Source organism: Paenarthrobacter sp. 10N417 (genome assembly GCF_056394745.1).
In genome coordinates, this window is record NZ_JBFTIL010000011.1 from 57,672 (window position 1) to 115,342 (window position 57,671).

At 62.4% G+C, this 57,671-nt stretch carries 52 protein-coding genes, 2 tRNA genes and 1 riboswitch (2 of these 55 cut by a window edge); of the genes, 41 read left to right on the plus strand and 13 right to left on the minus strand.

The window, feature by feature from the left end; all coding sequences use genetic code 11:
• The 3 genes in view from AC1DCM_RS14725 to arr are tightly spaced (at most 29 nt apart) and all read left to right on the plus strand, a layout consistent with a single transcriptional unit that may run on beyond the window.
• A protein-coding gene (locus AC1DCM_RS14725; protein ID WP_442006321.1) for an ImmA/IrrE family metallo-endopeptidase crosses the window boundary here: on the plus strand, window positions 1–454 show its 3' portion. The gene continues 377 nt to the left of window position 1, outside the view; the window shows 454 of its 831 coding nt (coding positions 378–831); the start codon falls outside the window, past its left edge; it ends in the stop codon at window positions 452–454.
• Between the two features lie 3 nt (window positions 455–457).
• A complete protein-coding gene (locus AC1DCM_RS14730; RefSeq protein ID WP_442006320.1) occupies window positions 458–1,147 on the plus strand; it encodes a PIN domain-containing protein in 690 nt (229 codons plus the stop codon).
• Window positions 1,148–1,176: 29 nt separating this feature from the next.
• Window positions 1,177–1,593, plus strand: a complete 417-nt coding sequence (gene arr, locus AC1DCM_RS14735; RefSeq protein ID WP_477518835.1) for an NAD(+)--rifampin ADP-ribosyltransferase — start codon at window positions 1,177–1,179, stop codon at window positions 1,591–1,593.
• Between the two features lie 27 nt (window positions 1,594–1,620).
• Here arr and AC1DCM_RS14740 read toward each other — a convergent pair whose 3' ends face one another.
• Window positions 1,621–2,634, minus strand: coding sequence for a formylglycine-generating enzyme family protein (locus AC1DCM_RS14740; RefSeq protein ID WP_442006318.1), 1,014 nt, complete (start codon window positions 2,632–2,634; stop codon window positions 1,621–1,623).
• Window positions 2,635–2,846: 212 nt separating this feature from the next.
• Here AC1DCM_RS14740 and AC1DCM_RS14745 point away from each other — a divergent pair, with 212 nt between their 5' ends.
• The 5 genes from AC1DCM_RS14745 (at window position 2,847) to AC1DCM_RS14765 (ending at window position 8,880) form a co-directional block, all read left to right on the plus strand.
• Window positions 2,847–3,872, plus strand: coding sequence for an ABC transporter permease (locus AC1DCM_RS14745; protein WP_477518801.1), 1,026 nt, complete (start codon window positions 2,847–2,849; stop codon window positions 3,870–3,872).
• A gap of 43 nt (window positions 3,873–3,915) precedes the next feature.
• A complete protein-coding gene (locus tag AC1DCM_RS14750) occupies window positions 3,916–4,839 on the plus strand; it encodes a carbohydrate ABC transporter permease (RefSeq protein ID WP_477518802.1) in 924 nt (307 codons plus the stop codon).
• Between the two features lie 71 nt (window positions 4,840–4,910).
• Entirely contained in the window at window positions 4,911–6,572 is a 1,662-nt protein-coding gene (locus tag AC1DCM_RS14755; RefSeq protein ID WP_477518803.1) for a type 2 periplasmic-binding domain-containing protein, read from the plus strand.
• Between the two features lie 42 nt (window positions 6,573–6,614).
• Entirely contained in the window at window positions 6,615–7,667 is a 1,053-nt protein-coding gene (locus tag AC1DCM_RS14760; RefSeq protein WP_477518804.1) for a LacI family DNA-binding transcriptional regulator, read from the plus strand.
• A gap of 28 nt (window positions 7,668–7,695) precedes the next feature.
• Window positions 7,696–8,880: a Gfo/Idh/MocA family protein gene (locus AC1DCM_RS14765; protein WP_477518805.1), complete on the plus strand. Its 1,185-nt coding sequence runs from the start codon at window positions 7,696–7,698 to the stop codon at window positions 8,878–8,880.
• Here the strand turns inward: AC1DCM_RS14765 and AC1DCM_RS14770 are convergent, their stop codons facing one another.
• Window positions 8,881–9,807, minus strand: coding sequence for a LysR family transcriptional regulator (locus tag AC1DCM_RS14770; RefSeq protein WP_477518806.1), 927 nt, complete (start codon window positions 9,805–9,807; stop codon window positions 8,881–8,883).
• Window positions 9,808–9,914: 107 nt separating this feature from the next.
• On the opposite strand from AC1DCM_RS14770, the gene tdh reads away from it, so the two are divergent.
• The 15 genes from tdh to AC1DCM_RS14845 all read left to right on the plus strand — a co-directional run bounded on the left by tdh (window position 9,915) and on the right by AC1DCM_RS14845 (window position 27,754).
• A complete protein-coding gene (tdh, locus tag AC1DCM_RS14775) occupies window positions 9,915–10,961 on the plus strand; it encodes an L-threonine 3-dehydrogenase (RefSeq protein ID WP_477518807.1) in 1,047 nt (348 codons plus the stop codon).
• Window positions 10,962–11,008: 47 nt separating this feature from the next.
• Window positions 11,009–12,202, plus strand: a complete 1,194-nt coding sequence (locus tag AC1DCM_RS14780; RefSeq protein ID WP_477518808.1) for a glycine C-acetyltransferase — start codon at window positions 11,009–11,011, stop codon at window positions 12,200–12,202.
• Between the two features lie 209 nt (window positions 12,203–12,411).
• Window positions 12,412–13,509, plus strand: coding sequence for an NAD(P)/FAD-dependent oxidoreductase (locus AC1DCM_RS14785; protein WP_477518809.1), 1,098 nt, complete (start codon window positions 12,412–12,414; stop codon window positions 13,507–13,509).
• Between the two features lie 11 nt (window positions 13,510–13,520).
• Window positions 13,521–14,759 (plus strand): imidazolonepropionase, encoded by a 1,239-nt coding sequence (gene hutI / locus AC1DCM_RS14790; RefSeq protein ID WP_477513696.1) that lies wholly within the window; start codon window positions 13,521–13,523, stop codon window positions 14,757–14,759.
• A gap of 33 nt (window positions 14,760–14,792) precedes the next feature.
• Window positions 14,793–16,337, plus strand: coding sequence for a DUF4118 domain-containing protein (locus tag AC1DCM_RS14795; protein WP_477518810.1), 1,545 nt, complete (start codon window positions 14,793–14,795; stop codon window positions 16,335–16,337).
• Complete coding sequence (locus AC1DCM_RS14800) at window positions 16,334–17,017, plus strand: response regulator (RefSeq protein ID WP_442016976.1); 684 nt, start codon at window positions 16,334–16,336, stop codon at window positions 17,015–17,017. The genes AC1DCM_RS14795 and AC1DCM_RS14800 overlap by 4 nt, the downstream gene beginning before the upstream one ends.
• 122 nt (window positions 17,018–17,139) lie before the next feature.
• A complete protein-coding gene (locus tag AC1DCM_RS14805) occupies window positions 17,140–19,116 on the plus strand; it encodes an APC family permease (RefSeq protein WP_477518811.1) in 1,977 nt (658 codons plus the stop codon).
• A gap of 18 nt (window positions 19,117–19,134) precedes the next feature.
• On the plus strand, window positions 19,135–19,512 hold the full coding sequence (locus AC1DCM_RS14810; protein WP_477518812.1) for a hypothetical protein: 378 nt from the start codon (window positions 19,135–19,137) through the stop codon (window positions 19,510–19,512).
• Between the two features lie 82 nt (window positions 19,513–19,594).
• Window positions 19,595–21,562, plus strand: a complete 1,968-nt coding sequence (locus AC1DCM_RS14815) for an APC family permease (protein ID WP_477518813.1) — start codon at window positions 19,595–19,597, stop codon at window positions 21,560–21,562.
• A complete protein-coding gene (locus tag AC1DCM_RS14820) occupies window positions 21,552–23,018 on the plus strand; it encodes a TrkH family potassium uptake protein (RefSeq protein WP_477518814.1) in 1,467 nt (488 codons plus the stop codon). The genes AC1DCM_RS14815 and AC1DCM_RS14820 overlap by 11 nt, the downstream gene beginning before the upstream one ends.
• Window positions 23,019–23,218: 200 nt before the next feature.
• Entirely contained in the window at window positions 23,219–24,136 is a 918-nt protein-coding gene (locus AC1DCM_RS14825; RefSeq protein WP_477518815.1) for an SIS domain-containing protein, read from the plus strand.
• Between the two features lie 9 nt (window positions 24,137–24,145).
• Window positions 24,146–25,111, plus strand: a complete 966-nt coding sequence (locus AC1DCM_RS14830; RefSeq protein WP_477518816.1) for an ROK family protein — start codon at window positions 24,146–24,148, stop codon at window positions 25,109–25,111.
• Window positions 25,108–26,103 carry a 1-phosphofructokinase family hexose kinase gene (locus AC1DCM_RS14835; RefSeq protein ID WP_477518817.1) on the plus strand — a complete coding sequence of 332 codons (996 nt, stop codon included), beginning with the start codon at window positions 25,108–25,110 and terminating at the stop codon, window positions 26,101–26,103. The genes AC1DCM_RS14830 and AC1DCM_RS14835 overlap by 4 nt, the downstream gene beginning before the upstream one ends.
• Complete coding sequence (locus tag AC1DCM_RS14840; RefSeq protein WP_477518818.1) at window positions 26,085–26,939, plus strand: class II fructose-bisphosphate aldolase; 855 nt, start codon at window positions 26,085–26,087, stop codon at window positions 26,937–26,939. The genes AC1DCM_RS14835 and AC1DCM_RS14840 overlap by 19 nt, the downstream gene beginning before the upstream one ends.
• 23 nt (window positions 26,940–26,962) lie before the next feature.
• A complete protein-coding gene (locus AC1DCM_RS14845; protein ID WP_442016985.1) occupies window positions 26,963–27,754 on the plus strand; it encodes a DeoR/GlpR family DNA-binding transcription regulator in 792 nt (263 codons plus the stop codon).
• 10 nt (window positions 27,755–27,764) lie between these two features.
• Here the strand turns inward: AC1DCM_RS14845 and AC1DCM_RS14850 are convergent, their stop codons facing one another.
• A complete protein-coding gene (locus tag AC1DCM_RS14850; protein ID WP_477518819.1) occupies window positions 27,765–28,421 on the minus strand; it encodes a histidine phosphatase family protein in 657 nt (218 codons plus the stop codon).
• Between the two features lie 112 nt (window positions 28,422–28,533).
• Between AC1DCM_RS14850 and AC1DCM_RS14855 the strand changes: the two genes are divergently transcribed.
• The gene (locus AC1DCM_RS14855) at window positions 28,534–29,307 is read left to right on the plus strand and encodes a CPBP family intramembrane glutamic endopeptidase (RefSeq protein ID WP_442016987.1); all 774 of its coding nucleotides are present in this window, start codon (window positions 28,534–28,536) and stop codon (window positions 29,305–29,307) included.
• Window positions 29,308–29,432: 125 nt separating this feature from the next.
• Here the strand turns inward: AC1DCM_RS14855 and AC1DCM_RS14860 are convergent, their stop codons facing one another.
• Window positions 29,433–30,071, minus strand: a complete 639-nt coding sequence (locus AC1DCM_RS14860; protein WP_442016988.1) for a VOC family protein — start codon at window positions 30,069–30,071, stop codon at window positions 29,433–29,435.
• 226 nt (window positions 30,072–30,297) lie between these two features.
• On the opposite strand from AC1DCM_RS14860, the gene AC1DCM_RS14865 reads away from it, so the two are divergent.
• Window positions 30,298–31,614 carry a bifunctional o-acetylhomoserine/o-acetylserine sulfhydrylase gene (locus tag AC1DCM_RS14865; protein WP_442016989.1) on the plus strand — a complete coding sequence of 439 codons (1,317 nt, stop codon included), beginning with the start codon at window positions 30,298–30,300 and terminating at the stop codon, window positions 31,612–31,614.
• A 139-nt stretch (window positions 31,615–31,753) separates the two neighbouring features.
• Window positions 31,754–31,868, plus strand: a riboswitch (SAM riboswitch).
• 14 nt (window positions 31,869–31,882) lie between these two features.
• On the plus strand, window positions 31,883–33,004 hold the full coding sequence (metX, locus tag AC1DCM_RS14870) for a homoserine O-acetyltransferase MetX (RefSeq protein WP_442016990.1): 1,122 nt from the start codon (window positions 31,883–31,885) through the stop codon (window positions 33,002–33,004).
• Between the two features lie 6 nt (window positions 33,005–33,010).
• Here metX and AC1DCM_RS14875 read toward each other — a convergent pair whose 3' ends face one another.
• From AC1DCM_RS14875 to AC1DCM_RS14885, 3 genes are read right to left on the minus strand one after another with little or no spacing between them, the layout of a single operon-like run.
• Window positions 33,011–33,457, minus strand: a complete 447-nt coding sequence (locus AC1DCM_RS14875; RefSeq protein WP_442016991.1) for a hypothetical protein — start codon at window positions 33,455–33,457, stop codon at window positions 33,011–33,013.
• A gap of 43 nt (window positions 33,458–33,500) precedes the next feature.
• The gene (locus tag AC1DCM_RS14880) at window positions 33,501–34,655 is read right to left on the minus strand and encodes a winged helix DNA-binding domain-containing protein (protein ID WP_442016992.1); all 1,155 of its coding nucleotides are present in this window, start codon (window positions 34,653–34,655) and stop codon (window positions 33,501–33,503) included.
• A gap of 59 nt (window positions 34,656–34,714) precedes the next feature.
• A complete protein-coding gene (locus AC1DCM_RS14885; RefSeq protein WP_442016993.1) occupies window positions 34,715–35,560 on the minus strand; it encodes an SGNH/GDSL hydrolase family protein in 846 nt (281 codons plus the stop codon).
• 68 nt (window positions 35,561–35,628) lie between these two features.
• On the opposite strand from AC1DCM_RS14885, the gene AC1DCM_RS14890 reads away from it, so the two are divergent.
• Window positions 35,629–36,282 (plus strand): alpha/beta hydrolase, encoded by a 654-nt coding sequence (locus AC1DCM_RS14890; RefSeq protein ID WP_442016994.1) that lies wholly within the window; start codon window positions 35,629–35,631, stop codon window positions 36,280–36,282.
• A gap of 70 nt (window positions 36,283–36,352) precedes the next feature.
• Here AC1DCM_RS14890 and AC1DCM_RS14895 read toward each other — a convergent pair whose 3' ends face one another.
• Complete coding sequence (locus AC1DCM_RS14895; protein ID WP_442006213.1) at window positions 36,353–36,580, minus strand: RNA-binding S4 domain-containing protein; 228 nt, start codon at window positions 36,578–36,580, stop codon at window positions 36,353–36,355.
• Window positions 36,581–36,603: 23 nt separating this feature from the next.
• Between AC1DCM_RS14895 and AC1DCM_RS14900 the strand changes: the two genes are divergently transcribed.
• The 14 genes from AC1DCM_RS14900 to AC1DCM_RS14965 all read left to right on the plus strand — a co-directional run bounded on the left by AC1DCM_RS14900 (window position 36,604) and on the right by AC1DCM_RS14965 (window position 51,792).
• Window positions 36,604–37,608 carry a DMT family transporter gene (locus AC1DCM_RS14900; RefSeq protein ID WP_442006214.1) on the plus strand — a complete coding sequence of 335 codons (1,005 nt, stop codon included), beginning with the start codon at window positions 36,604–36,606 and terminating at the stop codon, window positions 37,606–37,608.
• A 136-nt stretch (window positions 37,609–37,744) separates the two neighbouring features.
• Window positions 37,745–39,130: a glycine--tRNA ligase gene (locus AC1DCM_RS14905; RefSeq protein ID WP_442016995.1), complete on the plus strand. Its 1,386-nt coding sequence runs from the start codon at window positions 37,745–37,747 to the stop codon at window positions 39,128–39,130.
• Window positions 39,131–39,132: 2 nt separating this feature from the next.
• A complete protein-coding gene (locus AC1DCM_RS14910; protein WP_442016996.1) occupies window positions 39,133–40,095 on the plus strand; it encodes a GNAT family N-acetyltransferase in 963 nt (320 codons plus the stop codon).
• Window positions 40,096–40,310: 215 nt separating this feature from the next.
• A complete protein-coding gene (locus AC1DCM_RS14915; protein ID WP_477518820.1) occupies window positions 40,311–41,684 on the plus strand; it encodes an FAD-binding oxidoreductase in 1,374 nt (457 codons plus the stop codon).
• A gap of 55 nt (window positions 41,685–41,739) precedes the next feature.
• Window positions 41,740–43,242 carry a YibE/F family protein gene (locus AC1DCM_RS14920; RefSeq protein ID WP_442006218.1) on the plus strand — a complete coding sequence of 501 codons (1,503 nt, stop codon included), beginning with the start codon at window positions 41,740–41,742 and terminating at the stop codon, window positions 43,240–43,242.
• Window positions 43,243–43,353: 111 nt separating this feature from the next.
• Window positions 43,354–44,292 (plus strand): ABC transporter ATP-binding protein, encoded by a 939-nt coding sequence (locus tag AC1DCM_RS14925; RefSeq protein ID WP_442006219.1) that lies wholly within the window; start codon window positions 43,354–43,356, stop codon window positions 44,290–44,292.
• Window positions 44,289–45,065, plus strand: a complete 777-nt coding sequence (locus AC1DCM_RS14930; RefSeq protein ID WP_477518821.1) for an ABC transporter permease — start codon at window positions 44,289–44,291, stop codon at window positions 45,063–45,065. Before AC1DCM_RS14925 ends, AC1DCM_RS14930 begins: the two co-directional genes overlap by 4 nt.
• Before the next feature lie 29 nt (window positions 45,066–45,094).
• On the plus strand, window positions 45,095–46,204 hold the full coding sequence (locus AC1DCM_RS14935; RefSeq protein WP_477518822.1) for a sensor histidine kinase: 1,110 nt from the start codon (window positions 45,095–45,097) through the stop codon (window positions 46,202–46,204).
• Window positions 46,201–46,812: a response regulator transcription factor gene (locus tag AC1DCM_RS14940; RefSeq protein ID WP_442006222.1), complete on the plus strand. Its 612-nt coding sequence runs from the start codon at window positions 46,201–46,203 to the stop codon at window positions 46,810–46,812. Before AC1DCM_RS14935 ends, AC1DCM_RS14940 begins: the two co-directional genes overlap by 4 nt.
• Before the next feature lie 83 nt (window positions 46,813–46,895).
• Window positions 46,896–48,077, plus strand: a complete 1,182-nt coding sequence (dusB, locus tag AC1DCM_RS14945; RefSeq protein WP_442006223.1) for a tRNA dihydrouridine synthase DusB — start codon at window positions 46,896–46,898, stop codon at window positions 48,075–48,077.
• A gap of 64 nt (window positions 48,078–48,141) precedes the next feature.
• Window positions 48,142–49,458, plus strand: coding sequence for a deoxyguanosinetriphosphate triphosphohydrolase (locus AC1DCM_RS14950; protein ID WP_442016998.1), 1,317 nt, complete (start codon window positions 48,142–48,144; stop codon window positions 49,456–49,458).
• A gap of 58 nt (window positions 49,459–49,516) precedes the next feature.
• A complete protein-coding gene (dnaG, locus tag AC1DCM_RS14955) occupies window positions 49,517–51,445 on the plus strand; it encodes a DNA primase (protein ID WP_442016999.1) in 1,929 nt (642 codons plus the stop codon).
• A gap of 86 nt (window positions 51,446–51,531) precedes the next feature.
• Window positions 51,532–51,604: transfer RNA gene (locus AC1DCM_RS14960), tRNA-Asn, on the plus strand.
• A 115-nt stretch (window positions 51,605–51,719) separates the two neighbouring features.
• Window positions 51,720–51,792: transfer RNA gene (locus AC1DCM_RS14965), tRNA-Asn, on the plus strand.
• A gap of 47 nt (window positions 51,793–51,839) precedes the next feature.
• Here AC1DCM_RS14965 and AC1DCM_RS14970 read toward each other — a convergent pair.
• The 5 genes from AC1DCM_RS14970 to AC1DCM_RS14990 all read right to left on the minus strand — a co-directional run.
• Window positions 51,840–52,247, minus strand: a complete 408-nt coding sequence (locus AC1DCM_RS14970; RefSeq protein WP_442006226.1) for a hypothetical protein — start codon at window positions 52,245–52,247, stop codon at window positions 51,840–51,842.
• Between the two features lie 43 nt (window positions 52,248–52,290).
• Window positions 52,291–53,574 carry an alpha/beta hydrolase gene (locus AC1DCM_RS14975; RefSeq protein ID WP_442006227.1) on the minus strand — a complete coding sequence of 428 codons (1,284 nt, stop codon included), beginning with the start codon at window positions 53,572–53,574 and terminating at the stop codon, window positions 52,291–52,293.
• A gap of 25 nt (window positions 53,575–53,599) precedes the next feature.
• Window positions 53,600–56,098 carry a bifunctional lysylphosphatidylglycerol flippase/synthetase MprF gene (locus AC1DCM_RS14980; protein WP_442017000.1) on the minus strand — a complete coding sequence of 833 codons (2,499 nt, stop codon included), beginning with the start codon at window positions 56,096–56,098 and terminating at the stop codon, window positions 53,600–53,602.
• 140 nt (window positions 56,099–56,238) lie between these two features.
• A complete protein-coding gene (locus AC1DCM_RS14985) occupies window positions 56,239–56,418 on the minus strand; it encodes a glycine zipper domain-containing protein (protein ID WP_442017001.1) in 180 nt (59 codons plus the stop codon).
• Between the two features lie 87 nt (window positions 56,419–56,505).
• Window positions 56,506–57,671, minus strand: partial view of a multidrug effflux MFS transporter gene (locus AC1DCM_RS14990; protein WP_442017002.1) — the 3' portion only. The gene runs 64 nt beyond the window's last position; the window shows 1,166 of its 1,230 coding nt (coding positions 65–1,230); its start codon lies off the right edge, out of view; its stop codon occupies window positions 56,506–56,508.

Sequence of the window (57,671 nt, forward strand, 5' to 3'; positions counted from 1 at the left end):
ACACCTACTGGCTCCTCTTCAGGGCGTTGTAGCATTCCTTGAAGACTTGCGTGCCGTTCCAGGCCAGTTAACCCTTCGCCACGTTTCCTCGGTCGTACACCACTTCCAAGTGTCGCCTGCCATTGCCCTGATCCAAATGCAGGCCTGTGGATGGATCGCAACTGCGCAAAAGACGGATTGGTGGGGTGAAACTGCCAAAGGACTGGCGCTGCGATTCGGGTGGATCGGTGACTATCGGGCCATGGCTGCAGAAAGTCAGACACCCCGGCCACCGCAGCGGCTCATCGAAAACGCCACCGAGGCCTACATCCGGAATCTGATCTCCGTGCAGGGCCTTGCAGCACTTAGTGGGGTGGATCCCGAACGTCAGCTCCAGGAGCTCGAAGAATCAGGGATCAGGCCTGAAACTATCGAAGTGGCATGGGCCGATCTGGACGCCTTCGGACCGGCCTGACCCATGCCCACACAGATAACGATTCTGGACGCAGGACCGTGCATCACTTTCTGCGCGGCTTCCAAGCAGGCCCTACTGGTCGCGGTCCTGCAACGTGGCTCAAACCAGCTCCACGTCCCGGATGTTGTGGATGATGAGGTCGGCAAGCGCGGCTCTAACCGACGGGATTTCCCGCCCGGAACAGTAAGCAACTGGCGGTTACTGACCGAACATGAGCACGTCGGAATCCTTGACTCATCGGTGTCTTCTGATGATGCCCAAGCCCTATCGGATGCCGTCAAGAAACTATCCGGCACACCGCTGGCCGAACGCCTCACGAACAGTAAGGACCTAGGCGAAATCCTGGTCATCGCTCACGCCATGGTCCGCAAGGATCGGGGCGAGGATGTGTACGTAGTTATTGACGAACATCGGGGACAAAAGCTGGCCACCCAGTTCGGTATCAAAGTCATCGACTCCGCATGGATACTTGGCAGCGCGGTTGCTCGCGGGCTGATCGCTGACCGTGGGGAGATGCGGAAGACCTACGATAACCTCCGGAAATATGACGCAGGTCTGGTCCACATCGAGCAGACCCATCTCCTCACAAAGGGGCTGTGGGCGCGGAAGCCGGAGTCGGTGCCCTCAGGAGAGGCGGAAACTGAAGCAAGGGCTGCCCTGGAACAGTTGGCCGCCGCCAACGACAGAACGTAACCAGTCGGTCGGCGTCATGCGATTAGGGTATAACTGTGAATCAACCGTTGGACGAGGGTCCGTTCTTTCATGGCACAAAGGCCAACCTTCGGGAAGGTGATCTCCTGAGCGCGGGCTTCAGGTCGAACTACCGGCCCGAGGTCGTGATGAACCACATCTACTTCACTGCTCTGCGGGATGGCGCAGGGCTGGCTGCCGAACTCGCGGCCGGCGACGGGGCTCCGCGCGTTTACGCAGTCGAGCCGACCGGGCCATTCGAGGACGATCCCAACGTGACTGACAAGAAATTCCCTGGGAACCCCACCCGGTCATACCGCAGCACGGCCCCACTCAGGGTCCTCGGAGAAGTCACCGATTGGACACGGCTGGAGCCCGAGGCGCTGCGAGCGTGGAAGGAACGGCTGGCGGCAATTCTTGCTGATGAACGTGGCGAAATCATCAACTGACGGGGATCCTTGGCTGACCCGGGAATCTTAGAGCGCTACGGTCCTGAATCCGAGGTTGGCGCTTGCCGAGTCAGGCGTGTTGGAACTCCGCGCGGCCAGCCGGTAACGGTTGCAGTAGGAGTCATGGCAAAGGTATGAGCCGCCGCGCATGACCCTTCCGCGCCCAATCGTTGGGCCTGGTGGGTCATCTACGGTTCCGGCGGCCAGGCATGCTTTGTAGTACTTGGGCAGGAACCAATCGCTGCACCACTCCCACACGTTGCCGCTGGTCTGGTACAGCCCATACCCGTTGGGGGCGAATGACCTGGCTGGCGCTGTGGTGAGGTAGCCGTCCTCGACGTCGTTGCGTACCGGGAACTCGCCCTGCCAGATGTTGCAGTTGTGCCGGGCGTTGCCTTCCGCGCTGTCATCGTGAAGTTCGTTGCCCCATGGATAGCGCTGCCCGGCCGCACCGCCGCGGGCTGCATACTCCCATTCCGCTTCGGTGGGCAGTCGTCGGCCCGCCCACGCACAGTAGGCTAAGGCGTCGTTGAAGGACACGTGCGTCACTGGATGGTCCGGGATGTCCGTCCAATGGGAGAGGGGCCCGGCCGGGCGGGCCCAGTCTGCGCCGCGGACATTGAGCCACCAAGGGACGTTGTTCACCCTGTTCAGGATGTCGTGCGGCTCGGCCTTGACTGCCAGATGGAACACTGCCGAGGTCCCGAACTCTTCAGATTCCGTACGGTGCCCCGTGGCATCCACGAATGCCGCGAACTCCGTGTTGGTGACCGTGGTGGCGCTGATGGTGAATCCGGAAACGGACACTTCGTGGACTGGCGTCTCGCCGTCGCCGTCGTAGCCTTCGCCGAAAGGATCGCCCATGGCGAAGGTCCCGGACGGGATCTCGACGTCTCCATTACCCGCCGTCGCGGCATCCTTGCCGGAACGTACGACGCCGGCCGTCGGGTTCCGATGTTCGCCCACCGCACGCAGGGGGAGCGTCAGCCCCGGCTTCGAATGTTCCCGGGCGCCGGCGCCAGGGCTGCAGCAGTCTGCCATATTCAACCTTTCCTCTGCGGTTCTCCATCAATCTTAGTGGGACCGGCCACAGCCCCAACAATGATCAAAGCTGATTTCTATCGTCAGTTTCAATCATGATCTTGCAAACGTGAAGGTGGTCGCTTATGGTTTGTTAAACGGTTAACGAGCGTGTTTTGAATCACACTCTCCCGGCACCATTGATGACTCTGGCCCAGCACTGAGGAGACAGTATGAACTCGACGACGCAACAAGCTCCGGCTTTGCCGGAAGCGCGCCGCGTCCCGGAGGCATTGCCCGGAAAATCCGGCATGGGGAGGCGCAAGGGCAACAGGGGGCCCCAGCAAAGCTTCCGGTCAAGGCTGAGGCGGGATCAGCAGATGCTCCTGATGATGCTCCCGGGTGTTGCTTTCCTGCTGCTCTTCTTCTACATCCCGATCCTGGGCAACGTCATCGCGTTCCAGGACTACCAGCCCTACCTCGGCATCGGGGACAGCCTCTTTGTTGGCTGGCAGAACTTCGTGGACCTGTTCGGCAACCCCGACTTCATCCATGCATTCTGGAACACGCTCTACCTTGCGGCGTGGCAGCTGGTTTTCCTTTTCCCGGTGCCGCTGGTGCTCGCACTGATTGTGGACTCACTGATCAGCACACGGATCCGGAGGATTTTCCAGAGCATCGCCTATCTGCCGCACTTCTTGTCCTGGGTCCTGGTGATCGCATTCTTCCAGCAGATGTTGGGCGGTGCGGGCTTCGTCAACAACCTGCTTCGCGATATGGGTATGGATCCGATTCCGTTCATGACCAATCCGGAAACCTTCCCCGTCATGGTGATCGTCCAGATGATCTGGAAGGACGCCGGCTGGGCCATGATCATCTTCCTCGCCGCCCTGGCAAGTATCGATGCCTCGCTGTATGAAGCAGCCGCTGCTGACGGTGCTGGGCGTTGGCGCAGGATGTGGCACATCACCTTGCCTGGGCTAAGGCCCGTGATCGTGCTCCTTCTGATCCTTCGCATCGGCGACATCCTTTCCGTTGGCTTCGAGCAGTTCATCCTGCAACGCGACGCCGTGGGTGCAGGAGCGGCGGAAGTGCTGGACACCTTTACCTACTACACCGGTGTGGTCGGTGGCGGCTGGAGTTCAGGTGCCGCGGCAGGCCTGGCGAAGGGTGTGGTCAGTGCCCTGCTGATCTACGGCGCCAACAAACTTGCCCACCGCTTGGGCGAAGACGGAATTTTTGCAAAGCAAGCACGCTGAGCCCACGCGGCTGCTGCAGAAGCTGCTGCACAAGGAGAACCCCATGGCAACAACACTTTTCACGAGGAAACCGCGGGAATTGAGCTACAACCCCAAACGACCCGTATGGAAGGAACGCCCTTCTCCTCTCTACCAGACGGTAAAAGCCGTCGTCCTCGTCCTTTTCAGCCTGTCCATCCTGACGCCGCTGCTCCTCGTGGTGTCCACGTCCCTGGCGGACACGGAACAACTCGTACAGGCAGGCGGATTCGTGCTTTGGCCGGAGCGGCCCACCTTGGAGGCCTACGCGACCATCTTCAAACGTCCCATGGTTCTGCGGTCCCTCGGGGTCAGCATGGTCATCACCGCCGTGGGCACCCTTCTTGCGCTGTTCGTCACGATCACCATGGCGTACGCCACCAGCCGATCAGTCCTTTTCGGCCGCCCCGTGGTGCTCGCGGTGCTGTTCACGCTCTTGTTCGCGCCGGGCCTCATCCCGTCCTTCCTCATGATTCGACAGCTCGGGCTGCTGGATTCCCTGTGGTCGCTGATCCTCCCGGGCATATTCGGCGCCTTCAACTTCGTGGTGATGCGCTCGTTCTTCATGAACATCCCGGGCGAACTGATCGAAAGCGCCCGGATCGATGGTGCCAACGACTGGCAGATCCTCTGGCGGATCGTCATGCCACTGTCCAAGGCCGTCATCGCCGTCGTCGGTTTGTTTTATGCCGTTGGTTTCTGGAACTCGTTCTTCAACGCACTGCTGTACATCAATGACCACAGCAAATGGCCCATCCAGTTGCTGCTCCGGAACTTCGTAGTCCAGGGCAGCGGGGCGGCAGACCAGTTGGGAATCACCACCACACCTCCGCCGCAATCCATCCAGATGGCTGTAGTGGTGGTGGCGCTGGTTCCCATCCTGATGGTTTACCCGTTCCTTCAAAAGCACTTTGCCAAGGGCGTCATCACCGGCGCCGTGAAGGGCTAGTCGTTTACGCGGCATGCCGGACCAATAAGAACAGCATCAACTACCAGTAAAGAACCAGAAAGGGTTACGCCATGACGAGCACTACCTCAGGACAGGCTGGATTCAGCCGTCGCGGCTTCCTTGGCCTCGCGGGCCTGGCCGTCACCGCCGTCGGCCTGTCTGCTTGCGGGGGTGGTGGAGCTGCGAGCAACGGAGGCGCAGCTGCCTCCGCTTCGGTCAAGCTGCCCACCTACAAGGAATTCACCGGAGTGAGTCCGGATCTTGCCGGTAACGCCAAAGGCCTGCAGGCCGGCTACTTCAAACTGCCCACCGCCGTGCAGTCCGTGAAGACTCCGCCGCTTAAGGGCAAGGTGACCGGCCTGACGGAAACCTTCGAGACCATGAGTCCCGGCCTGAAGGACAACCCCTTCTGGCAGCGCCTCAACGCCAAACTCGGCGGCGACCTGGAACTGCAGATCGCCGAGGACATCGGAGATGGTTATCCGGCCAAGTTCGCCACTGTCCTGGCCAGCAATGAACTGCCGGACATGATGTGGGTGCCGCCGAACCAGGGAATTCCCAATGTTGGCCCCATGCTCGAGGCGAAGTTCCAGGACCTGACGCCCTACCTCTCAGGCGACGCAGTGCTCGAGTACCCCAACCTGGCCGCGCTGAAGCCCGATTCCTGGAAGACCGCCGTCGTGAACGGCAAGATCTGGGGAGCACCCATCCCGAGCACCCCGTTCGGCCAGGTGTACCTGGGCAACCACGACGTATGGGCACAAGTAGGTGGTTTCGAGGCTGCCAGCGCGGACGAGTTCCTGGACAAGGCCAAGGAACTGACGCGTCCTGGCGATCAGAAGTATGCCCTTGAGCCCGCCTATATCAATGCCCTGCACATGGTTACCGAGTGGTTTGGCGCCCCGAACAGCTGGGCGGTCAACAAGGACCGTACGCTGACGCATTTGTACGAAACCGACGAGTACATTGCCGGCGTGGAGTTCACCGCCAAGATGTTCGCAGCCGGCGTTTTCTACCCGGATTCCAAGGCCACGGACATTCGTTCCCGCGTTGCCAATGGCAGTGTTGCGGCACAGGTGGTGGTGGGTCCCCATGACCTCCGCAGCTACCGGGCACTGAACAAGACCGCGAAGTTCGACATCCTCATTCCTTTCAGCGCCGACGGGAAGGTCAAGCCAACCTACGACATGGGCTATGGCACGGTGGGCTTCACGCCGTTCAAGAAGGCTGAGGAAGGCAGGATCCGCGAGCTTCTGGCCCTGATCAACTACCTGTCGGCACCGTTCGGCACGGTGGAGTACATGCAGAAGAACTTCGGCGAGCCCGGGCAGGACTACACCCTGGATGGTTCGGGCAACCCGGTGCTTACGGAGACTGGAACCACCAATGCGCCCGGTTTGGTATCGGCGTTGAACATCATGTCCAGCCCCGAAAACGTCATCTTCAATCCGGGATTCGACGACGACACCCGCTATGTCAGCCAGCAGGAAGAGAAGCTGCTGGAACTCGCATGGCGCAACCCCACCAATGGTTCCTACTCCGATACGAACGCCAAGGTGGGGGCGAAGATCACCAAACAGCTCCGCGACAAGGTGGTGGACATCATCACGGGCCGGGCCAAGATCGATGAACTCAAGGACGCGGTCAAGCGCTGGAAGAGCGAAGGCGGTGACAAGATGCGCGACGAATACCAGGCCGCGTTGGATCCCGAAGCTCCCGTGTTCAGGAGCTAGCCTCAAAAAACCAGAAGAAACACCAACAAGCAGGGGGAAATCATGGCAAAAGCGAGTAACACGGGAGTCCGGCCCACCATTCGCATGGTGGCCGAACTCGCGGGTGTTTCCACGGCCACGGTTTCCTATGTGTTGTCCGGTCGCCGGGGTGATGCGGGACCGGGAGTTTCGGACCCGACGGCGGAGAAGGTCAAGGCTGCCGCGGAGCGGCTTGGCTACCGCCCCAACCAGGCTGCCCGGGCTATCCGGACAGGGCGGACGAACACCGTCATCCTGTCACTGACCATGCTGTCCGATCCTTGGTCGTTATCCGTCATCGAGGCGGTGCAAAAGGCGGCAGCTCCGTTCGGAATTACGCCGATGATCCTCGGCGACGCCGACTGGGTGAAGGTCCTGGGCACTCATAACGCCGACGCTGTGTTCGTGGACGCAGTCCGCCCTGAGCAACGGGGCGCCCTTCGGAAGCTCGCGGAGCATGGGACCACGCTCGTGGTTTTTGACGAAGAGCTTGAACCGGAGGGCTTCGACGTCATCAGGTCCATTGCAGGGCCAGGCTGCCGCATAGCCGTGGAGCACCTACTCCACGGCCATCGGAGGATCGCTTGCCTCACCCCTGCCACGGTTGCCGGCGCCTCGGGCGGCACCCGCTACCGGGCCTACTCAGAGGCCCTGGTGGACGCCGGCATCCCGGAAAGCGAGGATTATGTGGGCCTCTTCGATGGCACGTCCGCCGGTGCGTATGCTGCCACAACGCGGCTGCTCAGCCTGCCGGAGCGGCCTACTGCCATCTACGCCACCACGGACTTCGCCGCCGTCGCAGCCATCAATGCGGCTCAACGGCTCGGGCTCGCCGTTGGTGTTGACGTGGACATCATTGGCGTGGGCAACACTGTGGAGGGGGAGCGGATGTCGCCGTCGCTCAGCACGGTGGGCCCCGTGGATTTCTTCGGCAAAGTGGCCCGGCTTCTCTTGCAGCGGGCGACGGCACCCGCTGGCCCGGAGGCCAAGGGCGAGCCGGCGGTCCTGGACTTCCCGTGGCACCTGTTCGTGCGCGAATCCGCACCCCACCGCAGCTCAGCAACCAGACTTTTTTAAACGAACCAGCAGAAGGAAATTGCACCTCATGGAAAAGGATTTGAAGGTCGGCATCGTGGGTTTCGGCCTGCGCTCCGGGCTGTGGAGACACGCCCATAAACCGGGTCACGGCTCTGAAGTCACCATCGTCTGTGACGTGAGCGAGAGGGGACGGGCGGACGCCGCGGCGAGCATCCCCTCGGCCCGCATCACCAGCGACCTCGAAGAAGTGCTCGCCAGCGACCTGGACGCTGTCCTGGTGTTAACCCCGGATAACCAGCATGCCGCCGTCGCGGTCCGTACGCTCAAGGCCGGCATTGCGACCTTCTGTGAGAAGCCCCTGGATATCACCGTGGAGGCAGCGGACCTGATTTTGAAGACGGCCTATGAGACCGGAACGCGCTTGTACGTTGGACACAATATGCGGCACATGCCGGTTGTAGTACAGATGCGCCAAATCATTCAGGAGGGCAGGATCGGCGAGGTCAAGGCCATCTGGTGCCGGCACTTTGTCGGCGATGGCGGGGACTATTACTTCAAGGACTGGCATGCCCAGCGCGCCAATGTCACCTCCCTGCTCCTCCAAAAAGGGGCGCACGACATCGACGTGATCCACTGGCTGGCCGGCGGGTACACCAAGCGGGTTGCCGCCGTCGGTGATCTCGCGGTCTATGGCGATGTCACCAACCGCAGCAACAACGCGGGCAAGCGCATGGGCGAATGGTACTCGGTGGACAATTGGCCGCCCACGGAGCAGAAAGGCCTGGCTGAGGTGATCGACGTCGAGGACATTTCCATGATGAATATGGTCCTGGACAACGGCGTTCTGGCTTCGTACCAGCAGTGCCACTTCACCCCCGATTACTGGCGCAACTACACCATCATTGGCACCAGGGGCAGAATCGAGAACTTCGGCGACGGCCCCGGGAACACCATCAACGTCTGGACCAGCCGGACCTCGGGCTATGCGGCGCCGGACGAGGTACACACAATCCAGGACGGTGACGGCGGCCATGGGGGCGCAGACCCGCGCCTTATCGAGGAGTTCCTTCGCTTCGCTTCCCGAGGCGGCCAAACGCAGACCAGTCCCGTAGCTGCACGGCAGGCAGTGGTGGCCGGCGTACTCGCCACCGAATCGCTGCGCGGCGACGGCTGCGCGCGGGAGGTCCCTGCACTGCCCGCCGGGCTTGTGGCCTACTTCGACGCCGGACAACCGGCCTTGGCCCGTGGCTAGCTAGCGGGGGCTGGATAGCTCGATAAGTTCGGTCATGACGGTTTGAAGTGACTCGCAAACCGTCATGACTGATTTCCGTTTCATCGTTTCGGGCCTGGCCAGGATGTCGATCTTACGCACCGCGTTCACGCCGGAAAGGGGCCGCAGCACAACGCCGGGATCCAGGACGCGCCGCGCCGTGAACCTTGGCAGGAGTCCGATCGCGCCGCCAGCCGCCACAAGCGCGGCAACAGTTGAGTAGTCGTTAATGCGGTGAAGCACTTCGGCGGGCCGTCCACTCACGGCAACGACGGCGGCGAGCACGTCCGCGGGGGAGTAGCCGTCGCGGCTGGTCACCCAGGTTTCATCCACGACGTCGGACGGCTTCAGTTCGCGCCGGGATGCCAGCGGGTGGTTCGCGGGTAGGGCGACGTCCAGGGGTTCGTCGGCCAACGGGATCACGGCCACTTTGTCGCCGGGCCATGGCGGGCTGTTGTCCATCCTGTGAGCCAGGACGAGGTCGTAGCGGGCAACCAAGCCCGGGAAATCTTCCTGGGCCACGTCCTCATCCGAGAGTCGGAGCCTTGGCGACTTTCCGCCGTCGGACGCCAACAGCGCTGCCAACGGCGCAAACAGCGCCTGCCCCGCACTGTGGAAGGCACTGACACTGACAGGCGCGTCCGGAGCGTCGTGATAGGCGCCGATCGCTGCCCGCGCATCCGCCATGGCGTTCACGACGGCGGCCCCGGCCTCGGCGAGGACCTGTCCGGCGTCGGTCAGCACCAGGGCGCGCCCTTCCTTGCGTGTCAGTGGAACGTCCACCGATTTCTGCAGGAGCGCGAGCTGTTGCGAAACGGCCGATGGGGTGACCATAAGAGTCTCGGCCACAGCTTTGACACTGCCTAGGTCCCCGAGTTCACGAAGCATCTGCAACTGATGGATTTCCATTAGCAAATCCTAAATCGTTGATTGAGAAGAATCTAGTTGTGCTAAATCGTCAGCGGCGCTCTAATGGAGTCAGCAGCAGCGAAGCAGCCCCAGCAGTGAGGAATCCCATGAAGGCTCTCTACAAATCCGGACCACACGCAGGGTTCGAACTCGTTGACCGTCCCGAGCCCGAAGCGGGACCCGGCGACGTCAAGATCCGGGTCATGACCACGGGCATCTGCGGTACCGACCTCCACATCCAGAGCTGGGATGCCTGGGCCCAAAGCATCATCGAAACGCCGCTCATTGCGGGCCACGAGTTCTACGGTGAAGTAGTGGAAGTGGGCGAGGACGTCCGAGACGTCAAAGTTGGAGACCGGGTGTCCGGTGAAGGCCACGTGGTTTGCGGAATCTGCCGCAACTGCCGTGCTGGACGCCGCCAGATGTGCATCCACACCGTCTCCGTTGGAGTGCAGCGCGATGGTGCGTTCGCCGAATTTGTGGTCATTCCGGAGACCAACGTGTGGGTCCACCACGACGAATCCGTCACGCCGGAACTCGGTGCCATCTTCGATCCCTTCGGCAACGCTGTCCACACAGCCCTGAGCTTCCCCTTGGTGGGCGAAGACGTCCTCATTACCGGCGCAGGACCCATCGGGCTGATGGCCATTGCCGTCGCCCGCCATGCTGGCGCCCGCAAGATCGCCATCACTGACGTATCTGCTCCCCGACTGGAACTGGCCCGCCAAATGGGCGTTGACCTCGCCGTCGACGTTTCCAAAATGCGCGTCCGCGACGCACAGCGGGAGCTGGGTATGCGCGAAGGATTCGATATCGGCTTGGAAATGTCCGGACACCCCACGGCACTGCCTGAGATGATCGACAACATGAACCACGGCGGGCGGATCGCCATGCTGGGCCTTCCCAGCCAGTCCATCGACATCGACTGGGGCAAAGTGGTCACCCACATGCTCACGCTTAAGGGCATCTATGGCCGCGAAATGTTCGAGACCTGGTACGCGATGAGCGCCATGCTTTCTTCCAACCCTGTGCTGCACCGGAACATCTCCGCAGTGGTCACCGACAAGCTGTCGGCGACCGACTGGGAGAAGGGCTTCGACATCGCCCGCGCCGGAACCGGCGGCAAAGTAGTCCTCGACTGGACCGAACTCTAACCCCGCTGCCGCCACAGAACCTTTCCCGACGTATTCAGGAGCACCCCATGTACTCAGCCATCAAAGACCAACTCCAAGGCGAACTCGACGAGATCCGCAGCGCCGGCCTCTTCAAGACCGAGCGCCATATCGACTCCCCACAGGCCAGCCACATCGCCGCCGGCCAACTCGGCCAGCCAGCCAACACTGTGCTGAACTTCTGCGCCAACAACTACCTTGGCCTTGCCGACCACCCGGACATCATTTCCGCAGCCAAGGCCGCGATGGACGAGCGCGGCTTTGGCATGGCCTCTGTGCGCTTCATTTGCGGCACCCAGGATCTTCACCTGGAGCTCGAGGACCGCGTCTCGGCCTTTTTGGGCACCGAAGACACGATTCTGTTCTCCAGCTGCTTCGACGCCAATGGCGGGGTGTTCGAGTCCCTCTTCGGCCCGGAAGACGCCATCATCTCGGACTCCCTCAACCATGCATCCATCATCGACGGCATCCGCCTGAGCAAGGCCAAGCGCTTCCGCTACGCCAACCAGGACATGGCTGACCTTGAGGCCAAGCTCGTTGAGGCCGAGGGCTCCCGCCGCAAGATCATCGTCACCGATGGCGTGTTCTCCATGGACGGCTACCTCGCACCGCTTGAAGCCATCTGCGACCTCGCTGAGAAGCACGACGCCCTGGTGATGGTGGACGACTCCCACGCCGTCGGCTTCATGGGATCCACGGGTGCCGGTACTCCTGAGCACGCCGGTGTTTCGGAGCGCGTGGACATCTACACCGGCACGTTCGGCAAGGCCCTGGGTGGGGCATCCGGCGGGTACGTTTCAGGCCGCGGGGAAATCGTCGCGATGCTGCGCCAGAAGGCCCGCCCGTACCTGTTCTCCAACTCACTGGCGCCTGCCATCGTGGCCGCCACCATCAAGGCGATCGAGCTCGTCCAGGAATCCGGGGAGCTCCGGACCCGCCTGTTCGAAAACGCAGCCCTGTTCCGTCGCCGCATGAGCGAGGAAGGCTTCGAGCTCCTCGACGGCGAACACGCCATCATCCCCGTGATGTTCGGTGACGCCGTAATAGCCGCAAAGGTTGCTGACGAGATGCTCGGGCACGGTGTCTTCGTTACCGCCTTCAGCTACCCAGTAGTGCCGAAGGGCGCGGCCCGCATCCGCGTCCAGCTTTCCGCCGCGCACAGCAGCGACGACGTCGAAGCTTGCGTCCAGGCGTTTGTGAAGAGCCGGGCGGCAGTCGCCTAACAGTCCCCGATGCTCTCTCACATCCTGCCGCGTCAGGCCTGATCTTCTCTCACATCCTGCAGCTTTCCACCGGATGTTCTCTCCCTTTCTTGACGCAAGGGAGAGAACATTCGGCGGTTGGGGGTTGGATGTGAAGGAACATCCGGCCGTTGGGGGTTGGATGTGAGAGAGGGATGGGCACCTCTCGTGCCGTCTGACAGGATGGAGCCATGGCTTCGAATTATGACGTGGTAATCGTTGGCGGCGGCATTGCGGGGCTTTCCCTGGCGTCCGCGCTCGCAGGGAAGTGCACGGTTGCACTGGTGGAGGCCGAGCAGTCGTTGGCCTTCCACACCTCCTCGCGCTCGGCCCGCCAGTTGATTCCGAGTTATGGACCTCCCACAGTGCAGGAACTCACGGTCCGGACCCTGGAGCTGATGAGGGCCCGCGACGCCGAACTTCCGGAGCCCGTCCTTACCCCACGCAGGTTCATGCTGGTGGGCGATGAGGAAACAGTCCGGGCAGAAGCCAGCGGCAACATGCACACAATCACCCACGCTGAAGCCATGCAGCTCTGCCCGGTCCTGAAGCCGGACTCGTTCCAGGCCGCGGGGTTGGACAACGGCTCGTTTGGTTGCAATGCACCGGCCTTGTTGGAAGATCACCGGAAGAGGGCTCAGGCGGCGGGAGCTGACATCATCACCGGTGCGCGTGTCCACTCGGCCCAGCGGCTCGGAAGTGGCTGGCAGGTGGGTGCCGGAACGGAAGGTTTCCAGTCCGCCGTCGTGGTTAATGCCGCAGGTGCGTGGGCGGATGAGTTGGCGGTCATCAGCGGCGTGGAGAAGTTGGGACTGCAGCCTTATCGGCGGACCGCGGCGATTGTGAACGTCGAGCAATCGCTGACGCCGCAAATGCCCATGGTGGCTGCAGCCGATCACTCGTTCTACTTCCGCGCCGAGGGCAACCAGGTGCTCATCTCGCCGTCGGAAACCGTGCCCAGCGGGGCCGAAGACGCTAAGCCGTATGCCGGTGATGTGGACAAACTCATCAGCAGGCTCAACTCACTGACAACCTTGGGCATCCGTTCAGTGGATCGTGCATGGACGGGGTTGCGGACAGAAGCTGCGGACGGAATCCCGGTGGTTGGTTTCGACGCCGAAGCGAAGGGCTTTTTCTGGCTGGCCGGGCAGGGCGGCTACGGATTCCAGACGTCCTCGGCCATCGCCGAGCTGGCGGCCGCCCTGATCCTGGGCGAGGTAAAAGAGGACAGTCCGGAATCCCGGACAGCCGAACAGCTTGCGGCCGTTCGCTGGTCCATCCGGCGCTGAACAATAGGGACATGAGCGGAATCAGCAGTCCAGGACAAAACAGCACTCTTATCACCAACATCGGCGAGCTGATGACCCAGGACCTGGAGCATCGTGTCCTCAAAGACGCCGCGATCGTGTTCGAAGGCGAGCGCATTGCCTGGATCGGGTCCAACAACGACGCTCCTGTGGCGGATACAAAGATCGACGCCGAAGGCCGCGCCGTCCTGCCTGGCTGGGTCGACTCGCACTCCCACCTCGTTTTCGCCGGTGATCGCACAGCCGAGTTTGAGGCCCGCATGGCCGGGCAGAGTTACAGTGCCGGCGGCATTGCTGTCACTACGGGGGCTACCCGCGGCGTGAGTGACGATGAACTGACGACTCTGGTGAGGGACCGTGTCACTGAAGCCGTCTCGCAGGGGACTACCTACCTTGAGAGCAAGACCGGCTACGGCCTGGACGTGGAGAACGAAGCCCGCAGTGCACGCATCGCCGCGGCTCTGGTGGACGAGGTCACCTACCTCGGCGCGCACCTGGTGCCGGCCGGGTCCGATCCGGAGGAGTACACGGACCTGGTCTGCGGTGAAATGCTCGACGCCGTCCTGCCGCATGTGCGCTGGGCGGATGTGTTCTGCGAGCGCGGTGCGTTCACGGAAGAGCAGTCCCGCAGGGTCCTTACGGCTGCCCGGGACGCGGGGTTGGGGCTGCGCGTGCATGGCAACCAGCTGGGCGAGGGGCCAGGCGTTGCGTTGGCCGTGGAGTTCGGGGCCGCCAGCGTGGACCACGTGAACTACCTTTCGCAGATGGACATTGACGCGCTGGCGGGAACCTGGAAGGGCTGGGACCCGGCTACGGGCAGTGGCGCCCGTGGAACCGTCGCAACGTGCTTGCCCGCTTGTGACTTGTCCACGCGACAGCCGCTCGCGCCAGGCCGGGAGCTCATCGATGCCGGCGTCCAGATCGCCCTGGCCGCCAACTGCAACCCCGGGACGTCGTACACGAGTTCCATCGCATTCTGTGTCACCACGGCGGTCCTGCAGATGCACCTCAGTGTCCACGAGGCCGTTCGGGCGGCGACGTACGGCGGCGCCCTTGCATTAGGCCGCGAGTCCGGGAACGACGTCGACGGCGAACGGGCGGTGGGTTCGCTCGCCGTCGGTCATCGCGCGGACCTTCACATGCTGAAGGCGCCCTCGGCCACGCACCTCGCGTACCGGCCGGGGATCCCGCTGACGCATTCGGTGTGGCGGGCGGGCGTTCGGGCCGTCTAACAAGACCCCTGGCACAGCTGACAGACTGTGGACATGGCAAGGGGAATTCTTCGCATATTTCCGGGGGCGGCGCCGGGAGACTTGGGCCGGGCAAGGACCACGACGGGTTTTGTCCTGGCGGTGCTCATCCCCGTTCTGGTCACCGCAATGATGTCTTTTGCCCCGGATCTGAACTTTGCCACCCATGTCCTGGTGCATTTGACCGGGGTGATGGCGGTGGCGTTCATCGGCGGTCTATGGCCTGCGGTGCTGGCCGCGATTCTGGACTCGTTGCTGCTGAATTATTTCGAGACCGAACCAGTCGGGACTTTCAGAATCAGCGACCCCCAGATTCTGTTTGCCGTGCTCGTGTTCCTGGGTGCGGGGATTGCGGTGTCCCTCGTGGTAGGGCTCTCGGCCAAGCGGGCTCAGGAGGCTATTCATGCCCGTGCCGAGGCGGCGACACTCTTGGATTTGGCCAGGAACGCCCTGATAGAGGACGACACCATTGCGGCATTTCTGGATAAGGTCCGTGAGACCTTCCAAGTGGGCTCGGTGGGATTATTTACCCGAACCCCCGGCGCCATGACTTCCGGTACAGGAACCTCCAGCACAAGGGACGGCTGGGAACTCCAGGCGCAGTCAGGTGAAGCGCCGCCACAGCCTCCGGGTTCGGCTGATTCAGGGGCCGGGGCCTATGAAATGGCAGATTCCGAGACGGCCCTTGTGGTCTCTGGCAGGCCACTCACTGCCGGCGAGCGGCGGCTGCTGGCGGCCCACGCGACCCACCTGCTTTTACTAAGGCAACGTTATGCACTCCAGCTCAGGCTGAAGACGACCACGAAACTGGCTGAGGGCAACAGCATCCGGACGTCCATTCTGAACGCTGTCAGCCATGACTTGCGGACACCATTGGCCGGAATCAAGCTGGCCGTGACCGCCCTGCAGCGCCAGAAGCGACGGCTTCCCGAAGAGATACAGGACGAGATGCTCCATACCATCGACTCCTACGCGGACCGCCTTGACTCCTTGGTGGACAATCTGCTGGACATGTCACGGATCTCCAGCGGATCCACTGCCCCGCTTACATCCTCGGTGACGTGGCGTGATGCCATCGAAGACGCGTTGCGGGGACTGCCGGCAGGAGCCATCCGGATCGATCTTGCTCCTGACATTCCAGCCATTGATGCTGACCTGGGCATGCTGGAACGCGTCATTGCCAACATCGTCGAGAATGCCCTGAAATATGCGGCAGGCTCGGATATCGTCATCGTGGGACCTGCCAAAGGTTCGGGGGTGGCGACGATTGAAGGACGCCCCTGCGGAGAGCTGAGGATCGTGGACCACGGCCAAGGTGTGGCCGCGGCGGACGTGATCGCCATGTTCGAGCCGTTCCAGCGGCTGGATGATGCTCCGGCCGGCCTGGGCATAGGCCTCGGACTGGCCGTCGCGAAGGGCTTTACCGAAGCGATGGGCGGCCAACTGAAGGCTGAACCGACGCCGGGAGGGGGACTGACGGTTGCCATCCGCCTTCCTCTTTCCACCGGCGACGGGAATGCTCATCCCGCATCCGGCAGCGCGGAACGAGGTGAGGCATGAGGACCGTGCTCGTCGTAGACGATGAACCCCAACTGCTACGCGCTTTGCAGGTAAATCTGCGCGCCGAGGGATACGAGGTGCTCACCGCAATGGACGGCACCACGGCTCTGCAGCATGCCGAGGTCAACCATCCGGAAATTATTGTTTTGGATCTTGGACTGCCGGACATCAACGGCGTTGACGTCATCACCAGGATCCGTCGTTCCAGCAGCACTCCAATCATTGTCCTGTCCGCCAGGCAAGGGTCCGTGGACAAAGTCCGTGCCCTCGACGCCGGTGCGGATGACTACGTCACGAAACCTTTTGGCCTGGACGAACTCCTGGCACGGTTGCGCGTCGCTGAACGCCGTCTCGGGACGTCCGACGGCGGCGAACAAGTCGTGATTGTCGACGTCGGGGACTTCGCAGTGGACCTTGAAAAGAAGAAAGTGACCCGCGACGGCGCACCAGTGCGGCTCACCCCGCGGGAATGGGCCATCCTGCAACTGCTGGTCTGTAACCCGGGACGTCTCATCACCCAGCAGCAGATGCTGGCCAGGATCTGGGGCCCGGGATACGACGGAGAAACGCATTACCTCCGCGTCTACATGGGACAGCTGCGCCGCAAACTTGAAGCCGACCCTGCCCGGCCCAGGCATCTGCTCACCGAAGCCGGGATGGGTTATCGCTTCGAGCCGTAACCGGCAGCGCGGAAGGGGTGTAAATGATTCGTAAATAGAAACGTCTTTCCCGGTTTGATGCTTTCCCTTGGTGTTAGCTTCGGCTGTGACCGCGGCGCATTATGCCGCGCGGAAAGGAAATAATGACCACGTTGAGCAGGCCCCCTGCTGACCCATCGGCGCCCAAGCCAGCCGGAAAAGCCGCACTGAAAAACTGGCTGCTGTTCGGGCTCCAGGACAGCAAAGGCACCCATCAGGGCCCTGGCGGAATAACCGCGGCCAACGAGAAGAAGCATCCGTGGTGGCAGGTCATGTGCCTGACCGGCGTCGATTACTTCTCCACCCTGGGTTACCAGCCCGCGATCGCGGCACTGGCCGCCGGCGTGATCTCACCATTGGCGACCCTGGTGCTCATTGCCGTCACCTTGTTGGGCGCCCTGCCCGTCTACCGCCGCGTCGCCCGGGAAAGCCACCGTGGCGAAGGCTCCATCGCGATGCTTGAACGGCTCCTGCCACGCTGGGGCGGCAAGCTCTTCGTCCTCATCCTGCTCGGGTTCGCCGCAACCGACTTCATGATCACCATGACCCTCTCCGCCGCCGACGCAAGTGCACACCTCATTCAGAACCCTGTCGCCCCCGGTTGGTTGCAGGGCCAGAACATCCTCGTCACGCTCTTCCTCCTGGCGCTGCTGGCTGCCGTCTTCCTCCGCGGCTTCAAGGAAGCCATCGGAGTCGCTGTTGTCCTCGTCGTCCTTTACCTGGGCCTCAATGCCATAGTCGTGGTCGTGACCCTCACCCAGGTGTTCACGCACCCGGTCGCCATGGGCGGCTGGTGGAACGCGCTCTGGACCTCGCACGGGGACCCTTTCATGGTTGTGGGAATCGCCCTGCTCGTCTTTCCCAAACTTGCCCTCGGTCTTTCAGGGTTCGAAACAGGTGTCGCCGTCATGCCCCAGGTCCGCGGAGACGAGGCCGACACCGAGGAACACCCGGAGGGCCGCATCCGCGGTACCCGCCGAATGCTGACAACCGCCGCTGTCATCATGAGCGGATTCCTTATCACCACCAGTTTCATCACCGTCGTCCTGATCCCGGAACAGGAATTCCAACCCGGCGGACAAGCCAACGGCCGCGCCCTGGCGTTCCTCGCCCACGAATATCTCGGCGTCGGATTCGGCAGCATCTACGACATCAGCACCATCGCCATCCTGTGGTTCGCCGGGGCCTCCGCCATGGCAGGACTGCTGAACCTCGTCCCGCGGTACCTGCCGCGCTACGGGATGGCCCCCGGGTGGGCCAAGGCCGTCCGCCCACTGGTGCTCGTCTTCACTCTCGTCGGTTTCCTCATCACCTTCCTCTTTGAAGCCGACGTCGATGCCCAGGGCGGCGCCTACGCTACCGGCGTTCTGGTGCTGATGACCTCCGCGGCGGTTGCCGTCACGCTCTCTGCGCGCCGACGCAGGCAGCGTAAACGCACCATCGGCTTCGGCATCATCTCCCTGGTGTTCACCTACACCACCATCGCCAATATCTTCGAACGCCCCGAAGGTATCAGGATCGCGGCAATCTTCATCCTGGGAATCATCGTGATTTCCCTGCTCTCCCGCATCCGACGCTCCTTCGAACTCCACGCCACCCGCGTCCACTTGGACCGCCAGGCCCTGGAATTCATGTCCGACACCCTCGAAGGACCCATCGCGATCATCGCCCACGAACCGCTCCGGCTCACCGCCGAAGCGTACGGGGACAAGCTCACCTCAGCGATCGAGGTCAGCCATCTGCCCCTGGAGCAACAAGCCATCTTCCTCGAAGTGATCGTCGACGATTCATCAGACTTCGAAACGGAACTGCAAGTACACGGTGTGATGCGGCACGGGTACCGGATCCTGGAGGTCCACGGTCCCGTCGTACCGAACACCATCGCGTCCGTCCTGCTCCACATCCGGGACGTCACGGGGCTCATGCCACACATCTACTTCCGATGGACGGAAGGAAATCCTTTCACCAACCTCCTGCGCTTCCTGTTCCTGGGCGAAGGTGAAATCGCTCCCGTCACCAGGGAAGTGCTGCGGGAGGCGGTGCCTGATGTCACCCAGCGCCCGTGGGTCCACGTCGGCTGAGAAAGGAGGTGTTCGCGGATGGGCGCGCATCAAGACGATACCGACGGCGGCGTGAGGTTCGCTGCGCTGCCGGACTCAGTGGAGGGTTACGGAGGCCGGGGTGTAGACGGCGCTGCGTATTGCCCTCCGGGGGGCTACCTCTTCAGGGACAAAGCCGGAGACACATGGTGGATTATTTTCCAGGTATCTCCTGACCAGGGTTCTCACGGACCCAAGGTCCGTGGAGATGTCCTGGGCTGCAGCGAAGCCTACGACGAGCTTGTTCACGTCCGGGTGCTGGCCTCCGACGTGCTCCGCGAAGATGCTGATTCTGCCTTCCGTCAGCAAGCACCCTCCAGCTACGAAGAGGCGGCAAGGGTTGCCGCAAGCATCCCGCGAGGCGTAAAGGAACCGTAAAGGATTCCCGATTTTCCTGCTTCCACGTTTTCTCCGGTGCTACGCTCCCGGAGATCATGTCGGCAGACAGGAAGACGAGGCAGTGACAACATCGGCCCGGAAGGACATTCCGGACAGCATCCCAACCCCTGAACGCAAACGGCAATCAGGAAATCCGCTGGTGCGATGGTTGTTGGAACACCGCGTCCACCAGCCCGTCGGTCCTGAATCCGTTGAGGACCACGCCACGCAGCAAAGCTGGTGGAAGGTCATGTGCCTGACGGGCGTTGATTACTTCTCAACGTTGTCCTACCTGCCGGGTATAGCAGCACTTGCCGCCGGTGCCCTTTCCCCGCTGGCGACGTTGTTGATCGTTGCTCTGACCTTGCTGGGCATGCTTCCGATGTACCGCAGGGTGGCAAAGGAAAGCCCACACGGGCAGGGATCCGTGGCCATGCTGGAGAACCTCCTGCCTTTCTGGCGCGGCAAAATTTTCGTACTCGTCCTTCTCGGATTCGTTGCGACATCGTGGATCATCACCATCACCCTGTCCGCGGCCGACGCAACGGTGCACCTTCTGGAGAACCCGTTCCTTCCGCCGTTCCTGGAAGGCCAAGCAGTGGCAGTGACGGTCGTACTCCTGCTGATCCTGGGCGGGGTGTTCCTTATGGGCTTCAGCGAGGCCGTCGCCGTGGCGATACCGCTCGTGGCCGTGTTTTTGGGACTGAACGCCATCATCATCGGCGTCGGGATCCCGGCGCAATTGTCCTCCTGGTCCGAAGCGCTGACTGCCGCGTCCGGGGGTGGCCTGGGTGGACTGATCCTGCCTGCCCTGATCGCCTTCCCCCTCCTCGTCCTGGGCCTTTCGGGATTCGAGACCGGCGTCAGCATGATGCCCCTGGTTTCGGCGAAGGGTGCGACTCCCGAGGAACGGCTGGCTGCCCGTATCAGGAACACCCGCAAACTCCTCACCACCGCTGCGGTCATCATGAGTGTCTATCTGATTGGCAGCAGTTTCGTCACGACTGTCCTGATACCGGCAGAAGCATTTCGGGAGGGCGGGGAAGCCAACGGCCGTGCCCTGGCCTACCTGGCACACCAAAGGCTCGGCGAAGGATTCGGATCCATATACGACATCAGCAGTGTCCTGATCCTCTGGTTCGCCGGGGCATCAGCGATGGCGGGATTGGTCAACATCGTCCCGCGATATCTCCCCTCCTACGGCATGGCGCCGGACTGGACCCGGGCGGTGCGTCCCGTTGTACTCGTCTACACAGCCGTGAGCGTACTGATTACCATCGGCTTCAACGCGGACGTGAACGCCCAGGCAGGAGCCTATGCCACGGGAATTCTTGCCATGATGGTTTCTGGCGCCGCCGCGGTGACCATCTCAGCCCTCCGCCGAAAACGACGCCGGGCAGCCATCGGTTTCAGCGTGCTGACCCTCATTCTGCTCTACGCCCTGATAGCGAATGTCATTGAGAAACCTGATGGACTCACCATCTCCGGCTTCTTCATCCTCGGCATCATCGTTGTGTCGCTCGTTTCCCGGGTTAGCCGGACGACCGAGTTGCGTGTGGACCGCATCGAATTCGACGAGAATGCGCGTCGTTTTATCGCAGATTCCCTCGACTACGACGGCCGGCTCAACCTCATCGCCAACCGCCCCGAGGCACGGGATGCTGCCGAATACGCGGCCAAGGAAACCGATCAGCGGGAACTGAACCCGGTCCCTGGCTCCGCCGACGTCATCTTCCTGGAAATCGATGTCAGTGACCCCTCCAGTTTCAGCGACACGCTCACTGTTACCGGCGTCGAAGTTGCCGGTCACCGCATCCTGCGAGCCCAAAGCCCCGCCGCACCGAACGCGATTGCTGCGATCCTCCTGGCTCTGCGCAACGCCACTGGCGTCCGTCCCCACGCTTACTTCGAATGGTCTGAAGGTAACCCGTTGGCACACCTGATGCGATACCTGCTGCTGGGCCGCGGCGACACCGCACCCGTCGTCCGGGAAATCATCCGCGAAAACGAACCCGATCCCGACCTTCGCCCAGGCATCCATGTCGGTTAACCCAAAGCCGGCGGCTAACCCAAAGCTCCGCTCCCGGACCCCTGGACCACCCCAAGCCGGGAACGGCAACGGACGCACGTTGTGGAAGCACCGTGACCCGCAGGCGCGCCGTGAGAACGTCGTCAGGCGCGCCCTCTCACATCCAGTCCGCTCGGTACCCATCGCTTTCCTGGCAGTCATCCTCCTTGGCGCAGCCCTGTTGATGCTGCCCGTCTCCCGCAACGGTCCTGATCCAGCCACGCTCATGACGGCCCTGTTCACCGCCGTGTCCGCGACGTGTGTCACGGGCCTGATTACCGTTGACACGGCGACCTACTGGACACCTTTCGGGCATGTCGTGATTCTGGCACTCATCCAGGTTGGCGGGTTCGGCATCATGACCCTCGCGACCCTGCTTGCCCTGCTCGTCCGCAAAAGCATCGGCTTGCGTGGCCAGCTTGTTGTGCAGTCAGAAACGCACACCCTCAACCTCGGGGATGTTCGCTCCGTGCTGTTCCGGGTCGCCAGAATCATGGTCGTTTTTGAAGCGGTAACAGCAGCAATCCTGACTGTCAGGTTCTGGCTCGTGTACGACTCCAACCCGGCCGTTGCACTGTGGCACGGCGTCTTCCACGCAGTATCTGCCTTCAACAACGCGGGGTTCGCGCTCTACAGCGACAACCTCATCAGTTTCCGCGAAGACCCTTACATTCTGGTGCCCATCTGTTTGGCCATCATTTCCGGTGGCCTCGGATTCCCCGTACTCATCCATTTGCTCAACGGCGGGGGACTGCGGCTCCGGAACTGGACAGTACATTTGCGTCTCACAGTCTTCGGTACGATCTTCCTGCTCACGGCCGGCTTCGTGTTGTTCGCCGCCTTCGAATGGAACCGGGCCGAAACCCTGGGGACGCTGTCCATCCCGGGCAAGATCGTCGGTTCCCTCGCTGGAAGCGTGTTCCCCCGGACCGCGGGATTCAACAGCATCGACTACGCGGTGGCCTCACCGGAGACGCTGATGGTCAGCGACATTCTGATGTTTATCGGAGGGGGAAGCGCCGGAACTGCAGGTGGAATCAAGATCACGACTTTCCTCCTCCTGGCATTCGCCATCTGGAATGAAGTCCGGGGCCGGGGCGATGTGACCATAGCCCACCGGTCCATTAGCCCGGCCTCGGTACGGCAGGCCCTCTCGGTAGCACTGCTCGGCATCGGTGCAGTCATTACTGGAACCATGCTGCTGCTCATGTTCACCGACTACAGCCTCGAGAAGGTCCTGTTCGAATCCATCTCGGCGTTCGCCACCGTCGGCATGAGCACAGGAATCACGTACAACCTCCCTCCATCGGCTGAGTGGGTACTCATGGTTCTGATGTTTACAGGCCGCATCGGGACGGTCACGGTCGCTTCGGCATTGGCCCTGTCCTCCCGCCCCCGCCTGTTCAAATTGCCTGAAGAACGGCCCATCATCGGCTAACAGGAACAAGCTGGGCCTTCCCGGCCGCTCTTCACCGATTCCCACCGTTTCCACTGCCAGCACTTTGCCACCCTCCTGACTACTGGCCTGCCCAATTGCCGGATCCACTTCAGTAGATGATCCTTGTGAGATCGAAACTGATCGTTTAGTGTTTCTATAGATCATAAAACGTCATTGGCTGAGCAGGAGTGAAACACACTATGAGCGAGAACACACTGGGCGCCTTCATGGAAGAAGAGCTGGTATCACAGCCCGATGTCTGGCAGCGTGCCATTGACCAGACCGATGCTGAGAACCTGCTTCCCGCCGACGGTCAGCGGATCGCCGTCATTGGCTGTGGCACCTCCTGGTTCATGGCCCAGAGCTATGCTGCCGCCCGTGAATCCGCGGGCAAAGGCGTGACGGATGCCTTTGCGGCGTCGGAGGCTTTCCTGAACAGCAACAGTGCAGATCGCCAGTACGACGCCGTTGTGGCCATTACGCGGTCCGGCACCACCACTGAGGTGCTGGAGATCCTGGCCGGGCTGAAGGGCATCGTCCCCACTGTTGCCATCATTGGCGATACGGCGTCTCCAATCGTTGATCTGGCCGACGCCGTGATCGGTCTCCCGTATGCAGATGAGCGATCCGTGGTGCAGACCCGCTTCGCGACCTCGGCACTGGTGTACTTGCTCACCAGCCTTGGGATTGACCTGAAGCAAGCTATCGAAGACGCAAGGGATGCAGTGACAGATCCCGTGGCACAGGAACTCCTGGATGCAGAGCAATTCACGTTCCTCGGTACCGGATGGACTGTTGGCCTGGCCCACGAGGCAGGACTTAAGATGCGCGAAGCCGTGCAGGGCTGGACCGAGTCCTACCCGGCCATGGAATACCGCCACGGTCCCATCTCCATCGCGGCGCCAGGACGCGTGACGTGGTTGTTTGGCGCACAGCCCGAGGGCCTTGACAAGGACATGGCAGCCACGGGTGCCCTCTACATCCACACGGACAAGCACCCGCTCGCTGAACTGGCCCGCGTCCACAAAGTGACCCTGGAACGTGCGCGCGTCCGCGGCCTCAACCCGGACCTGCCCCGGAACCTGACGCGCTCCGTCATTCTCGACCCCTCCGCCTAGGCACCCGTCATGGTTCTCGGGCACGCAGAATCAGCAGTCCTGGCATTCGACGTCGGCGGCACAGACGTGAAGGCTGGACTCGTGGATGCCTTTGGAAACGTCCTGGGTATGCGCCGGGTCCCCACGCCGCTGGATCCAGCACATCCCGGGGAAGCCGTGCTGGACAAGCTCGCAGGCCTCGCTGATGAACTCGCATCCGAGTTTCCGGACATCCCGGCCAAAGCAGCCGGAGTCATCGTCCCTGGCATCGTGGATTCCGCGGGAGGAATCGGGATCTACTCCGCGAATCTCGGGTGGCGCAATTTCCCGTTCACCGCCGAGGCAGAGAAGAGGCTGGGGCTTCCCGTGGCGTTCGATCACGACGTCCGCTCGGCCGCTGCGGTGGAACACACCTTTGGCGGATCCAAGGAGTTCAACGACGTCGTGGTCATGGTGGTGGGCACGGGAATCGCCGCCGCCGTTTTCTCCGGTGGTGTGGCCGTCACGGCCGGTGGTTTCGCGGGAGAACTCGGCCACGCCCAGGTACCGGACCCCGACGCCGGAACTGAAGCAGCCGGAACTCAAGCAGCCGGAACTCAAGCACCAGGGGCCACCATCCTCGAGGCCGTGGGTTCGGCAGGCGCCATCGCCAAGCGATACAGCAGAAAGTCGGGCAACATCGTGGACGGTGCCCGGGACGTCCTGCTCCGGTCCCAAAATGGAGATGCCATGGCTGCCCGTGTGTGGGCGGATGCGGTGGACGCCCTCGCCTTCACCATCTGCCAGTGCGTGAACATCATCGGCACTGAAGCGGTAGTGATCGGGGGAGGCCTGGCCGAAGCAGGCGAGGACCTCCTGGAACCGCTCCGCGCGCGGGTTGACCAGATCCTGGACTTCCAACGACGTCCGCGCCTCATCCAAGCCCAGCTTGGCCAGGACGCCGGGCTCCTTGGCGCGGCATTGAACGCACGTGCGCTCCTGGACAGTGCGCGATGACCGGCCCAGCAGCGGCCGGAACGTCCCGAAACGCCGCAACCCGCATTGTCACCGTGACCCCCAATCCCGCCATCGACATGACCTACACAGTCCACGGAATCACCGAAGGCGCCAGCCACAGGGTCCCCACACCCATCAGCCGCGCCGGGGGCAAAGGGCTCAACGTTGCCAGGGTGGTTCATCAAGTGGGCCATCCCGTGCTGGCCATTGCTCCTACCGGAGGAGCCGCTGGACAGACCCTGGCTGCCGAACTTTGGACCAGCGGCGTGCCCCACGCGCTGGTGTCTGTCGCCGCCGAGACCCGCCGCAGCATCGCGCTCGTGGACACCGTCGCGGGCGAGACCTCCATCTTCAACGAGGAAGGCCAGGCGCTCCTGCCGGACGACTGGCGCTCACTGACCGCCGCCGTCGTCAAAGCCGTACGCGGCGATGCCGGAGAAACTGCGGCAGCTGTGCTGGTGGGTTCCGGCAGCCTGCCACCGGATGCACCTGCCGATTTCTACTCGTCCCTCGTAAAGCTGGCGCACGACGCCGGCATCCCGGCCATCATTGACACCTCCGGACCCGGAATCATCACCGCAGCCCAGGCCGGTGCCGATGTCCTGAAACCCAATCACCACGAGCTCGCGGAAGCCACGGGGGAGTCGAGCGTGGAAGCCGCTGCGCTCTCGCTGATTGCCATGGGTGCCCGCACCGTCCTCGTCAGCGCCGGCGCGGACGGAATGCTCGCCTTCGACCACGCAGCACCGGGCGGGTACTGGAGTGCCAGCCTCCCCGAGCCCCTGAGCGGCAACCCCACAGGGGCGGGCGACGCCGGTGTGGCGGCTGCCGCCGTCGCCCTCGCCGAAGGCGTTACCGAACCCCGCGAGATTCTCCGCCGGGCTACTGCCTGGTCGGCCGCCGCAGTGCTCATGCCCGCAGCAGGCGAGATCTCGCCGAGATACCAGGAACTTGAAGACCAACTGATCGTGACATGGAAGGAGACCCGGTGACCCTTGTCAGCACGCGGGAATTGATGGACAAGGCCGCGGCCAGCGGTACGGGCCAAGGCGCGTTCAACGTCATCCACGTGGAAACAGCGGAGGGGCTGGTGGCGGGTGCCGAGACAGCGGGTGTTCCGCTGATCCTGCAGATTTCGGAGAACTGCGCAAAGTATCACGGTGGACTTGAGCCGATTGCTGTGGCGACTTTGGCGATCGCCCGCGACGCATCGGTGCCCGTTGCCGTTCACCTGGACCATGCCGAATCCGAGGACCTCGCCATCGCGGCCGTGGACCTCGGTTTTGGCTCCGTAATGTTCGACGGCGCGCAGTTGCCCTATGAGTGGAACGTCGAAGTCACGCAACGGGTAGCCCGCTACGCCCACGAGCGAGGCGTTTACATGGAGGCCGAACTCGGCAAAGTGGGAGGCAAGGACGGCGCCCATGCACCCGGTGTCCGGACCGACCCCGACGAGGCGCAGGCGTTTGTTGAAGCAACGGGTGTGGATGCGCTCGCAGTGGCCGTTGGCTCCTCCCACGCCATGACCGAACGCAGCGCAGCACTGGACCTGCACCTGATTACGCGGCTGAAGTCGGCGGTCGGAAAACCGCTGGTCTTGCATGGCTCTTCAGGCGTCACAGACGAGATGCTCGTAGCTGCGATCGGCGCAGGTATGACTAAGATCAACGTATCCACACATTTGAACGGGTTCTTCACCCGCGCCGTCCGTGAGTACCTCGATGCCAACCCTGCAGTGGTGGATTCCCGGAAGTACATCAAGGCCGGCCGGGACGCACTGGTGCTGGAATCCGCACGTATGCTCACGCTGTTCGCCAAAGCGAAATAGCCAGACCCCGCGAAAGGCTCGTCATGACCCGCACCGATCGGCTGACCGCCATCCTTGACCTCCTGGCCGAATCCGGCCATGTGGAAGTCGAGGACATCGTGACGCGGCTTGGCGTGTCACCGGCCACGGCGCGCCGGGACCTGGACAGCCTTGCAAAACAACGGCTGCTCAGCCGTACACGGGGTGGCGCTACCACCGGATCCGTATCTTACGACCTCCCGGGCCGATACAACCGTGACGACCACGCCTTGGCCAAGCAGGAGATCGCCCTGGCCGCCTCCGCCCTGATCCGACCCGGAGCGGTGATCGGCCTGAGCGGGGGAACCACCAATACGGCTCTGGCGCAGTTGCTGTCCACCCGTGAGGACCTCAACGCGCCGTCCAACAGGCCCACTCTCACGGTGGTAACCAACGCAATTAACATAGCCTCGCAGCTCGCCGTTCGTCCGAACATCAAGATCATGGTTACCGGGGGAATCCTCAATCCGCGCTCCTACGAGCTCGTGGGCCCCTACACCGACGTGATCATGCAGAAGGTTGCCCTGGACATCGCGTTCATCGGGGTCAACGGCGTTGACCCCGATCTCGGCCCCACCATCACCGATGAAGGCGAAGCCATGGTGAACACCGTCATGGCGCGCCGGGCCACTGAATCCTACGTGGTTGCCGACTCCTCCAAGGTGGGCCGTCGCTCCTTTGCCGCCATGGCCGGGTATGACTTCCGGCACCTCATCACGGACGCCGGGATCAGCGCCGCGGACAAGGCTGCGTTCGAAGCCAAGGGCACGGAAGTCATCGTCGCCCCCGGAAACTAAGTGCTTCCTGCTAGAAACGCATTCTCGGCGCGTGAAGCACTGAATCGTCAACATCCCTTGGCACCCACTGGCTGAACGGTTCGTCCAGACTGTACTGGCCGTCGTCGGTCCTTATCAGTGTGCGGAGTTCGGCGTTCTCCGGGTTGTTCAGGGATTCGAAATATTCAACAGTCCAGTGGAACCAGCGCATGCAGAACAGTCTCATGGTCAGTCCGTGAGTGACCATCAGGGTATTTGGGGCGTACGTCGGCTTTTGCCAGTGGCGGTAAAGGGTCTCCATGAACGAGGAGACGCGGTCGTAGACGTCCGAGCCTGACTCGCCCTCGCGGAACCTGTAGAAGAAGTGGCCGTAAAGGTTGCGAAGCTCCTTCTGGTCCTCTATCTCCCCGGCGATCTGGAAGTTGGCCCAGTCCTGCTCGCGTAGCCTGGGTTCTTCGATCACGCGCTCGATCAGCGGGCCGAGGTCCAACGCCTCAAGAGTCTGGTATGCCCGCAAGTAGGGGGACACGTAGACGCAGACCTGCTCGCCGTCGAGCTTCCGCCTGAGGGCCTCGCCGGCTATCCGTGCCTGCTCAACTCCTAGTTCGGTGAGCGGGATGCGGTAGTCCGGCACACGGTTGTAGATTGACGTGTCGGCATTCGCGGCGGACTGGCCGTGCCGGATCATGAAGATTCTCCCTGGGGCACTCATCCCACCAAGCATAGGGTCTGCCTACGGGTGGAGCGGGAACGTGCGCAGTTCACGGCAAAGTGGCAGGAACTGCAGGCAAGATAGGTACATGCTCCTTGCTTCCCGCCGCCGCCTGCGCGCCGAAGTACTCATCGTACTGGGCCTGTCTCTGGGCCAATCAGCCGTGTACTCCGTGGTGCAACTTCTGGACAAGATGACACGCGCGCCGTTGTCCGAGGCAACTTCGACGCTTAACAGGTCCCAAAGCACCCGCGAGTATTTCGATCTCACGTACCAACTGCTGGACATTATCTTCGCTTTGGTTCCGGTGGTCCTGGTGTTCTACTTCCTGTCATCGCATTCACAGGGTGGCCGGGAAGGTGCAAGTGGCTCAGGCTTTGCCCGATTGGGGTTCAATTTCGCGCGCCCGGGCAAGGACCTTTTGCAGGGGCTGGGCCTCGCAGCCGCAATTGGCATCCCTTCACTTGGCTTGTACGCTGCTGGCCGTGCCCTCGGAATCACCACCGCCATTGTGCCCAGCGGCCTGGAGGCTTACTGGTGGACTGTGCCTGTGCTGATTCTCTCCGCCGTTCGCCATGCGATCGTTGAGGAAGTGATCGTCGTCGGCTACCTCCTGGACCGCTTCGGAAAATTCGGCTGGAGCACCCCGTTGGCCATTGTGGTAAGCGCGGCGCTTCGTGGCAGCTACCACTTGTACCAAGGTTTCGGACCGTTCATCGGCAACTTCGCCATGGGATTGGTCTTCGCCTGGCTCTATACCAAGACGAAGCGGGTGATGCCTTTGGTGATTGCGCATGCGCTGCTGGACATCGTCGCGTTCGTTGGCTTCAGCCTCTTCGGCAAGGCGATAGGCCTGGGTTAGGCATCAATTAAAGAAATTCGGCCGCCATCGGTGGGTGACGTCGTTGGCACCCGCTGATGGCGGCCGAAGCTTGACCGGACACACAGGACCGGGGAGGGGAGCAGGCCCCCAAGGGAAGTGACGCGTCAGATGGTGACGGCGCCGGAGGCTGTTTCGAAAGTGACGGACATGATGCCAGGCGTACCGTGCGGGGCCATCCACTGGACAGCGACGTCCTCGAGCGGCTTCTCAACGGGTTCGCCCAGCCATTCGGTGACGCGTTCCGCCGAGCCCGCAATGGTGAGGCTGGACATCTTGACGTCACTGTCATAGACCTTGGACGGGTGCAGTGAGGGGTCGCCCTCCCACTTGAGCAGGTACGGCACCTGGGGATCGGCGATCAAGCCGAGAATGCCGATCTGCTGCCACACGAGTTCGCGGCCATCCGGGAACTTGCGGTTGCCCGGAACTGCGGAACGGCCGAGGCGTTCTTCGAAGGGGGCGAGGTCGTCAACGGCGACGCACCAGCCCATCCAACCGCCGCCAGCCGCCGAGCGTGCTCGGACTGCCTGGCCAAAGGGTGCCTTGTCAGAAGCAGGATGGTCCAGGACCTCTACGACTTCCAGGTATTTGTTATCCGCCAAGGGAATGATCATGTTCCGGGTACCGAAGCGCGGGTGCACTCCGCCCCGGACTGCGTCCACTCCCAGAGCTGCGGAAATTCGTTCGGTAGTGGCCAAAAGGCCATCTCGTTCACAAGCGTAAGAGACGTGATCCATGCGCATGGCTTCATCTTGGCACTTTGTGATCGGGGTCTCAGCTAAGGGAAGCCTAACTAACATGGGACCTTGCTGTATGCCATTCGACTGCGTCATGCCGGGTCGCCCAAAGACCGAAAAATACTGCCTTCGTCACAAAGCTGTCCAAGTACCCGGGCGCTTCCTAGACTGGCCCCAGCCCACGCCTACAGCGATCAACGGCAAACCCGCGCGCCACTAAGAGGAGAATTCAATGTCCCAAGGATGGTCTTTCGAAACCCGCCAGATCCACGCAGGGCAGGAGCCTGACTCTGCCACGGGAGCGAGGTCGCTTCCGATCTACCAGACCACGTCCTTCGTTTTCCCCAGCGCAGAGAGCGCAGCCAACCGCTTTGCCTTGGCCGAGCTCGCCCCGATCTACACCCGAATCGGCAACCCGACTCAGGATGCCGTTGAGCAGCGGATCGCCAGCCTCGAAGGCGGGCTGGGCGCATTGCTCCTCAGTTCAGGACAGGCCGCGGAAACCTTCGCCATCCTGAACATTGCCGAGGCCGGTGACCATGTCGTCGCCAGCCCCAGCCTGTACGGCGGCACCTACAACCTGCTGGCACACACACTGAAGAAGTTCGGTATCTCCGTGACGTTCGTGGAAGACCCGGACAACCTGGACCAGTGGCGCGACGCCGTGCAGCCCAACACCAAGCTGTTCTTCGGCGAGGTGGTGTCCAATCCGCGCCAGGACGTGCTGGACATCGAAGGGATTTCACGCACTGCGCATGAAGCTGGCGTGCCGCTGATCGTGGATAACACGCTCTCCACCCCATACCTCATCCGTCCCATCGAATGGGGTGCGGACATTGTGGTGCACTCGGCTACCAAGTATCTGGGCGGCCACGGTGCGGCGATCGCCGGCGTGATCGTGGACTCCGGAAACTTTGATTTCGGCAAGGACCCGGAACGCTTCCCTGGATTCAATACTCCGGACCCCAGCTACAACGGACTCGTTTACGCCCGGGACCTTGGCAAGGACGGCGCGCTCGGAGCCAACCTCTCCTACATTCTCAAGGCCCGCGTGCAGTTGCTGCGCGATCTGGGTTCGGCCGTTTCCCCGTTCAACGCCTTCCTCATCGCCCAAGGGCTGGAAACCCTGAGCCTGCGCGTCGAGCGTCACGTCTCGAACGCCACCAAAGTGGCTGAATGGCTGGAAGCCCACGACGACGTCGAATCGGTTGCCTTCGCGGGTCTGCCGTCCAGCCCTTGGTACGACCGTGGCCGTAAGTACGGGCCGAAGGGTACCGGCGCAGTGGTGGCATTCAACATCAAGGGTGGCGTCGAGGCCGGCAAGCGATTCGTCGATGGCCTGGAGCTGCACTCCCATGTTGCCAACATCGGTGACGTCCGCTCGCTGGTTATCCACCCGGCGTCGACTACCCACAGCCAGCTCACGGTCGAACAGCAGCTGGTTGCGGGCGTGTATCCCGGCCTTGTCCGCCTGTCGGTGGGAATCGAGCACGTGGACGACATCATTGCTGACTTGGAGGCTGGTTTCCGGGCTGCCAAGGGCGCTTAGCGGGGCGGCCGCCCGCCGACGAAAATTCGCCGGGCGGCCCTTCTCGCTGCGTGTTCCTGAACGAAGGGACCCCAAACCGTCACACAGCTGTCACATTCTTCGCCAAAACAGCGGTATTTTTCCTAGACTCTACGTATTAGGTCATGAGTGCCAGTGACAGCCCCGGCTTGCTGGCCGGCAACCCTCCTCCGCGGTGGGGTGCCCCGGGTGAAGACCTGGCCTGTCGCACGCAAGGCGGCAGGCAAGCGCGAGGTTAGGTGTCAAAGGAATGACCATTACTGCTACAGCACCCCCAAAACCGGGCAAAGAAGACGGGACGGTCAAGTACGCCGGCGTAGGTTCGCTGGAACTTGAAGCCGGCGGTTTTCTCCCGGATGTTGTGCTGGCCTACGAAACCTGGGGGCAGCTGAACGAAGATGCGTCCAACGCCGTCCTCGTTCAGCACGCACTGACGGGCAGCACGCACGTGGCCCGCGGTGCCACCGACGAGGAAGGCTGGTGGGAGCAACTCGTTGGTCCCGGCGCGACGATCGACACCAACCGGTTCTTCGTTATCTCCATCAACATTGTGGGCGGCTGTTACGGCAGCACGGGACCATCGTCCCAGGCTCCGGACGGGCGGCCTTGGGGATCCCGCTTTCCTCTCATCACGTTGCGCGACAGCACCGTGGCTGAAGCCCGTCTCGCGGATGCATTGGGCATCAAGGCATGGCACGCAGTCCTCGGCGGTTCCATGGGCGGGGCGCGGGCACTTGAGTGGGCGGTGACCTTCCCTGAGCGTGTTCAGAGGTGCGCAGTAATTTCTGTCGGCGCCTACAGCACAGCTGAGCAAATCGCTTTCGCCCAGTCGCAGACGCTCGCCATCCGCCAGGACCCGAACTTCAACAACGGCGATTACTACGGTGGACCAACTCCCGAGGCGGGCCTTGCCCTGGCCCGACGGATAGCGCATATCACGTACCGATCAGCCCTGGAGCTTGATTTCCGCTTCGGCCGCGAAGCCCAGCACCAAGAGACGCCCCTGGCTGCTCCGGTCCTGGGGGAGCGTGGCCGCTACCAGGTGGAAAGCTACCTCGACCACCAAGGCACCAAGCTGGTGCGCCGGTTCGATGCCAACAGTTACATCGCCATCACCGAGGCACTCATGTCCCACGACATCAGCCGTGGCCGGGGCACCTTGCAGGAAGCCTTGGCCGGCGCCACTGCTGAATTCTTTGTGGCAGCCGTCGACTCGGACCGCCTCTACTTCCCGGCCCAGTCATTGGAACTGGCACAAAACCTGCCAGGCAACGTCCCCGTCCACGTGATCGAGGCCCCCATCGGGCACGACGGCTTCCTCACCGAAATCGGGCAACTGTCAGCCCAACTGCATCAGGCCTTCTTCGCGTAAGCCGGCTCAGCCGTTCATGATCTCGCCGCGCTGCTTCATGTAGTCCTCCATGGCGATCTCGCCGTTGCTGAACTTGAGGTCCAGCTCGGCCAGCTTGCGAGCACGGAAGCCTTGCTGCTCAGAGCCGCTGTTGCTGGGAAACGTAGGTGAAGAAGCGTTCGACGGCGGTCCCGCCGGCGGTTGCGCGTCGGCAGGACGGATGGTGGTGGGCTCCCCGGGATAGCCCGGGTAGTTCGGAGTGGGATACCCCTGCGCCGGATAATTCGGTGCTGGAAGATTCTGCGGGGGATAGCCGGGGCCAGGGTAGTTCTGGCCAGGATAGTTCTGACCCGGGAAGCTACGGTCTTGGAAATTACGGTCCTGAAGCCGCCGCGCCCGGGACCTGTTGTACAGGCGGATCCCCATGGGAATCAGCCACGAGCAGACGATGATCCAGAAGATCAGATTGTTCACGGTGCAGGCCTCCTAGGTCTTAACCCAGCTTAGTCCTGCGGTTTCACACCAGCTTGGTCTCCATGCCCAGGAACCTCCCGTATCGTTCCGCCTCGGCCTCCAACGCTTGTTGTTCCGCTGTTGTGAAGGGTCGATTTACTCTGACGTCGAGTTCGCAGATCCCACCGGAGAATCCGTGACGCCACCATCCGGCCAACCTGCCCTCCAGCAACACGACGTGAATGGGAGCATCGCCCTCCGGGAAATAGGGAGCCCTTCCGCCGAGGTAGTGCCTCGATTGGGAATAGCCCATCACGTACTCGTCATAACACTGGATGAGATCCACGCGGGGGAGCCGCGGCCCATCGTCAGCTGGCGGAGTCGCTGCAAAGGCTTCGACGTCTTCTGCTGGCAAGCAGAAGTCCAGGCCGTCAATCGCCACAGTCGCCAAGGCGCCCGGAAGGGACTCTTCAGCTATCTGCAAGCCAAGCCGCACATCCTTCATGGTCAGTCCGGACCAGGCGGCACAGTCCTTGATGGTGGCGGGCCCCCGGCTGGTGAAGTATCGCAGCGCCAGCTGGCCCAAAGCCCATTCTCGGTCGTCCCCGATCAAGGGCGCGTTGCCAGTGGCGGGCACACGTTCGTGGAACAAGGCGTAGGTCTGTTTGAGCGCACCCCCTGCAGAACGGACCGGGGCGCCGCTCACCAGGATTTTGCTGATCTCTGCGTGCATGAGGTGGTAAACGAGGCCTAGTCCTTTCCCGGGGAGCCCCGCCTGTTCCAGTACCCCGGCTAATTCTTCGCGTGTTTTGTGGGCTCCACCGGCCACGGCTTCGGCAAGGATGTCTCCGCTCCTGGCAGCGGCATGCTCATCAACTCCCGTCTGCCTGTACATGCCTTTGTTGCCTTGATGAAGGCGATCCGCAGACAATCCCATCAACCAGCCGAGGTCCTCACGATGCACAAAATGCCACGTTGGCCGCAGGATATGCGTCCGGAGGATCCTGCCGTCAGCCACCGCCTGCTCCACCTCATTGGCAGTGGTCCTGGGCGTTCGCTGGGCAAGGCTCCACCTCGCATAGGGAAACTCCTGCGACTGCACGGCAAGGAGGTTTCGCAGCACGTTATCAATGCTTTCACCGTAAGGATCACGCAACTGCTGACGCCGAAGCCTGAACTGCACAACGTCAGCCGGAGTCAGTGAAATGTCAGCGTGCATCGCGGAGCTCTTTCCGCGCGTCAGTCCTGCAAGCGCCCGTCACCCTTGCACCCGTCACCTTAGCCGCGCGGCAGCATGGTGCCGTTCGGACCGAAGACCGGTCCCGGCGTCGGGCGCTTTGGGGTAATGCCATCGCCGGAGGACCGATGACGCAACCTTCGGATGACCCAGGGAACAAAGTACTCACGGGCCCACACCAGATCCGAGGAACGGGCCTCACGCCAGGTGCGAACCGGCAGGGGCTTCGGCGCGAGCGGCTCCAGTGTGTGCTGGACGTTCAGCGCTTCCAGGACCATCATCGCGATCGTGTGGTGTCCCAGCGGTGAGAAGTGCAGGCGGTCTTCGTCCCACATCCGGGGATCGGCCAACTGCCTCAGGGACCACATATCGGCGATGATGGCGTCGTGCCGTGCAGCCACCGTCCTGAGGTTTTCGTTGTAGATGGCCACCTTGCCTCGGATGCGGCCCAAGACGGAGGACGCAGTGTCCGGTCCGTTGAACAACACCACGGTGGCACCACTGGAGGCCAGTTCCTGAACGGCACCATCCAGCTTCTCCGCCAAAAGGTCCGGGTCGCCGCCGGGCCGGATGAGGTCATTGCCGCCGGCCGAAATAGAGACGAGGTCCGGCTGGAGTTCCAAGCAAGGACCAACTTGTTCATCCACGATCTGCTGCAGTAACCGCCCACGGATGGCAAGGTTGGCGTAGGCAAAATCTTCGTGGCCGCGGCCCAGTTCTTCCGCTACACGGTCAGCCCACCCACGGAAGCCGCCGGGATTCTGTGGCTCGGGATCCCCGATGCCTTCCGTGAACGAATCCCCCAGTGCCACGTAACGGCTCCAAGGGTGAGTTTGTACCGGGTCGCCCGGCTTCACCAATGAATTGACGTCACTCACGCTTTCCATCCTGCCTTGAACCTGCAAACCTACGCCACCGTAGGTTGTTACCCATCAGTAACTGCAAGAATAGACCCATGACTGAAGCCGTTGCATTCCCCGCGCCCGTTGTCCTGTGGTCCCATGACGAAGCCGAGCGGGAGGGCAAACCGCTTCTGCTGCTGTTGCACGGCTACGGCTCCAATGAGGACGATCTCTTCAGCCTCGCCGGCCTGCTTCCCGAGGGATTTGTAGTGGCTTCCTTGCGGGCACCAATGTCCATGGGCCCCGGCTTCACGTGGTTCCCGCTCACGGCGTCGATCGAGTATTCCCTTGAAGCAGTAAAGCTTGCCGCTGATTACGCCCTTGAGTGGTTGGACACGGTCAAAGCCAATCATTCTTCAGTGACACTGCTTGGCTTCTCCATGGGCATGGCAATGGCGACCACCATGCTCCGCTACCGTCCCACGGACTTCGCTGCCGTCGTCGGGCTTTCGGGTTTTGTGGTGGACGCTGGCGATGACGCCGCTTTCCGCGATGCTGAACTGGACGGCACCTTGCCGATGTTCTGGGGCCGCGACCAGCAGGACCCCGTTATTACTCCGGACAAGATCGAATACACCATGGGATGGGTGCGCAACCATGTGGACCTCACCAAGGTGCTCTACACCGGCATGTGGCATGGCATCAACCAGCAGGAGATCGGCCACGTGGGCGAATTCCTGACCCACAAGGTGCTCTCCACCACGTAGAAAAGCAACGCGGGGTCACTTGTGGCCCCTTGGAAGCCTCACAATGGGCCAAAAGTGACCCCGCGTTGCTTCAGGCGCTGGTGATCCGGACGGTCTGGCCGTTGACGGTAACGGTATCTCCGGCGTGGAGTTGGCGGCCGCGGCGGTCGTCGATTTCGTCGTTGACCTTGACCAAGCCGTTCTTGATGAGCTCCGTAGCTTCAACGCCGTCCTCCACGAGATTGGCGAGCTTCAGCAGCTGCCCGAGGCGGATCATGTCGTCGCGGATGGGGATCTCTTCGATTTCGGGGTTGCTCATACAGCAATGATGCCTGAAGTAGTGTGGGGTCAGTGCCGCAGCCTTCTCTCCGTTCAACCCTTCCGCTCGCCATTGGCCTCCCTGTTGCAGTAGCAACTGGCCTGGTCATTCCGCTTCAAGGAAGGATCAACGGGGCGCTCGGGGCCCGGTTGAATGATGGCATCGCCGCCGCCGTGGTGAGCTTCACCACAGGACTCGTGCTCATCGCTGCCATTTCCGTTGCCACGCCCAAAGGCAGGGCAGGTCTTCGGCGCATCGTCCCGGCAGTCCGCAACCGGAGCTTTCCCCGCTTCTACGTCATGGCCGGCGGGATCGGCGCTCTCTTCGTCTTCGCCCAGTCCTTCACCATTGGCCTGTTGGGTGTGGCCCTGTTCACCGTTGCTGCGGTTACGGGACAGACCCTCAGCGGACTCCTCGTGGACCGCATGGGCATCGGTCCCGGCGGCAAACGGTCCATTACGGGAGTGCGGATCCTGGGCAGTGTGCTGACGGTTGCCGCAGTTGCTTGGGCTGTTTCCCCTCGCTTCGGGGGCAATACCGATATCGCCTCCCTGTTGCTGCCCGTCCTGCTGCCTCTGGCGGCAGGGTTTCTCATGAGTTTCCAGCAGGCCATGAACGGAACCGCCACCGTTCACTACGGGACGCCTGTGGCCGCCACGCTGGTCAACTTCATCGCCGGTGCCGTCATCCTTTGGATCGCTTGGCTCATCAAACTTTCCGTGGCGGGCGCGGGCAACCCACTTCCGGGTGAATGGTGGTTCTATCTGGGCGGCCCCATGGGCTGCCTTTTCATTGGGCTTGCAGCGCTTTTGGTCCGAAGCCTTGGCGTGCTGGTCACCGGTCTTGGCATGATTGCCGGCCAGCTGGTCGGTTCCTTAGTGCTCGACGTCGTGATCCCCAGTCCCGGTGCGGTGGTCGCCTTGCCCACGGTGTTGGGTACGGTGCTGACGCTCGCGGCGATCATCGTAGCCACGTTGCCCTGGCCCCGGGGAGCATTCGTACGAAAGGTCCCGGCTAAAGGCCGGTAGGCTAGGACACGCAGCTTTCTGCACAGTTATTATCCGCACCAATTCCCCAGCCCACCCCGCCGGACAACCTCGTCCGGAATCCGGGGCAACCACCGCGGACCGCACCCAGCGGCCCTGTAGAACAAATGGAGTACCCATGGCAGCAAAATCCGTCCTTGACCAGGTCATTTCCCTCTCCAAGCGGAGGGGCTTTGTCTTCCAGGCCGGTGAAATCTATGGTGGCTCCCGTTCGGCGTGGGATTACGGACCCCTTGGTGCGGAACTGAAGGAAAACATCAAGCGCCAGTGGTGGCAGAGCATGGTCCGCGGCCGCGAAGACGTCGTTGGCCTGGACTCCTCAGTCATCCTTCCCCGCCAGGTTTGGGAAGCCTCCGGCCACGTGGAGGTCTTCTCGGACCCCCTGGTGGAATGCCTGTCCTGCCATAAGCGCTACCGTGCTGACCACCTCGAGGAAGAGTACGCGGAAAAGAAGGGCCGTCCCGCCGAGAACGGCCTGAAGGACATTGCCTGCGCCAACTGTGGCACCCGTGGCCAGTGGACCGAACCGCAGGAATTCTCCGGCCTCCTGAAGACCTTCCTTGGCCCGGTGGCCAACGACGAAGGCATGCACTACCTGCGCCCGGAAACGGCCCAGGGCATCTTCGTGAACTTCAACAACGTCCTCACCACGTCCCGGAAGAAGCCGCCGTTCGGCATTGGCCAGATCGGTAAGTCCTTCCGCAACGAAATCACACCGGGCAACTTCATCTTCCGTACCCGCGAGTTCGAACAGATGGAGATGGAATTCTTCGTCGAGCCCGGCACCGATGAGGAATGGCACCAGTACTGGATGAAGGAACGCATGTCCTGGTACACCAGCCTGGGCATCCGGGAAGAAAACCTCCGCTTCTTCGAGCACCCGCTTGAAAAGCTGAGCCACTACTCCAAGGGCACCACGGACATCGAGTACCGCTTCGGTTTCCAAGGCTCCGAGTGGGGCGAACTCGAGGGCATCGCCAACCGCACGGACTTCGACCTCTCCACGCACGCCAAGGCCTCCGGTACGGACCTGAGCTACTTCAACCAGGCCACCAACGAGCGCTACACCCCGTACGTGATCGAGCCCGCTGCCGGTTTGACCCGCTCCTTCATGGCCTTCCTGATTGACGCCTACACCGAAGACGAGGCACCCAACGCCAAGGGCGGCGTCGACGTCCGTACCGTCCTGAAGCTGGATCCGCGGCTCGCCCCGGTCAAGGCGGCCGTCCTTCCGCTGAGCCGCAACGAGGACCTGTCCCCGATGGCAAAGGCGCTGGGCACCCAGCTGCGCAAGAACTGGAACATCGACTTCGACGACGCCGGCGCCATCGGCCGCCGTTACCGTCGCCAGGACGAAATCGGTACTCCGTTCTGCATCACCGTGGACTTCGATACCCTCGAAGACCAAGCCGTGACCATCCGTGAGCGCGACACCATGAGCCAGGAACGCGTGTCCCTGGACAAGGTTGAGGCTTACCTGGCAGCACGACTGATCGGCGCCTGACCGTGGCTTTGGAATACCGCGAGTGGAAGGAAGGCGACGACCTCGCCCTCCTGGAAATCTGGGGCGGCCCGGAGACGCTGCCCGCAGAACAGTTCCGTGCTGCTTTGGCGCCTTCAAGCAACCAGCCTTGGCGCCGCTGCATCGTCGCCGAGGACGTCGTTGACGGCGTTCGTATCCCCGTTGCCGCCGGCGTAGTCCACGAAGCGTCCCTGCACCCGGAACGTCTCTGGGCTTACATCGAGGTTGCCAAGGACCATCGCCGGAACGGCGTTGGGGCCACCCTGCTGACTATGCTGCGCCGCGAAGCCGGAAACGCGCCGTCGGGCGTTTCCAAACTCCGCAGCAAAGTTGAGCCGGGCACGCCGGGCGCTGCTTTCGCCGATGCCGCAGGTCTTGGACCCATCCAGCGTTCCCAGTTGGTAGTGGTGGAGCCTGAGCCGCTGAAGCTCCCGCGGTTCGGCGACGGTTCCGAGGAAGCTGCGTCGGAGCGCGTCGAGGACCTCGCCACCGGTTCCGTGGAACTCAGCGAAGTGGTGGGCAGCTACTACTCAGCCGTCCATCACTGGGACAGCCCGGGTGAGCTCAGCATTCCTACGGTGCAGCGGCTCTTCCTGCACGATCTCACCGGGGCGCACGGGGCCATTGTGCTTCGTGCACCGAAGGCAAGTGCCTTTGGTGGGGGAGTGCCGGCCAGCCGAAAAGGCAAGATCCAGGCCTTCGCCATCAGCTACGCCCAGGGCAACTCCGAAGAACCCTCGGATGTCTTCCTGGGTCACGATCCGAAGCTGTCCGTCGACGACGCAGAGGCTGCTGTTCGGGACCTGCTGGCGCTCATCGCCTACCAGCACCCAGTGCTGTTGGAAGTGGACGAATCGATGACGGCCCTGCGCGGTGTCCTGGCTCCCTTGCTGGAGTCGGGCAAGGCCCACGTTCGCGGTGCTGACACACTGATCGTGAGCGACTGACCAGGTATTTCGCACGTCCGGATCCCGCTGTGCCCATCGCCGATGGGCAGGGCGGGATCCTGGCTTTAAGCTCAGCCAGCATTCATGGTGGAAAAGCCTTGACGCGGCCATGGCGCAGGAGTAGGAAGACGACGTAAGCCACGCGCCGGCACACTCGGAGGGAAGCGGCGTCTGTGGACCAGTTCCGGTCTCCTCTGAATCGGCGGTAACAACAAATGAACGGTACGGCCTTGGACGGGCTGCGGGATCAGCTGCGTGGACAGCTCATCACTCCTGAAGACCCTGAATATGATTCGGCACGGGCAGTCTTTAACGCCATGGTCGACAAACGTCCGGCGGGAATCGTCCGGGTGGCCCAGGTAGCGGATGTGATCGCGGGGGTGAACTTCGCACGGGAGAATTCCATGCCTCTGGCCATTCGGGGCGGCGGACACAGTGCCCCTGGATTTGGAACAGCGGATGACGCCCTGGTGCTGGACTTCGTCAACCGAACGGGGGTCCGGGTGGACCCGGAGACCGCCACTGCGCGGGCCGAAGGCGGGACGACATGGGCTGACTTCAACCACGCAACCCACGCCTTCGGACTGGCGACCACTGGCGGGATCGTCGGTTCCACGGGAGTGGCCGGACTTACCCTGGGAGGCGGCATAGGTTATCTGGCCCGCAAGTACGGTCTCTCCTGTGACAACCTCATTTCCGCCGATGTGGTCACGGCGGATGGAAAGTTCCTGGTGGCCAGCGAAGACCAAAACGAGGACCTGTTCTGGGCGCTCCGGGGTGGTGGCGGCAACTTTGGCGTGGTGACCTCCTTCGAGTTCAAACTCCATCCCGTTGATATGGTCCATGCCGGAGTCATTCTCTATGGCGCAGAACATACGGACACCGTTGCCCGGTTCTACCGCGATTACATCGCGAACGCGCCGGAAGAGTTTGGCGCCTTCCTGGGATTCCACCAAGGCCCGCCCGTCCCGTTCCTTCCCGAAGAGTGGCATGGCAAGCCTGTTTGTGTGGTGGTGGGGATGTGGACAGGGGACATGGGAGAAGGCGAAGCACGGTGGCAGCCCTTCCTGGACGCCGCTCCTGTTGCCGGCTCGCTGGTAGCTCCTATGCCTTACCCAGCCCTGAACGTTGCCTTCGACGCCCTGAACCAGAAGGGAATGCAGGGGTACTGGAAAGCGAACTTCCTCCCCGAGCTCAGTGATGGCGCCATCCAGGCTCACGCTGAGCATGGCGCGACGGTCACCAGCGTCAATACGGCCGTGCACATTTACCCGATCGACGGCGCCGTCTCACGCGTTGGCGTCCACGACACAGCCTTTGCGCATCGGGACATGAAGTTCGCGCCGGTCATTGCCGCGCAATGGATGGAGCCCACGGACAACGAAGCCAACATCGCCTGGGCGCGAGGGTATGCGGCGGCTCTTGCACCGCACTCGGCGCTGGGCGGGTACATCAACTTCATGGACACCGAAGACCAGAACCGGGTCACTGACAATTATGGCCCCAACTGGGATCGTCTGGTTGAGGTCAAGAGCAAGTACGATCCCGGCAACGTTTTCCATGTGAACCAGAACATCAAGCCCGCCTGAGGGAAGGCTTTGCATGTGACCCGGCTAGGCTTGAAGCCATGAGGTTTTGCAGCTGATGGGTCACGGACACTCCCACGGTCACGGTCATTCTGAAAGTTCCGAGCCAACCCCACAGGCGATTGCGTCCCGGAAGCGCGCCAACTGGCTCCTTGCTGCGGTGCTGGTTCCACTTGGAGTGCTCACTGTCATCGCCATGATGGTCATGTGGCCCTCGGGCAGCCGGGACGGAATCTCCTTCGCGAGTCCCTACCAGGCTGCCCCGGGGGTGACGTTTGATACCGGAAAGATCCAGAGCGTGGTGCAGGAAAGTTGCACCCAAACCGGACAATCCACGCAAGGACAGACGGACACTGGCCAGACTGACACCGGCCAAACAGGCCAGTCCGGTGGTTCAGATTGCACTTTTGCCTTCACCCAGCCGGACAAGGGCGGGGAAGCCGTCAAAGTAGTGATCAACCCCGACGTCGCCAAATCCCACGGGGTGGATGTGGGGGACTCGATCCGCTATCTGAATCTCTCAGGTGTCCAGGGCGCATCTCAAGGCAACGGCTCGCCGTCGTACGTTTTTGTGGACTTCGTGCGGACCCTGCCCATTGCCCTGCTGGCCGTGCTCTATGCGGTGGTAGTGATCGCTGTGGCGCGCTGGCGCGGCTTCCGGGCGCTCCTTGGTTTGGTTGGCGCTTATGCCGTGCTGGTCGGCTTCATCCTGCCGGGACTTGTGGAGGGGAAGCCGCCCCTCATGCTGGCTTTGGTGGGCTCCACGGTGATCATGATCGGGGTCCTGTACTTCGCCCACGGATTCTCGGCGAGGACGTCCACGGCACTGCTCGGAACCATCTTCGGGTTGGGCATTACAGCGCTCTTGGCGGCGTGGGCCACCGATGCTGCCAACCTTGCAGGCGTCGGTGACCATAACGCTGCCACGCTGATAAATATGTCGGACAAGATTTCAATCTCCGGCATCATCTTGTGCGGCCTGATCATCTCAGGCCTCGGCGTCCTCAACGACGTCACCATTACCCAATCCGCTGCCGTGTGGGAACTTTACGAACTGGCCCCGAACACCAGTGCCCGGAAGCTGTTCTCCTCTGCGATGCGGATTGGCCGGGACCACATCGCCTCCACCGTTTACACCATTGCCTTCGCTTACGCTGGTGCCGCCCTTCCCATCCTCATCATCGTGATGCTTTACGACCGCCCACTTGCCGAGGCCCTGACCACTGCGGAGTTGTCCGAGGAAGTCATCCGGACGCTGGTCGGCTCCATCGGGCTCGTGCTCGCCATCCCGGTTACCACGCTGATTGCCGTCCTGGTGGTCAAGGCCACGGGCGTGAAGCGTGCCATCCCGGCGCCGGCTCTGTTCGTGAATCCGGACGATGTGGACGATACCGGTACGCTCGCTGCTGCGGCCGCCGTCGTGGGTTCTGGCCGAGGTGAAACGCTCGACGGCGGCCGGTCTTCCCGCGCGGTCGGCAAGCCTGCCCGCCCGGGGAGTCGCCGTGCCCAGCGTGAGGCGGAGCGCCGCGGCGACGATGATGGTGCGCGCAACTCCATGTGACGGCGGGGCCATGACATTTGTCATCTTGGACCGGTGACACCCTCCACGGGTCCACGGGGGCAATCCCGGCTTGAATGGATGGTGGAACAAGACCGCCAATCAGGGAGAACCATGGGAATCACGGGAGTGCCGGCAGTCCACGCCGTCGGACTGCACAAGAGCTTCGGGGAGGTCCGTGCCGTTCGTGGCTTGGATCTGACCGTGCACCAAGGCGAAGTTGTGGCCTTCCTTGGGCCCAATGGTGCAGGCAAGACCACCACCATTGACATGATCCTAGGTCTTAGCACCCCCGACCAAGGTGAGGTTTCGATTTTCGGCCACTCGCCCCGCGGCGCCATCGCCCGAGGACAAGTGGCCGCCGTCATGCAGACCGGCGGATTGCTTCGGGATATCACTGTCCGCGAAACCGTTCAGCTAACGGCCGCAATGTTTGACTCCTCGCGGCCAGTGGAGGAGGCGCTGACCCGTGCCGGCATCCTGGATATCGCCAACCGACGGGTGGAGAAATGCTCGGGCGGCCAGCAGCAGCGCCTCCGCTTTGCGATGGCGCTGGTGTCGGATCCCGGACTGCTGATCCTGGACGAACCGACCACCGGCATGGACGTAGCTGGCCGCCGCGATTTCTGGGCCGCCATCAGGGCGGACGCCTCGCGCGGCCGGACAGTAATTTTCGCCACCCACTACCTTGAGGAAGCGGACGCTTACGCGGATCGGATCGTCTTGGTCCGTCAGGGCACGGTAGTTGCCGATGGCACGGCGGCCCAGATCAAGAACCTTGCCTCCGGCCGCACTGTCAAGGCTTCCTTGCCAGCCGCTGACCGGCATCTTCTGGCGGGACTCCCACCAGCGGACACCGTTGACTACGACGGCGGAAGGCTCGCCGTACGCACGGGGGACTCGGACGCGGTGGTCCGCTACCTGCTGAACAGCACTGCAGCACACGATCTGGAAGTCGTGGCGAACAACCTTGAGGAGGCCTTCGTGGCGCTCACAGGGGATGGAGCAGAATCAGAAACCACCGAACCCGCACTCGAAGGAGACCGGGCATGAGTACGGCAACAGCAATGCAGGACCGCAAGCCCTCCGCGGGCGGTATCAACCGGACGTTCCTGTGGATCGAGATCAAGCGGATGCTCCGCAACCGCAGGACAGTCATCTTCACAGTCGTCATGCCCGCGATCTTCTTCTTCATCTTCGGCCTGTCCAACAAGAACCAGCAGTTGCCCAACGGCCACAGCTATGGTCAGTACATCCTGATCAGTCTGACGGTGTACGCAGCCATGACCGCGGCCACCGGAGCCGGCAGCCAGGTGGCGGTGGAACGTGCGCAAGGGTGGAGCAGGCAGCTCCGGCTTACTCCTCTGCTTCCCGGTGCCTATATTGCTGTCAAGGCTGCGGCAGCCCTGACGTTGTCGCTCGTCGCTGTGATCGCCCAATTCGTCATCGGCGCTTTGRCCGGGGTCACCATGGACCTCCAGACATGGGTGACAGCTGGATTGGTTGCCTGGCTGGGTTCGTTGGTTTTCGCAGCGCTGGGCTTGTTCGTGGGGTATCTCATGCCAAGCCAGAATGTAATGCAGATCCTTGGCCCGGCACTGGCTATCCTGGCCATGCTTGGCGGGCTCTTTATGCCGATCGAGATCATGGGCGAGACCTTTGGTGCCATCGCCAAGTTCACCCCGGCATATGGGATCGGGCAGTTGGCTCGGAGCCCCATCACTGGCGACTTCGATGCAATGTGGATCGTAAATGTGGTCATCTGGCTCGCGATCTTCGTTGGCGGAGCCGCGCTCGCATTTCGTCGCGACACCAAGCGCGTCTGATCCTGTCCACGTTGACTAGGGTGGGGGTCATGAGCTCCGAGAAGACCGGTGGCATGTTCCGTGGGCCTGGACCCAGAAGATGGTTTGCAGGCGCAGGCTTATCCATTCTTCTCTGGGCTTGGCCCACGTGGAACCTGGTGTGGTCCGTCAACGAGCCGCTTCCCTGGAAGCTGGCAGCCTCCACATCATTGATTGCCTTCTTCGTCGCCTACGCCGTTCTGCCGATGTACAGCCGGCGCCGCGGCAGCCGGACAGGCCTGGTGTGCGTCGGCATTCTCTTCGCCTTGAACGGGCTGGTGATTTTCCTGGTCGGCCGGGAGGCACTCTGGAYGTGGCCGTTCCTCGCCTGTGCGATTGCCATGACAGCGTTGCCACCGCGCGTTGACTTCGCCCTGATCGTGGCGCTTGCGGCAGTCTCCTTGGCTACCGGGCTGTCCACAGACACACCGGAGCAGGCCTTTTCCCAGCCGGCACTCATCTTGTCGCTGGGCCTCATGATGTCTTCCTTTGCACGGATGATCCGGCAGACGTCCCGGTTGCGTGCGGCACAAAGCGAACTGGCGGATGCGGCCGTTGCCGCCGAGCGGAGCCGGGTTGCACGCGACATGCATGACATCCTGGGACACTCACTGACGGTGATCGCCGTCAAGGCTGAATTGGCCGGCCGGTTGATGGAAGGAGCCGCTGGGCCGTCCTTGGACAGGGCAGCGGCGGAAATCAGCGACGTGCAGGACCTTGCCCGCGGCGCCCTCGCTGATGTGAGGGCCACTGTCGCCGGTTATCGCGGCGTCAATGTCCTCGCCGAACTCGCAGCTGCCAGGAGTGCGCTGGAATCGGCAGGGATCGAGGCCGAGTTGCCCGGGACAGTTGAGCAAGTTCCTGCCCGGCATCGCGAGCTCTTCGGCTGGGTATTGAGGGAAGGCATCACCAACGTTGTGCGGCATTCCGGCGCCGCGCGTTGCCGCGTCCTGCTGACAGCGTCCGGCGTCCTGGTGGAGGACGACGGCGTGGGGCCGGCTCCCGAAGCCCGTCCGGGAAGCGGGCTGGATGGCATACGGGAGAGGGCGGCTGTGGCTGGCGGAAGCGTCAGCGTCGGCACCAGTGACCTTGGAGGGTTCAGATTGGCAGTTGACGTATGAGTATCCGATTGGTGATCGCTGACGATCAGGCACTGGTGCGTGGGGCTTTGGTGGCATTGCTGGGGTTGGAGCCAGACATTGAGGTGGTTGCAGAATTGGGCGATGGCACGGGCGTCGCCGCTGCTGTGGTGGAGCATTCCGCGGACGTCGCGATGCTGGATGTCGAGATGCCGGGCCTGGATGGAATCAGCGCAGCAGCTGCCGTACGCCGGGCGGCGCCTTCGTGCCGGGTACTGATGGTTACCACCTTTGGGCGGCCTGGCTACCTAAAACGCGCCATGCAGGCCGGAGCATCGGGGTTTGTCGTCAAAGATACCCCGGCGCGACAACTGGCCGATGCGGTGCGCCGCGTTCACCGGGGGCTTCGAGTGGTGGATCCAGCACTCGCTGCGGAATCGCTGACGTCCGGCGACAGCCCCCTGACGGAGCGTGAGACGGAAGTGTTGAGGGCTGCCGCTGCCGGTGGAACTGTTGCGGACATTGCCAGGACAGCGATCCTTTCCGAAGGGACGGTGCGGAACTACCTCTCCGCGGCGATGGCCAAGACCGGTGGAAGGACACGAGCCGAGGCGGTACGAATCGCTGCCGATAACGGTTGGCTCCTGTAGGGAATTACGGAACAGACGCGGGAACGTGCTGTGCCGAATAGTCGCCCGAGAGCCGATTTGCCCTGATTTGCGACAATGGATGGGTGACTGTAGTAGCAACGCCCCCTGCCCCAAAGCTTGAGCTTCCGCCTTTGCAGCTCGGCGGGATCACCGTGGACACTCCCGTGATCCTTGCCCCCATGGCGGGCATCACCAACTCAGCCTTCCGCAGGCTCTGCCGCGAATACGGTGGTGGCCTGTACGTGGCCGAGATGGTGACATCGCGTGCGCTGGTGGAACGGACTCCGGAATCTTTGCGCATCATCTCCCATGACGAGGATGAGAAAGTGCGTTCCGTGCAGCTCTACGGTGTTGACCCCGTAACGGTCGGCGCGGCAGTCCGCATGCTCGTCGAGGAAGACCGGGCTGACCACATCGACCTCAACTTCGGCTGCCCGGTGCCCAAGGTCACCCGCAGGGGTGGCGGTTCCGCGCTGCCATGGAAGATCGACCTCTTCACGTCCATCGTCCAGACCGCGGTTAAAGAAGCTTCCAAGGGCGGTATTCCGCTCACCATCAAGATGCGCAAGGGCATTGACGAGGACCACCTGACATACCTCGACGCCGGACGTATCGCGCGCGATGCAGGCGTGGCCGCCGTCGCCCTGCACGGCCGAACGGCCGCACAGTTCTATTCCGGCCAGGCTGACTGGTCCGCCATCGCGCGTCTTCGTGAAGCGCTGCCAGACATTCCAGTGCTGGGAAACGGTGATATCTGGTCCGCCGAGGACGCTGTCCGCATGGTCCGGGAAACCGGCGTGGATGGCGTAGTGGTTGGCCGTGGTTGCCAGGGCCGTCCGTGGCTGTTCGGTGATCTGCAGGCGGCGTTCGAAGGCAGCGACCAGCGGCACCGTCCGGGCCTGCGGGAGGTCGCCGAAGGCGTGTACCGTCATGCAGAGCTCATGGTGGAAACCTTCGGCAACGACGAGTACAAGGCACTGCGGGAAATCCGAAAGCATATGGCTTGGTACTTCAAGGGATACGTGGTGGGCGGGGAGCTTCGCGCCAAGCTGGCCACGGTTCCCACTCTTGAGGTCCTGCGCGGACTCCTTGAAGAGCTGGACATGGATTTGCCGTATCCGGGCATCGATTCCGAGGGTCCGCGCGGCCGCGCCGGATCACCGAAGAAACCCGCGCTGCCCAAGGACTGGCTCATGAGCCGTCAGCTGAACGCGGAACAAAGTGCTGAAATCTCCGCAGCAGAGCTGGACGTGTCAGGCGGCTAGCTTCACACGTGTAAGACTGGCTCAAGAGGCACCACACCACGGCGCTTGAAGGAGGCAGATACCCATGGGAACCGAAGCGATGCTGGGCCGCACTGGAACGCCGCACGATTACGTGCTGGCAATTCCGGGCTACACCGAAGCAGATTCTGCGCGGTGGGTGGAAGAGTCGCGAAAGACCACGTACCGTTCCGATTTTGAACGCGACCGCGCACGGGTCCTGCATTCCTCGGCCCTGCGACGGCTGGGCGCAAAAACCCAGGTTGTTGCTCCTGATACCGACGATTTCGTTCGTACCCGTCTGACGCACAGCCTGGAGGTTGCGCAGGTAGGCCGTGAACTTGGCCGTTCACTCGGATGCGATCCGGACGTCGTGGATACCGCATGCCTTAGCCATGACCTCGGTCACCCACCTTTTGGCCACAACGGTGAATCTGCCCTGAATGAGGTGGCACACACCATTGGTGGCTTCGAAGGCAACGCGCAGACGTTGAGGTTGTTAACGCGCCTGGAACCGAAAGTCCTTGCTGAGGACGGCAGGCCCGCCGGGCTCAACCTGACCCGCGCCAGCCTTGATGCTGCGTCCAAGTACCCGTGGTCCGCCGTCGACGCCCCCGTCATCCATGGCCACCGCACCAGCAAGTTCGGCGCGTATGAGGACGATCTTCCCGTGTTCGAATGGCTGCGTGAAGGCGCTCCGGGCAACCGTTCCTGCATCGAGGCCCAGGTGATGGACCTCGCGGACGATATTTCCTATTCCGTCCATGACGTCGAGGACGCAATCGTTGCCGGCCACTTCCAACTGAAGTGGATGGAGAATCCGGACCACCGTGCCCGCGTCGTGGGCTACACCAAGCAGTGGTACCTCCCACACAACGATCCTGCTGACATTGATGCTGCCCTTGCCCGGTTGGAGGCCACCGCCGTGTGGGTTCGTGAGGCCGATGGCAGCCGCAAGTCCATGGCCGCGCTGAAGGACATGACCAGCCAGCTCATCGGCCGGTTCTGCCAAAGCGCCATGGAAACCACGCGTGACCATTTTGGCCCTTCCAACCTGACCCGCTATGGCGCCGAGCTGATGGTCCCGGAGGACACAGTGACCGAAATCGCGGTCCTGAAGGGCCTGGCCACCACGTTCGTCATTTCCACGGACCACCGCCAGCCCGTTTATGAACGCCAGCGCGAAGTCCTGCACGCCCTGGTGGGCGTGCTGAACGCCACAGGCGACCGCCACCTCGAACCGATGTTCGCCGCTGACTGGCGTGACGCTGCCGACGACGGTGCGCGGCTGCGGGTAGTGATTGACCAAGTTGCATCGCTGACGGATGGTTCAGCGCTGGCCATGTACGAGCGCCTGGTGGGGAGCCTGCCGTCGCTCTGGTAACGCTTCCGTCGGTCCGTTAACGGCGGGGCTTCTTGGGGCAAGCGGCTAGGATGGTCACGTGGCTGGCCTCATCAAACGTGAAGATATCGACGAAGTACGCCAGCGCACGGATATCAAGGAAGTCGTTGACGGTTACGTCACCCTGAAGAGTGCTGGCTTGGGCAGCTTCAAGGGCCTGTGCCCCTTCCATGACGAACGCTCACCATCCTTCACTGTCCGCCCCCAAGTGGGCAGATATCACTGCTTCGGCTGCGGCGAAGACGGGGATGCCATCTCCTTCGTCCAGAAAATGGACCACAGTTCCTTCCACGAGGCAGTGGAAAAGCTGGCCGCCAGGATCGGCTACGAGCTGCGTTACGAGGACGGCGGCACCGGTCCGAACCGCGAAGAAGTGGGCAAGCGCCAGCGCCTCCTGGATGCCCATAAGATCGCCGACGAGTTCTTCCGTGCCCAACTGCTGACGCCCGGAGCCGCCGAGGGCCGCAACTTCCTCGACGGCAGGGGCTTTGACCGCGCGGCCGCCGAGCACTTCGGCGTGGGCTATGCGCCGCAGGGCTGGGACTCGCTCCTCAAGCACCTGCGCGGCCGTGGGTTTACGGATGCCGAACTCAAACTTACGGGCATGTTTTCCGAAGGGAACCGGGGCATCTATGATCGCTTCCGTGGCAGGCTCATCTGGCCCATCCGGGACATTGCCGGGGATACCATCGGCTTCGGCGCCCGGAAACTCTACGAGGACGATCAGGGTCCAAAGTACCTGAACACCCCTGAAACGACTCTCTACAAAAAGTCCCAGGTCCTCTATGGGATCGACATCGCCAAGCGCAACATTGCCAAGGACCGGCAGCTGGTGGTGGTTGAGGGGTACACCGACGTCATGGCCTGTCACCTGGCAGGAGTCACGACGGCGGTCGCCACCTGCGGCACCGCGTTCGGCACCGAACACATCAAGATCGCCCGGCGCCTGCTTTCGGACGACGGCACCGGGGGAGAAGTAGTGTTCACCTTCGACGGAGACGCCGCCGGCCAGAAGGCCGCCCTCCGCGCCTTCGAGGAAGACCAACGATTCGTCGCGCAAACGTACGTCGCGGTAGAGCCCACTGGCGCTGATCCCTGTGATCTTCGTCAACTCAAGGGCGATGCCGCAGTACGTGAACTCATCGATAGCAGGAAGCCGCTCTTCGAGTTCGCCATTCGGGCCTCGCTCCGCAGGCACAACCTGGACACGGTAGAAGGTCGCGTCGCGGCGCTTCGGGAAGCGGCGCCCGTTGTGGCACAAATCCGCGACTCCGCCATCCGCCCCGCCTACATCCGCGAACTAGCCGGTTGGTTGGGCATGCCGATTGAGGAAGTCAGCCGCTACGTTGGGGCCGCAGCCAAGCGCGCGGCATCCGGCGCTGCTTCATCTGGCGCTGCTTCATCTGGCGGGGCTCAGTCCGGCGCTGCGGAGCAATCCACGACGACGACGGCAGCATCGTCGAACGGTCAGGCGTCGAACATTCAGGCCTTCAACCGTCCCGACCCGCGGGACCCCGTGGCAGGCATGGAGCGCCAAGCGTTGGAAGTGGTCCTCCAAGAGCCCTCAGTCCTGGGCGACGGGGCATGGGAGCGCTTTGAGGCGTCCCATTTTGCTACTCCTGCCTACGCGGCGGTCCACGCAGCCGTGCGTGCCACAGGACTGGCCCACGCGGCTGATCCCGTGGCATGGGTGGAGCACATCAGGCAGGAAGTCCCGGAGCCTCTGCGCCCCTTGGTTTCTGAGTTGGCAGTAACTCCTTTGCCGGCCAGCACCCCGGAAGCTATGCAACGATATTGCCGGGACATTTTGGCAAGGCTTTTCGAGCTGCAGATCACGCGCATTAAAGCGGACAAGATGGGCCAACTGCAGCGCCTTGATGCAACTGCATTTCCCGAGGAATTCCAGCGCCTGAACCGGGAACTGATGGTGTTGGAAATGCAGCGTCGAGCCTTGCGTTCAGACTCCTGAGGGCCCCTGCCGAGGACCGTCGGAAGTGGCCTGGAGGTTCGATTTCGTTTTCCGGCGGGGCCCTGTTAAGCTAGTAACCGCTTCATTCCTCCGTAGCTCAATTGGCAGAGCATTCGACTGTTAATCGAAGGGTTACTGGTTCAAGTCCAGTCGGAGGAGCGCACAATACCCCCGTTCCGGAGTTTCGGAACGGGGGTATTTTTATACCCCCAGGGGGTATCTCCGCCCGATTCGCATTCGCATAAAACCTTTGCTAAAGTCATAACCGCTTCATTCCTCCGTAGCTCAATTGGCAGAGCATTCGACTGTTAATCGAAGGGTTACTGGTTCAAGTCCAGTCGGAGGAGCGCAAGGACCCCGCATCGGTTTCACACTGGTGCGGGGTCCACCTTTTTTACACGAAATCCATCTCCACCTGAAGGAAGCGTGCGGCTTCGGCCACGGCTGCCAGGAATGCTTCCTGTTCGGTCGGGGGTGTCCGGGGTTCACGAGGATGCCACTCGTGGGGAGCGGAGTAAACGCGGGTGAAACCTCCGCCCGGTGGCGCATAGAAGATTCCAAAGCGCTGGACCGGCCACTCGGGTGACGTCTCCGGGGCAACCAGCAACGCGGCGTCCACGTCCGGGTTGTACCACTGGGCGATGGGCCGGCGGCGATCATCCGTGAAAAGGCCAGCAGCGTAGAGCGCCGCGGACTGGGGACTGGTCACAGAGCACAGGCGATCCCACCAGAGCGGCAGGATGCGTTCATCCCGACGCTGCCAAGGTGCCGGAAGCGGCTGCAGCTCTTGCCAATGTGGCACATCTCAACTTTATCGCCGGGGACGGGCCGGCAACAGGCCCTGCCTAACCGGACAAACCGAGTCTCGGATAGAGCACCTCGAAGCCCTTGGTCAGGCCGGCGTTCAATGCGATGCCTACATGCCCGCCGTTTGGCACCTCGTAATAGGTCACCGTCATTCCGGAAGCTTTGGCAGCTGTGGAGACAGCCTTCGCAGCTGCAACATACGTCACGTCATCCGAGCCCACGGTGAAAACGGCAGTGGTGTCGGGAAATTGCTTACCTTTCATGATGTTGATGGGCTTCTGTGCGTCATAGGCTGCCTGGTTGCCACCAAAGATCTCGGCCAGGTTGCCTGCAGGATCCTCCGCGCCGGGGAACTCCTCACCGGAGATGTCCACCACATTGCCCCACATCTTCGGGTATTTGAGCGCAAACGAGATGGCGCACTGCCCGCCGTTGGAGTATCCGGCGATGGTCCAATGGTCGCGGTCCGGGAGGATGTTCAGGTTTGCTTTGGCCCAGTTCACCACGTCAACGTTGATGTACTTCTCCACGTTTCCGTATTTGGCTGTGTCCAGGCACAGAGTGTCGTCTTGATCCGGTCCGATCTGGTCGGCCACGATCGCGATGGGGGCAAGGCCATTGTTCTTCGCAGCAAATTCATCCAACGCGGCCGAAACGTACTGGGGGTCGGGGAGGCCCGGCTGGCCCATCATGAGGACAAACAAGGGCAATCGGGGAGGGTTCTCCGTCAGGGCAGCAGGTGGCAAGTAGATCCCGGCAGGGCGGGCATTGAAACCCGAGGCGGTGGCTGGAATGACCTGCGTTCCCACCTCGCCCTTTGTTGGCATGTTGGCTGGCGGTTTCCAGTTTTGCCAGAGGGGTCCGGAAGGGAGGGGAGCGTCCGGGTCCGGTTTGCTCAGTTGGATGGCTTCCTCAGTGGAAATCCCCAGCGCTGAGCCCAGGGTCCTGTTGAGCCCGAACTCCATGTTGACGCCCAGCGCAGTGACCAGGAGGAACACAGGAATCGATATGGCCGCCACCACCTTCCGCCACCGGGGAGTGTGGCGAAAACTAACCACGGCCAGCCCAAGGGCAGCGAAGCCGGTGATCACCCAGAACCACACGCGAGGTGTCAGCCCCACGTGGAAGACGTCCAGGACATCCTCAACGATCCAGACCGTAAACCAACCCAGCGCCGCTGTTACCACAATGCCAACCACTGCAGTGATCACCCAGCGCGAAGACGGCCTGAGGAACAGCAACAGGAAAAGCCCGACGCCGATGACCACGGCTATCGTCATGACCACCGGGCCGCTGATCTCGATTTCCAGGAGGCCCTTCATGACTGCCGCATCCGTCCGGTGGCGGTCACGCGGCCGGCTCCCGGGCAACCATTTGCCGTAGCAAACCGGCGCTCTGTGCGCGAGACAAACCCGGCAAGTACGCCGAGCCAACGGCAAGACCTATGGAAGGCAGGGCCAGCGGGTCCCGGTAATACATGTACAGAGTGCGGTGCTCGGGCTGGAACCGCGATTTGAAAGCTGCCAGGGACTTGAAGCCGTACATGGGTTCCAGTGCATTGCCCAGCATTGCCAGGACCCGGTCCAAGGCGCTGTGGTCACCGTCGTCCGTCGCGGCCCCTGTATTGGCCAGCGGGGAGCCTGACAGCGAGATGTGGGGAACGTCGTCCTTGAAGTGCGTAACGGCAGAGGCGATCAGGAATTCCATGACCCCTTTGAATCCAGTGGTTCGGCGGCGCATGAAGTCCAAGGTCCAACCCGACACCACGCCGTCGGTAAAGACCGGCAGCCAGCTCGTGACCCCATGGACGAGGCCGTCGTCGTCCACAGCCACGCAACACATGACTTCGGGATCCTTCAGTTCATCCAGTCCGCCCAACGTGAACCCCATCTCGGGAAGGGCCTTGTCCGCCACCCACTCTTCCGAGATTTCGGCCAGTTGTGCCCGGATCCCCGGTGGCATCTCCGCGTAGTGGTACCAGTGGTCCCTGATGGACAGCTTCTCAGCCCTGTTCACCGCGGTCCTGACGTTCTGCCATTCCTTGCCTTTGAACGTCATCGCCTGGATGTTCAGCAGCGTTTCTTCGGCCACCTCCAGTTTGCGGAAGCCGCGGGGGAGGAGGGCCTCGTCGAGCTCCGCCGTGGCCGAGTAGAAGCACGGTGTGAGGCCCAGTGCCGCGCAATGGGCCAGGAAGCCCGTCGCAGCCTCGGTATGGTGCTGGCGGGCCCCGAACGGACCCGCCACGGTCAGGGCAACTCCGTTGTGCACTTGGTAGGCGAGGCCAGCCCTCCTGTCGGGAGTGAACCAGTATTGGTTGTTGTCCCACAGGGCCATCCAGGACAGGGTGCCCCCGCCGTCGTGAAGCAATTCACGAGTGTGTCCCAGATCTGCAGCAGGGTCTTTTGCCAGCGTCCGGAACCGCTGGAAATTGTTCAGGACCATCAAAAGGATGCAGAGCCAGATGACATCCCCGCCCAGTCCGTAGAGAACAGTGCTCAGCAGTCCCTGCGGCAGCTCAACGACGAACGGAACGGGGAAGGGGACCAGGATGTGGGTCAATTGCCCTGCGAGGTCCCACAGCGATGAGCGGCTCGGGTTGCCCTCTACGAACCAGAAGGCCACGTAAAGGACCGCCGCCACAGCAGCCATGATGAGGGTAGTCCTGCCCAGGACGCGATATCCGGCATCGCTGGACTCCACCCGGAATTTGTGGCGGTTGATCACCAGCAGGACCGCGATGATCAGCGGTGCCAGGATTGCGGGAACGGCATAGAGCAGGAGGTAGCCGATGTCGTCATTGCCGAGTGTCACTTCCGGATCCGTCACGTACTGCAGGATTGCCACGCTGGTCACGAACGCCAGGTACAGCTGGATGACCAGGGTCAGTCGGTATGCAAGGCGGCGACCACGGCGCAGCCCCTCGGCACAGACAAGCAGCAACAGCACCGGGATCACTGTGAGGATGGTGGCACCGAAACTCTGCACGCCCACAACGCTCTGCAGCGTGACGCAGCTCTTGTCGTTGTCGCAGGCTTCCTTCACTTCGTCCACGCTGGGGCTCGCTTGAAGCATCACCTCGGAAACCACAGAAAGCGGCCCCACCTCCAACGTGCCCGTTAACTGGGTGAGCAAGGGGCCAAGGGCGAAGACACCCACCACAGTGCCCACAAGGAACCGGGTCTCACGAAGGCTCGAGGAATGAAGCGAGCCCGCACGCCGTCGCAGCACCAGGGCCTGAACGGCCCAACCGGCCAGAATGCCGATGACAGCGCCGGCAAGGGCCTGCAGTGTTTGTGCGACGCCTACAAACAACGCAAACATGAGCGTTGCTGCCAGCAGCCATGTCCGGAGGCGACGACGCCAGAGTGCGTCCAGTGTCGCCGTCGAATATCCCAAGGCAGCGGCGGCACCACCGTACGCGCCCACAACGTACTCGCCACCCAGGAAACTAAGCCATTGGTCGCTGTTGTCCGTCCCAAAAGCAACGAGCCCCATCAGCACCAAGGCGCTGAGCGCGGAACCAAAGATAAATGCTGCCAGGGCCAACCATGGACCCATACTGCGCTCGGCGATGCCCACGCCCACCAGGATCAGAACGGTACATGCCAGATAGTCCAGCAAGGATGAGGCAAAGAATGACGAGGTGAAGATGGACCAACCCGGCCCCGGATCCAGCGCCAAACCCAGCCCGACTTGTTCCAGGAGTGCCTCGTTGGGGCCGGCGATGAGGCTCCCCGTAACTGCGCCGACAAGCCAAAGGAACAGCACGAGTCCCAAGGTCAGGGGCAGACGTCGTATGGCCGCCAGGCCGTAAACAGTGCCCCGATATCCCACAGCCGCACTCATGTGATGTCCCCTTCACCGGCGAAGCGGGGGAAACCCCCGGCTGGCCACCATTCTGCCCTGCCGGGCGCCCTAAGGGGAGGGCTTACGGGGGCCGATAGACCCGGGGCCGATAGACCCGGGGCCGACAGGCCCGATTACGGTTAGTCCCGATGCCAAGGGCCCGGGTTCACCCGGTACAGCAGGGCGGCTCCAATGACGGCGCCAAGTATCGCCCCGAACAGTGCACTCCCGGCCAGGCGGCCCAACAACGCCCCGACGACGGCGCCAAGCACGGCCCCGAGGAAAAGGCCCCTGCCGTTGCGGTGCGGTTTCTTGGTCATGGTCAAAGCCTATGGCCCGGTTTGATGAATGCCGTACTAGTGGATTGCCGGGATTAGTGGATGGACGGGCCTAGTGGATTGACGGGCCTAGTGGATTGAAGGGACCGTCCGCGGCCGGACCACGAGCCACAGCGCGGCGATGGCTCCGGTGATGCAGACCGCCTGGACCGCGCCCATGGGTACCGCTGAATCGACACCGAGCCAGCCGACCACAGGGGGGACGATGCCCGCCATCATGAATTGCGCCGCGCCGAGGAGCGATGCCGCCGTCCCCGCTTGGGCTCCATGGTTCGCCAAGGAGAGGACCTGGACGCAGGGGAACAGGAAGCCTGTAGCGCAAATGTAGAACCACAGCGGGATCAGGATGCCCCAGAGACCTGCGTGCAGGAGATCGAGCACGATAATCAGGGCCGCCATCAGCAGCATGAACACCGTGGCTCCGGCCACGATCCACTGCGGGGCCACGCGTCGGATCAACCTTGAGCTGATCTGGACGCCCGCCACGATGCCCAGCGAATTGACGCCGAAGAGGAGGCCGTATTCCTGGGGAGAGAATTCGTAAATGTTCTGGAACAGGAAAGTGGAGGCCGACAGGTAAGCGAACAAACCACCGAAGTTAAGGCTGCCTACCATTAACATGCCCACGAAGATCCGGTCCGTCAGCACCGTCTTGTACCGCTGCCGCACTGTGACTGTGGACTTCCCGCGCCGTTCAGCCGGCAGGGTTTCGCGAATGAAGAAGATCGCGGCCAATATCACCAACGTGCCGTAGCAGGCCAGGAAGTAGAAGATACCGGGCCACGGGAACACCAGCAGCAACTGGGAACCGATGATAGGGGCAAGGATCGGGGCAAGCCCGTTGACCAAGGACATCCGGGAGAACATGCGGACCATCGAGTAGCCGTGGAACAGGTCCCGAACCATGGCCATTGCGACGACGCCGCCACCGGCGGCACCGATACCCATGAGCACGCGGAAGAGGGACAGGAACCCAATGTCCGGAGCCAAAGCAGCGCCCAACGATGATCCGATATGAAGGGCAGTGGCGAGGATCAAGGGCAGGCGACGGCCAAACTTGTCGCTGAAGGGACCAACCACCAGCTGCCCAAGGCCAAACCCGACGGTGGTGCCAGTCAGTGTCAGCTGGATAGCCGTGGCTGAAACGCCAAAACTCTCCTCCAGCGCAGGGAACGCAGGAAGGTAGAGATCCACAGTGAAGGGCCCCAAAGCGGTCAGGGCACCGAGAAGGACAA

Coding starts and splice junctions, on each gene's coding strand:
- AC1DCM_RS14980 (WP_442017000.1), bottom strand. CDS start 56,098: ATGAGTGCGGCTGTGGGATATCGGGGCACTGTTTACGGCCTGGCGGCC.
- AC1DCM_RS14905 (WP_442016995.1), top strand. CDS start 37,745: ATGGCAGCAAAATCCGTCCTTGACCAGGTCATTTCCCTCTCCAAGCGG.
- AC1DCM_RS14825 (WP_477518815.1), top strand. CDS start 23,219: ATGAGCGAGAACACACTGGGCGCCTTCATGGAAGAAGAGCTGGTATCA.
- AC1DCM_RS14770 (WP_477518806.1), bottom strand. CDS start 9,807: ATGGAAATCCATCAGTTGCAGATGCTTCGTGAACTCGGGGACCTAGGC.
- AC1DCM_RS14780 (WP_477518808.1), top strand. CDS start 11,009: ATGTACTCAGCCATCAAAGACCAACTCCAAGGCGAACTCGACGAGATC.
- AC1DCM_RS14810 (WP_477518812.1), top strand. CDS start 19,135: ATGGGCGCGCATCAAGACGATACCGACGGCGGCGTGAGGTTCGCTGCG.
- AC1DCM_RS14755 (WP_477518803.1), top strand. CDS start 4,911: ATGACGAGCACTACCTCAGGACAGGCTGGATTCAGCCGTCGCGGCTTC.
- tdh (WP_477518807.1), top strand. CDS start 9,915: ATGAAGGCTCTCTACAAATCCGGACCACACGCAGGGTTCGAACTCGTT.
- AC1DCM_RS14760 (WP_477518804.1), top strand. CDS start 6,615: ATGGCAAAAGCGAGTAACACGGGAGTCCGGCCCACCATTCGCATGGTG.
- AC1DCM_RS14820 (WP_477518814.1), top strand. CDS start 21,552: ATGTCGGTTAACCCAAAGCCGGCGGCTAACCCAAAGCTCCGCTCCCGG.
- metX (WP_442016990.1), top strand. CDS start 31,883: ATGACCATTACTGCTACAGCACCCCCAAAACCGGGCAAAGAAGACGGG.
- AC1DCM_RS14915 (WP_477518820.1), top strand. CDS start 40,311: ATGAACGGTACGGCCTTGGACGGGCTGCGGGATCAGCTGCGTGGACAG.
- AC1DCM_RS14925 (WP_442006219.1), top strand. CDS start 43,354: ATGGGAATCACGGGAGTGCCGGCAGTCCACGCCGTCGGACTGCACAAG.
- AC1DCM_RS14940 (WP_442006222.1), top strand. CDS start 46,201: ATGAGTATCCGATTGGTGATCGCTGACGATCAGGCACTGGTGCGTGGG.
- AC1DCM_RS14835 (WP_477518817.1), top strand. CDS start 25,108: ATGACCGGCCCAGCAGCGGCCGGAACGTCCCGAAACGCCGCAACCCGC.
- AC1DCM_RS14840 (WP_477518818.1), top strand. CDS start 26,085: ATGGAAGGAGACCCGGTGACCCTTGTCAGCACGCGGGAATTGATGGAC.
- AC1DCM_RS14950 (WP_442016998.1), top strand. CDS start 48,142: ATGGGAACCGAAGCGATGCTGGGCCGCACTGGAACGCCGCACGATTAC.
- AC1DCM_RS14830 (WP_477518816.1), top strand. CDS start 24,146: ATGGTTCTCGGGCACGCAGAATCAGCAGTCCTGGCATTCGACGTCGGC.
- AC1DCM_RS14805 (WP_477518811.1), top strand. CDS start 17,140: ATGACCACGTTGAGCAGGCCCCCTGCTGACCCATCGGCGCCCAAGCCA.
- AC1DCM_RS14975 (WP_442006227.1), bottom strand. CDS start 53,574: ATGAAGGGCCTCCTGGAAATCGAGATCAGCGGCCCGGTGGTCATGACG.
- hutI (WP_477513696.1), top strand. CDS start 13,521: ATGAGCGGAATCAGCAGTCCAGGACAAAACAGCACTCTTATCACCAAC.
- AC1DCM_RS14730 (WP_442006320.1), top strand. CDS start 458: ATGCCCACACAGATAACGATTCTGGACGCAGGACCGTGCATCACTTTC.
- AC1DCM_RS14920 (WP_442006218.1), top strand. CDS start 41,740: ATGGGTCACGGACACTCCCACGGTCACGGTCATTCTGAAAGTTCCGAG.
- AC1DCM_RS14985 (WP_442017001.1), bottom strand. CDS start 56,418: ATGACCAAGAAACCGCACCGCAACGGCAGGGGCCTTTTCCTCGGGGCC.
- AC1DCM_RS14855 (WP_442016987.1), top strand. CDS start 28,534: ATGCTCCTTGCTTCCCGCCGCCGCCTGCGCGCCGAAGTACTCATCGTA.
- AC1DCM_RS14740 (WP_442006318.1), bottom strand. CDS start 2,634: ATGGCAGACTGCTGCAGCCCTGGCGCCGGCGCCCGGGAACATTCGAAG.
- AC1DCM_RS14895 (WP_442006213.1), bottom strand. CDS start 36,580: ATGAGCAACCCCGAAATCGAAGAGATCCCCATCCGCGACGACATGATC.
- AC1DCM_RS14795 (WP_477518810.1), top strand. CDS start 14,793: ATGGCAAGGGGAATTCTTCGCATATTTCCGGGGGCGGCGCCGGGAGAC.
- AC1DCM_RS14750 (WP_477518802.1), top strand. CDS start 3,916: ATGGCAACAACACTTTTCACGAGGAAACCGCGGGAATTGAGCTACAAC.
- AC1DCM_RS14890 (WP_442016994.1), top strand. CDS start 35,629: ATGACTGAAGCCGTTGCATTCCCCGCGCCCGTTGTCCTGTGGTCCCAT.
- AC1DCM_RS14865 (WP_442016989.1), top strand. CDS start 30,298: ATGTCCCAAGGATGGTCTTTCGAAACCCGCCAGATCCACGCAGGGCAG.
- AC1DCM_RS14880 (WP_442016992.1), bottom strand. CDS start 34,655: ATGCACGCTGACATTTCACTGACTCCGGCTGACGTTGTGCAGTTCAGG.
- AC1DCM_RS14785 (WP_477518809.1), top strand. CDS start 12,412: ATGGCTTCGAATTATGACGTGGTAATCGTTGGCGGCGGCATTGCGGGG.
- AC1DCM_RS14845 (WP_442016985.1), top strand. CDS start 26,963: ATGACCCGCACCGATCGGCTGACCGCCATCCTTGACCTCCTGGCCGAA.
- AC1DCM_RS14745 (WP_477518801.1), top strand. CDS start 2,847: ATGAACTCGACGACGCAACAAGCTCCGGCTTTGCCGGAAGCGCGCCGC.
- AC1DCM_RS14800 (WP_442016976.1), top strand. CDS start 16,334: ATGAGGACCGTGCTCGTCGTAGACGATGAACCCCAACTGCTACGCGCT.
- AC1DCM_RS14885 (WP_442016993.1), bottom strand. CDS start 35,560: ATGGAAAGCGTGAGTGACGTCAATTCATTGGTGAAGCCGGGCGACCCG.
- AC1DCM_RS14765 (WP_477518805.1), top strand. CDS start 7,696: ATGGAAAAGGATTTGAAGGTCGGCATCGTGGGTTTCGGCCTGCGCTCC.
- AC1DCM_RS14850 (WP_477518819.1), bottom strand. CDS start 28,421: ATGATCCGGCACGGCCAGTCCGCCGCGAATGCCGACACGTCAATCTAC.
- AC1DCM_RS14860 (WP_442016988.1), bottom strand. CDS start 30,071: ATGCGCATGGATCACGTCTCTTACGCTTGTGAACGAGATGGCCTTTTG.